The following is a 45,019-nucleotide window of genomic DNA, read 5'->3' on the forward strand; positions in this document are numbered from 1 at the left end:
TTGGAACGCCGTATGCGGTGAAAGTCGCACGTACGGTGTGAACAGGGGGAAAAGCCAGCGATAACTTCAAAGGCTTACCTATCTGTATCAATAAGGATTATTATCTCAACTCTTAGAATACATATAAATAGTCAATAGCATTGCAAAACAGTCCAGGCTTTATCGAATTTTTTATTTTTGCAGTCTTCCTTGCGAATCCAGAAGTAGAGTTTGCCACTATCGCCCCACATATAGCCGAGGCCATCTTCCGAATCAAGCTGTAATAGGAGATGCCAATCCTTTGCGTGTGGTTCAAGCTCCATGTGTAACGGGTGATTGTAGGCTGTTGGATCCCCACAATATAAACCATTTGTAACAAACTGCCATTGTAAATACATATCCCCTTGAATCATATCAGGATGACCATCTATTCCTAGATAAGCTTATTACCGAAGTGGTGATTTTGATGCTGCTTGCATTACCGAAATGAATTGTTATATAAGAAAGTTGAAATTATAAGGATTTATATGATTTTTCTTTAATAGTTAGAGTAAATAATTTATTCAACTAACAGCCTTGTTTTAAATCGACAGTAAGGAAATAAGTTATCGGAATAAGAAGATTCCTATTTGATAATCTTGGTGTAGTTCATGAATCAACAAATAAGCTTTCTAGTATAAATCAAAATGCCTTTTTCAGAATTCCGACAGTTTAACATACATTTATTTACATTTACTTTCGATTGATAACTACTTCGAAGATACTCCTCCTTGTTGTGTAAATTGATATGTTTTCAAAGCTATTTCAACATTCAATCTGTTCTCTGGTGCCTCAAAATCAAAATTAAGAATCATTTTTATTTTTTCCAGCCGATGGTAGAGTGTTTGTCTTACAATATATAAATCTTGAGCCGTAAGCTTCTTTGATCGATCAAACTCAAAGTATTTTGCTAAAGTCAGAAGCAATTCTGTTCCGTACTCTTTATCATAGTAAATTAACGGTGAGAGATAGTCCTCAATAAAACTGGCTGTATCTTGATTCTGCTGAATTAATTGAATCAGACGATATATGCCTAGGTCTTCATAAAATGCACTTGTTGAAAATGTGGGATAATTTAAAACTAACTGTGCTTCTCGAAAACTATTATGAGCATCTAAAAGTAATTGGTATTGTCGTCCAATTCCTATACGGATTTGGCTAGACTCACCAACTCTAACAAATAGTAAGGTATCGACCACTTTCAAGATACGTTCTTTAGAGGAATTTGTTGTTCCCAGATCAATAGCTAATACTATAATTTGATTTCTTTTTGATGTGATATAGGGTGTAAAAGAATATTTTTCGAACTCAGAACGAATTTTTAAAGAGTAATGATAAATAGCAGATTCATTTTCTTCATCCAATAAACTTAATGAAGACGGTTGGAATGCCTCTTCAATCTCAATGATTACAATTCGATAACGAATGGAATTGCGCTTAGATGTTAACGAAGTAAAGCCCCATGCTTGTTCCTCATTATTAATTCGTCCATAAATTAAATCATTTAACCATGTAGATTCTAAACGTAATCTCTTTTCATCTAAATAATATTTTCTCAATAAGTCTTGTGAAACTGCGAGGGAAGCACGATCAAGTAATAGGGAATCAAACTCATCCGATTTACGATCTAAAACCATTACAAGGTACGCCCAGATTTGGTCCATTGCCCCAACTGGTTGGAGAAGGATAGTACGATTTATCATCTTCCATTCAAAGGGAGGATCATTTGTAATTCTGTAATTCCATTTATCCTTATCTTTATAAATAATTTGGAGTATTTGCTCCATAATATCATTATTTAAGCTTGGAATCGAAAAAGGCGTTCCTTCTAAAGGAAGATAGATAATTGATGCTTCAGTCTTCTGTTGCAATAGTTTTAATATATTTGATAATCCATGTGTAGTGAGTGACAAAGAATGGAATTCTCTTGAAATTGAATCTAATTCAACCAACTTTTCATGATGAGCATTAATGATAAACGAATGTATATCTTGTGTTATTTCTACGAAATTTACGAATTTTTCGAAAATAATAATTGGAAAGTTATACGCATTTGCCATCTCAATCATTTCTTTAGGAATCTCTTCGAAATAGTGTCCAAGTTCTATACATAAACAAGAGGCATTGCGTTCGATAAGATTAAACAAAAATGAAGTATTGGAGGAGTCTCTCCATTCAAACCCAAAGCCAGTGGAGAGTATCAGTTCACTTCCCTGAAAGATGGTATCATCAAAAAAAGGGATTTCAAGAACATGCGTCCATTTGACTTGACGTTGCAACCCGTTTGCACCCGCAACTACCTTCGTCTTTGAAAAGAGTGAGCGTTTAAGTACATCTTGTACAGTAAGCATATGTACCTCCTCGATTTATTTACTGTTGATAGAGTAATTTTATTACAACTATACTAGAAAATCTAATCCCATAAAATATGGAGTCATTTTTCTGTTTAATCTAAGTAACAGGATCAGTGTCTACAAAAGTATTTTTTAACTGAGAATCTATCGTAATATATCCATTTAAAGCTTTTTTGATCAGTTATTAATCTATTCAATAGAATAACACTTGTTTATTTAAAATGAAAACGACCAGACAATAGATGAATAATGGAAGAATTATTACTTTTTTTACTAATGTTGTATTCAGGAAAGTTCAGCTGACCTGCCTTGAGGTATTTTATTTATTGCTCTTAGTTAAAAATAAAATAATAAAAATTTAACCTCGTGTCCAATGCAAAGGTTGTTATTCATGTGTAATATTTATAATATTCACACAAATAAATTTCAAAAGGAGAATGCACAATGATAATAGGAGTTCCTAAAGAATTAAAAACTGCAGAAACTAGAGTGGGGTTAAATCCATCATGGGTAAAAAAATTAACAAGCTTCGGTCATCAAGTGTTAATACAAAACTCGGCAGGTGATGCTAGTGGTTTTAGTGACGAGAGCTATGTTTTGGCTGGAGCAAAAATCGTAAACTCAATTGAAGAGGTTTATGAGAAGGCAGAATTTGTTGTTAAAGTGAAAGAACTTCAACCCTATGAATATGACCTTCTTCAAGAGAATCAAATGATAATGGCATGGTTCCATTTAGCGGAAGATGTGGATCATGAAATGCTACAAGCGTTACTAGATAAAAAGGTAACTTCAATATCAATGGAATTAATCGTTTTACCTGATGGAACTAGACCTACGATTAAACCAATGAGTGAAATCGCAGGAACATTAGCAATGCTTGAAGCAGTCAAATATGCACAGTATGGAAATGGTGGAAAAGGTGTACTTCTACGAAAATTGGCTGGTTTACCGTCGAGCAACGTACTCATTCTTGGTGGTGGCAATGCTGGACTCAATGCTGCGCAAGTTGCCGTGGGTCTCGGATTAAATGTGACAATAATAGAAGCATCAATGAAACGTATGGATTATTTGAACAATCAGTTGCCTCAGGTGGACGTTTTGTATTGGGATGAAGAATTAATGTTCGAAGAGCTTATTCAAAGTGATGTTTTAATTAATACAATATATCCGTTGCCAGGGGTAACTGAGCCTCTTATAACACGCGAGATGGTCAGTAAAATGAAACCTTATTCTATGATTATTGATATCACTGGAGCCGGTTTAATCGAAACTTCACGTTATACGACTTTAGAGGAACCAATTTACTATGAACTAGATGTTCTACATTACTGTGTCCCAAATATGCCTGCATTATGTCCACAAACCTCGACAAACATAATGTTGATGACAACCGGTCAGTATATTATGAATATTTCGAATGATGGATTGAAGGATGTTATAGAAAATGATGTAATAGTAAAAAATTGTATCAGTACTCTGAACGGTGAAATTGTTCATCACGAGGTTGGGATCAATCATAACATGCCTTATACAGATATAAAAATGGAGTTACTATCGTCCAAATAATGAAATGTCTTTAGAGCAATCTCATATTTCTACTTTTCATATCTATTGTTATTGAACATGTTTCTACCAATTAAAAAGTCTGAAGGTCAGTAAAGATACCTTCGTGAAGATTGGAATTATATAAGATGTAATATACATTTCAATGAATTATCTTTGTCAACCTGCTGACGAGAATCTTTGCAAGGAATAGGTAAATAAGTTTAGGAAAAAATTCTAGACAATTCATAGAATGCTAACCTAGCATCTTACTGATCTTTTTATGGTTTCTAGAAAACTACTTATTAATAAAGCTATGGAAGTAATACAATAAACACTATTTTTTAAAAAGGGGTTAAATAGGGGAAAGGGGTGGGTGTTTGTCATGTCAAATATAGGAAAAATAGATAGAACTCTGACACTCATTCCAGTTGTAATGTTTGGTTTTTCATTTATGGGATTAACCACAGCTTTTACTATGTATGGTATTGCGGCTAATACTTCCCACGGCATGGTTCCGGGGGCAATGATAGTTGCAACAGTGGTAATGATGTTCACAGCTTATAGTTATGGGAAAATGGCAACTGCATTTCCAACTTCAGGATCAGCTTATGTTTACACGCAAAAATCAATCAATCCCTCTGTCGGATTTCTTGTCGGATGGGTGATCTTAATGGATTATTTATTTATGCCTATGTAAATTATTTGGCATTTGGTATTTTTTTCTCGGCAGCCTTTCCTATAATTCCTAGTTACGTCTGGATTGCAGGTATGCTGATGCTCGTCACATTTATTAATATCAAAGGATTGAAGTTTGCTTCCAGTATAAACGCATTAATAACGATTTTTGCATTTCTTTTTATTCTTATTTTTATAGGTTTTTCTATTAAGGAAATTTTGATGGGAGAAAGCACGGCCACTCTTTTTTCTCTTGAGCCGTTCTTTAATTCAAAAGAACCCTATAGTTATACAATAGCTGGAGCAGCATTATTATGTTTTTGTTTCTTAGGGTTTGAATCAGTTACAGCGTTATCAGAAGAGACAGTGAACCCTAAAAAAACAATTCCACGAGCTGTTATTTTAATTACTCTTGGTGGTGGGTTAATCTTTACATGTGTTTCATATTTTTCACATCTTATATGGCCAGCGTATCAGACCTTTAATAGTCCTGATGCGGCTGCCTACGAAATTATTAATTTTGTTGGTGGAAAGGTGATGTATTCAATATACCTTGCTCTTTACGCTTTAGCTGTATTGGGTAGTGCGATGTCCTCCCAGGCAAGTGCATCACGAGTCCTTTATACGATGGGGCGAGATGGACAGTTTCCTAAAAAGTTCTTTGGCACCCTGCATCCGAAATATAGAACACCTGTAAATAATATTCTGTTCATTAGTGTTTTCTCTTTGCTTGCTTTATTTTTAAGTTTAGAGCTTGTAGCATCATTTATTAATTTCGGGGCGTTTCTAGCGTATACTTGTGTTAATATTGCTGTAATTGCTCATTATTATATTAGAAAAAAAGAACGCTCGATAAAAGGAACTATCTTATATTTAATTATTCCTATTTTAGGTGCTTCTTTTAATATTTTGCTGCTGGTAAATCTTGATGTCCACTCAAAAATACTTGGAGTAAGTTGGTTAATAATAGGCTGTATTTATTTACTTGCATTGACAAAAGGACTTAAAGAACAGCCACCAGTATTGCAAATCGAAGAAAATTATGAAGTAGGTTTAAAATAAAGTCATGATGTTTATAAATACGATAAATTTACAGCTTAAACATAACTATTGTCAGTATCAAACCTAAGAGGTGTTGCTGAAATGAGGCAAATTTCACGCTTAGAAGAAGATTTGCTTGAAGAAAACAAAAAAAGGGGACGGACCCCAAGAGTATAGACAAATAAAAAAAGCATCTTCAATTGAAATCGGGTATACGGGTTTAGGTACCTAAACTTCAATTAGGAGGTGTTTTTTCTATGGGAACAAGAGTGAGTTATTCATACGAAGTAAAAATGAAGGCTATTGAGATGCGATTGGCTGGTATACCAACGAAGCAGGTTTTAATTGAATTAAATATAAGGCATAAAACACAAGTGGAAACATGGATGCGTTGGTATCGCGTTGCATTTTTTCTAACAAAATAAAGAAAGATTGTTGAATTAGTAAAACGATTATAAATAAAATACCTAAAATAATGAATGGTACCATTACTGTAGCTATTACGGGTCCAAGTAATAATCTCTCGTACTTTTTGTAGGTTAACGATATAAGAACGATGACTTCTAAAAAATCCGAATGGTGTCAATTTTTGTTCTAAATCATTAAGGGATAATGTGCATGGATAGGCTTCGTTCGCCACATAAACGCAAACGAGACCTTCAACACTCTCAATGTAATCAATCTCAGGCGGATTAAACAAAATGATTTTGTCATTTTTCTTTGTTGGGATTTTATCAAGCCTTATTGGTGCATTCTCGATAGGAGTGGAGACTGTTTCAAATTCATCCTCTTTTACATCAAGTGCATGTAAACCTAATGCATCTAATCTATATATTTCATTACTCGAAATAATTAGTTCCTCCAAATTGTTCGAAAGTAAAACAATGATCTTTTCTTGTTTTTGAAGAGCAATCAAAAACTTGAGAACATTTTGCTTTGAAAATTCATCTAAGTTTTGAAAGGGCCCTTCAATTATTTGAATGGCTGCTGAGCTTAGATATGTATGCAGCAATTTTAAACTTTGTTTTTCGCCATTAGGAAGCTTATAAATCTTTTTACTTTTTTGTTCAGTCAAAGAAAACAGCTTTAATATATCCTCTTTATTTTGAATAGAAGCTGTAAAAAGTTTCATAGAAAACTGTATATATTCGCTTACAGTAAGTCGCTCATATAATGCACTCTCACGTACATGCGTATATGTATTTTCTCGATTTGTAAACCATTGCATCAAAGTATTAATTTTCGTTACATCTGTATAGATGCCAACAATAGTTCCCGTATGTAAAGGAAGTTGAAAGCTTGGATAAATGACATTCCCTGATTCAGTGTAAGGGTCGATTTCTAAAAGTTGTTGTTGATTCAAAGTGATAGCCTCCACCAGATAATAGATTTATATAAAATTTTTTATATACGTATGTGCATGAATAGCACTTTCGTAATGATATGCAGAGTTATAACAATCCATAAATCCATGTTCACCTGGAAATTGAATAGTTTGAACATATTGTATGTGATTTAGTGCCTGTTTCAGGTCTTGCACATTGAAACTTTTTTCATGACTAGGTAAAAGAATCAGTGTCGGACAGCTTGGTTGCAGATCAAGATATTGGCGAATCCGTGAGCCATATACACATACAACACGATGCAAAGGTAGTGTAGAAAGTCGCCAAGCAATTGTTGCGCCTATACTAAAGCCGATAACAAGTACTTTGTCATATTGCTGGATAGCAGTTTTAAGCTTTCTAGCAAGTATTTTTAAGGGAGCGTCAAAACCAATTTCATTTGTGAAATGTGCATAAGCTTCTTCTTCCTGAGTATATGAGAAAATTTTTTCATCAGAGTAAAAATGGATACATTCTACATCGGTATACGCATCATTATATGCAAGAGCCTGTTCCCGAATAAAATCATTCACGCCATAAATCTCGTGTAAAATAAATATTTTTCTATTTTTTCTAATCATGGAGACTCCTTATTTGCTTTTTCAAATAGTGTAACAAACAGCGATAGAATAGTATATTTTATTCATTAAAAGTAAATTTATGGGCTGGTATTTTCTTTCTTATTATACAAAGCATAAAATAACTTTTAAGTACATTAAATTGGAAAAATATAAACTTTAGTTAAAGTCATATAGATAGCAATTATTTTAGTGCAAATTGGAAATGAAATAAAAGATTTATTTATATTAAAATAATATTTTCGCCAAGAACAGTAGGTAAACATCTTTTTAGAATTTTTTAAAAAGGGAGTAAAACATGTATTACTTCAGAAAAAAATTTTTGACTTTTTTAAAATAACAATGTAAAAATAACTTTATATTTTACGAGGAGGATGATGGAAATGATATACCAGTCGATTAATGTAAATGGTGGTGCATTACATTTTGCAGATTATCCAGGTGAGAAAGGTACGATTATTGCGGTACATGGCTTAACAGGGAACCATATGCAAATGCATTATTATGCTGAACTTTTAAAAGGCGAGTATCGTTTTATTTCGGTTGATTTAAAAGGGCGTGGCAATAGTGCACCGGCACCTGCAAATACAGGTATTGAGTTACATACACAAGATATATTGGCCTTGATTGATGCATTAAACATAGAACGACCGATTTTAATGGGTTATTCAATGGGTGCATTTATCATGGCGAATGTTGCGAGTAAACGACAAGATATAAAAGGTGTAATCTTACTTGATGGAGCTGCCACTTGTACAGATCATCAACGTCAAATTGTTGAGCCTTCATTGGGCCGAATTAGTAAGCCTTATGAAACAGCAGACGCATATGTCGAGGAAATAAAAGCAATTTATGGTCGGCTAGGCGTTGAATGGACAGATCATTTAACAAGTGTTGGGCGTTATGAGATTGCAGTACAAGATGGACATTGGGAAAATAAGTCTGACGAAGATAAAATTCGTTTAGATTTCCAAAGTTTTTATGACTACAAGCCTGAAGAAGTTTTTGAAAAAGTGGAATGTCCAATACTTTTAATTCATTCAACTGGTGGTATTGGAGCAATGCCCGCATTATTTTTAGCTGAATCTTATACAGAAACGCTCAAATATGCAAAAAATATTTGGAAATTCACTTCGGATAGTAATCATTACACTTTGGTTTTTGAAGAAAGAAAAGATGTTAACCCAGTAATACTGCGCTTTTTAGAGCGTTTCTAAAAAAAAGAGTTGCAGTTTTTTAAATTTTATGTGAATAATTAAATAACAAATAGTAAATGCCTATCGAGCAGCTTTAGAAAAAAGACCTTTTTCTACTTTCCCTGCTTGACTGTTGGCTACACTTTTCTTAACGTACGGTAAACGCCGTGCTTTTGGGGAAGTGTGGCCTTTTTTTATTCAAATTTTCTAAAAAGGGGAGTTATTAGATGGCAACAGGACTAGAGTATTTCAAAAAAGTTTATGATGTTGTACCAGGATGGGTGCAAAAAATGCACGATTATAATCCAGCGATGCTAGACCACTATACAGCACTTCGTGGAGCAGCAATGGCACCTGGTGTACTATCTGTGAAAGAAAAAGATATTTTGCTAGTCGGAATAAATGCTGCAAGACATTATGCACGCAGTATGGTGTATCACACGAAAGGCGCCATTGATGGTGGTGCCACACTCGAAGAATTGATCGAGTATTTACTCGTAGCATTTAACTTTGGTGGAGAAGAAGCGTTACAAATCGGCTTGCAGTCATTTGACTATGCGTTAGAACTAACGAATACGAGTGCTGACAAAATTTCGCATGAAGCACCGGCGATTGATATTGTGCGCTACTACAGTACGTTTGCTTCGAAAGATAAAAGTGAGACGTATTTTGAGAAATTATTGAGTTGCTTTGAGGCTAAAGATGAAAACGCTTTAAAACATGCATTACTTGATAGCAATGTTGTATCAACACAAATGAAATATATTTTAATGACAGGCATTTACACAACCGTATTGAAAAATGCAGAAACAGATTATTGGGCGAAACAATCACGTGAAATAGGTGTAGAAGAAGCGGAATTGGCAGAGCTAGGCTATATTTGCCTATTAACAGCAGGCATTCCATCTTGGTTTGAAATTAGTGATGCTCTTATCCAAAAATAACGGAGTGAATACAATGAAAATTTATGATTCAGTAGAACAAGCTTTATCTTGTGTAGAGAGTGGTCAAACGATAATGGTTGGTGGATTTGGTTTAGTAGGCGGTCCGCTCACTTTAATCGATGCACTAGTAGAGTTAGACGTAAATAATTTAACGATTATCAGTAATAATTTGGGGGAAAAAGGAAAGGGTCTTGGTAAATTGCTAGAGCAAAAGAAAGTAAAAAAAGCAATTGGCTCTTACTTTACTGGGAATCGAGATGTTGGCGAGGCATTCCAACGAGGAGAAATAGAAATTGATTTATTACCCCAAGGTACATTAGCTGAATCGATTCGAGCTGGCGGTGCAGGGATTGGTGGTTACTATACGAAAACTTCAGTCGGTACAGATTTGGCGAAAGGCAAAGAAACAAAAGTCATCAATGGTGATGAATACGTATTTGAGGAAGCGTTAAAGGCGGATGTTGCAATTATTCGTGCACATAAGGCAGATAAGCTTGGTAATTTAGTGTATTACAAAACCGCACGTAATTTTAATCCGATTATGGCAACTGCTGCAAAGACAGTAATTGTTGAGGTCGATGAAATTGTAGAAGCGGGCGAACTAAGCAGTGACGATATCATTACGCCACACTTATTCATTGATCGCATAATTGTAGCGCAAAAGATTTTAACGAAGGAAGGTGTCGTGGAACATGGCTAATCCAATTCAGGAGCTAATAGCAAAAAGAGCTGCTAAGGAAGTAGAAGACGGACAAATTATTAATTTAGGGATTGGAATTCCCACACTTGTGGCTAAGTACGTAGAAAATGACAATGTTCACTTTCATACAGAAAATGGCATGCTCGGAGTTGTAGGTGTTGATGAAGAGGAGATCGATCCGAATGTAGTGAATGCCGGAAAGATGCCAGTTGGAGAAGCGATTGGATCATCTTTTTTTAATAGTGCAGAGTCATTTGGCATGATTCGAGGGGGGCATGTAGATGTAGCCATTTTGGGCGTACTACAAGTAGATGAGCAAGCACGTATCGCTAACTGGGCAGTACCAGGTAAAAATATTATTGGTGTTGGTGGTGCGATGGATTTACTAATCGGAGCACAAAAGGTAATTGTCACGATGACGCATACATCTAAAGACGGGAAAAGTAAGATCTTAAAGGATTGCACTTATCCGATTACGTCAACACGTAGCGTTGATACGATTATTACGGAGTTGGCTGTTTTCAACTATGTAGATGGACAGTTACATTTGGTTGAATTAATGCCTGACATAACATTAGAGCAAGTAGAGGCAAGTACGGAAGCAAGTTTTGTCAATGCACTGAAATAGGGGGAAAAAGCATGAAAGAAGTAGTTATAGTAGAAGGCGTTCGAACAGCTATTGGTAAGTTAGGTGGTTCATTACTCAATGAGACAGCGGATATTCTTGGTTCAAAAGTGATTCATGCACTCCTTGATCGTACAAAACTAGATCCAACGCTAATTGATGAAGTAATTTTGGGACAAGCAAAACAAAGTGCTGATCAATCCAATGTTGCACGCCTTGCATCTTTACGTGCTGAATTACCAATTACAGTTCCAGGTTATACAGTACATCGCCAGTGCGGTTCTGGCCTACAATCCATTAATAATGCGGCACAGCAAATTGCACTTGGCTACAGCGATATTATTATAGCAGGTGGAACTGAATCTATGAGTACAGCACCGTATTACTTACGAAATGCACGCTATGGTTATGGTGTTGGTAATGCGGCTATCTTAGATCCGAATACAGAAAGTCAACCAGGCTCTCAACCGTTTGAAGTTTACGGTATTTCAACGATGATTGAAACAGCAGAAAATTTAGCAGAAAAATATGCGATCTCTCGTGAAGAGCAAGATGCATTTGCACATCGTAGTCAAGAACGTACAGCTCATGCAGTACAAGAAGGTTATTTTGAAAAACAAATAGTTCCTTACGAAGTGAAAAAACGGAAATCAGTAGAGATTTTTGAAAAAGATGAACATCCATTTTTAACGAGTCAAGAGAAGTTAAGTACGTTAAAGCCAGTATTTCGTAAAGGTGGATCAGTAACAGCAGGCAATAGTAGCGGGCGTAATGACGGTGCCGCGGCATTATTAATGATGTCGAAAGAAAAAGCACTAGAACTAGGTTACAAACCCAAGGTGAAAATACTGGCACAAGCAGCCGCTGGTGTAGATCCATCTATTATGGGAATCGGCCCAGTTCCAGCTACATTAAAAGCATTAAAGCAAGCAAATTTATCGATTCAAGACATCGAGGTTATTGAATTAAATGAAGCTTTTGCCGCACAATCTATCGCAGTGATCAATGAACTTGCTTTAGATATAGATCGGGTGAATCCAAATGGTGGTGCTATTGCTATGGGGCATCCTATCGGGGCAACCGGTGCTATTTTAATGACAAAGCTTATTTATGAGCTTGAACGAACAGGGAAACGTTATGGCTTAGTCACATTATGCATCGCAGGGGGACTTGGTGTGACAACAATCGTTGAAAACTGCCAAGCATAAAATAACACCGAGTACAATGGACTCGGTGAAATGTTTAACTATCTTTTTGAATTTTTTCAAGGTATCTCTTTTGTGCAGATTTTAGAGCAACTACGACTGAACCACTTGATGGGGCATAATAGTGCTCATCTACACGAGCAATTAATTCATCAATATTGGCTGTAATATCAAAGCCAATCAACATACGTTTAAAGAAGTCTTGTGCAAGATTAGTAATGAAAGTAAATTCTGCATCAATAATTTTATGGGTTTCTTTATCAATTTCTAACACAATACCGGCATGCTTGTACATCTCGTACATGGACGTGCCTTGGGGTGCTTTTGCATAAGCGGTCACTAAAATACTAGTTAATTTTTGCAAGGAAATGACCTCCAAAATGTATAGATTGTAAGTTAATTCTATCATGTTTTACGCAATAAAGAGGTACTTCCAAAAATTAATTAGTTCAACACATCAAGGGGGAATTAGTATGGAAAAGTTAACAAATTTTTTCACAGATATAATGAAGAAGTATTTACCAGATCCATTTGTATTTGCGATTGGGCTTACATTACTAACGTTTGTTTTGGCATTAGTAATTGAGGATATTGGTTTTGTGGATTTAACAACTGCTTGGGGTGGGGGATTTTGGGATTTATTAGCATTTACTACGCAAATGGCTGTTATTCTTGCAATGGGATATGTACTAGCTACAGCACCTATAACAGATAAATTGCTAAACAAGATTGCAAGTATGGTGCATACGCCAAAAATGGCAATTATCGTTGCAACGCTTGTTGGGGGTATTGGTAGTTACTTAAACTGGGGATTTGGTTTAGTTATTGGTGGGATTATTGCAAAAAAATTAGCTTTAAAAGTTAAAGGGGTCCATTACCCGCTGATCATTGCAGCAGCTTATTCTGGATTTACCTTCTATGGACTAGGTTTATCGGCTTCGATTCCAATTTTAATTTCCACTCCAGGTCACTTCTTGGAAGATGCAATGGGCTTAGTGACATTATCAGAAACAATTTTTAGCTTACCTATGATTATTACAACGGTCGTGCTGTTAATTACATTGCCTTTATTTAATGCGATGTTGCATCCAAAAGATCCGAAAAACGTTGTGGAGATTGATCCAGCATTGTATGCAGATCAACCAAAAGTAAAATTAAATCTATTAGTCGATAATACGTTAGCAAATAAATTGAATAATAGTCGCATTTTAGCGTACACAATTGGTGCGTTAGGTCTGATTTATATTGTAATATATTTCACAAACGGTAATTCATTAAACTTAAATATTTTAAACTTTATCATTTTATTCTTAGGAATTATTTTACTAGGGACGCCTGCACGTTATGCTGAGCATTTAGCAGATGGGATTAAAACAATTTCAGGGATTGTGCTGCAATTTCCATTCTACGCGGGTATTATGGCAATTATGGCTGCTTCTGGTTTAGTAGATACCATTGCGAAAGTATTCGTTGACTTATCCAACGAGCATACGCTGCCGTTTTGGGGATTAATTAGTTCATTCTTTATTAATTTCTTTGCACCTTCAGCTGGGGGACACTGGGCAGTACAGGGGCCATTCATGATTGATGCCGCAAAAGAGTTAGGCGCATCTTTATCTGAAACATCAATGTCCGTTATGTTAGGAAATGCCTGGAACGATTTAGTACAACCATTCTGGATTCTACCAGCGTTAGCACTTTCTCGTTTGAAGTTAAAAGATATTATGGGCTTCCTGGTTATGATTATGTTCTTTGTAGGTATTATTTACATTATGGCAATGTTAGCTTGGTCATATTTACTGTAGCCGAGAGGACTGTATTAAAACGGTAGATGCTCCAAATTAAAGAGTAATAGTATTATAGGATTTCAGCAAAAAATTCGCTAAACTTCTGTGGGAAGCGAGCCAAGCGAGCCTCCGCAGATGCATTAGCACTTGTGAGGCATGTGGATCGTCCGCGGAAGGAGAGCGAATTTTTTTTGTATCAAAATTTAATTGATCTGTTTAGTCAGCTTTTTTATAAAAGGGGGAATATGAATGTCGACGATGTATCAAGCGCTCCTAACAGAAGGTACATTAACAAAAAGGGACAAAACACTGATACTTGTAAGTTTATTTGCAGCACGCCGTGAGGAAAGACAAATGCTGTATTTCGTAGAGCGGGCAGTTGAAGCAGGTAATAGCGTCCCTGAAATTGCTGAACTGATTGCATCAGCCATTATTTCTAGAGGCATTCCCACTTGGTTATCTGGGATAGAAGCGATTTCCTATGCAATTGAGCTTCAAGGGGACGTTGTGGTTGTTGAAGAGAGGAAAGAGATAGCTGCATTTTCCTCACAGCAGGAATGTATTGATTACTATCAAGAAGAGTTTGATGTATTACCAACATGGATTCAATATTTAGTAGATTACGCACCAGATACATTATTAAAATATAGCAATCTGCGTACGACTTCTTTGCGAGATGGTGTAGTGTCTCGATTACTGAAGGAATTATTATTATATGCCATTAACGTTTGTGAAGCCTATGAAAAAGGCATTCTGATTCATAAAGCAAATGCCGTTTCACTTGGTGCGAATGCCACTGTTTTAGATGAAGTTAAAGCGCTATGTATTTATGCGGTAGGCATACAAGTAATTTGGAATGATGAGCAAGGTAAAGCTTAAAGAAGGAGACCCAACTATGCAAAAAGTACTGATAATAGGCGGAGGCTTTATGGGCTCGGCTATCGCGAAATATTTTATCCAATATAACGTGAATGTCTATTTATATGAGCCTAATATAGAAAGAATACAGCAATTGAAGCAGCAATCAGATTTACAACAAATCACTTTTTTACAGCAATTGGAACAAATTGATGGTTTAACATTTGTTTTTGAAGCTATTGTTGAAAATTTACAAGTAAAACAAGCTTTATTTAAACAGCTGGATTCATTTTATGGAAAAGAAGTTACGTTTTGTACCAATACTTCGAGTTATCTAATTAGCGACATTGCAGTAAAAATGATGCATAAAGAACGCTTAATCGGGACGCATTTCTTTTCGCCCGCACATATTACCCCTTTAATAGAAGTGGTTCCTAGCATTTATACATCACAGAACCGGGCAAATGCTACCATGCAATTTTTACAGAGCATAAGTAAAAAGCCAATTTTATTAAAACAAGAAATAGAGGGCTTTGTAGCAAACCGATTACAAAGTGCACTTGCTAGAGAAGCGATGTCTTTGGTTGAGAAGGGAATTGTAACAGCTGAAGAGTTAGACTTTATTGCTAAAATGAGCCTAGGTGTACGGTTAGCCAATACAGGGCCACTTGAGCAACGGGATATAAATGGTCTAGATACGCATTATGCCATTGTCGATTATGTATACCCAACTTTAGAAAATGGTACGAAACCACTTGCGATACATCATGCGAAAATAGACGCAAAACAATATGGTATGAAATCCGATCAAGGCTTTTACGATTGGTCATCCATCGATAAGCAACAATATTTAGCACAAAAAGAAAAGACATTAATAGATATTATTAAAATAGTTCAGTAGAAGTAACCTCTATAGTTGTCGAGGATTATGAAATCAGAACAGGAGTAGATATGGTGATGGAATATCAAGCATTAGTAAAGTGTTCAACAAAGAAAAAGGATGTTCAGTTTAAAACATATACTGTCCCGGAGTTAGATCATAATGAGTGTTTACTAAAGGTGAGTGCTGTTGGTATTTGTGGGAGCGATTTGCATATGTATGATGGACATGGTGGCTATGATTGGGTCACGTATCCACTTGTGCTCGGGCATGAAGTAACAGGAACTGTAATAGCAATGGGAGCTTCTGGTGATACATCACTCTTAAATAAAAGAGTGGTCATTAATCCATATAAAAGCTGTGGCGTGTGTGATTATTGTCAACGCGGTGAAACAAATTGCTGTGACTTCAATGAATATAAATATATAAAAACACCGACGGAAGCTCTTCGCTATGGTTTCCGTGAGGCTGGCGGTATGGCGGAGTATATGGCAGTAGATTTCAATAATATTATTGTCATTGACGATGCTGTAAGTGATGAAGTGGCAGCTATTTCGGAAGCCTTAGCCGTTAGTTATACCGCTGTATTAAAAGTAGCTGATTACAAGAAAAAGTCGATTTTAGTAATTGGACCAGGTCCTATAGGGTTGGGGGTAGCAGCTATATTAGTGGGAGCAGGTAATGAAGAAACACATATGTTAGGGGTTCCACAAGATAAGAGTCGTTTGCAGTTAGCAAAAAAGATAGGTGTACAAGCAACGTTTGTTTCGATGGAGGCACTAATTGACGATAAGTTTTCAGGCTATGATGCAATCATTGACTGTTCTGGTCATCCATCAATTCCGAAAGAAGCCATTCGTTTACTCAAACGAGGAGGCCAGCTTGTATTAGTCGGCATTAATGCAGCTGAATTTTCTGTGCCAATGGATCAAATTGTACGTGGTGAAATAATGATTAAAGGCAGTTATGGCATTACACAAGCAAATTATGAAGCGGTTTTACACATGGCTGCGGATGCAAAATATCCATTTCATAAGTTAGTCGCACATACGGTTTCATTTAAAGATAGTCTTCATGGTTTTGAAAGTGCGCTAAACAAAGTAAATGGAAAAGTTGTGATTCATTTTAAGGAGGAAGTATAAATGAAAATTATTGATTTAACATTAGAAATTTATGATGGCTTAGTTTCCTATACATCACATCCACCGATCGCTATACAAGAAGAATCTACATTTGACAACTCAGGTCATCGTTACGTAGCGCCATGTGAAGGATTTGAATCTCGCTTTTTACGTATGTCTGATCATAGTGGGACACATATTGACGCACCTCTTCACTTTATTCGAGGTGGAGAATCTACGGCTGAAATGGATTTAACAAAAACTTATGGGGATGCTGTCTTACTCGATGTATCTTCATTCAAAGATCCATTTGAGCCTGTAACTGCAGAAATGCTTTCAAAGGCTGAGCAAAGACAAGGGATTACTGTACAGAAGGATGATATTGTATTAGTACGAACACGCACAGCTAAGTGGGGAGAAGGAGACTTTTTCGCAGAGCATGCTTTTGCTACTAGTGCAGGTGATTGGTTATTTGAAAAACAAGTAAAATGCATAGGTCTTGATTTAGCAAATATTGATGTGCATGACAATATGCAACGTGAAGTGCATTTAAAGCTTTTGAGTGTGCCTATTTATATAGTAGAAAACCTAGTTAATCTAGAGCAGTTACCTTTAAATGAACGTTTTACTTTTATGGCGTTGCCTCTTAAATTGAAAAACTCAACTGCTTCACCAGTAAGAGCGGTAGCATATGTCAAATAACTCGTTAATACAATGTGAAGTATGCTGTTAACCATGCCTCAATAATAAATTCGGGCTACTCCTACAGTACGGCGAGCCAAGTGAAATTTTGAATCTGCGAGGTTTGAGAATAATCCTCAGAAAATCTAATCTAAAAAGAATGCTAGGCGAAATCCTGTCATTCTTTTTTTGTAAAGGTAAGAATCCGCTTAGACTCCTACGGGAAAGCAAAGCGGATTTCTACTGTATAGCTTGTCAATGTTTGAAAGGCTTTTAGGACAGCCCCTTAAATGTTATCTTGATGACTGAGTCAAAAAAGTTTTCATCTCAATACTGAGTGTGTTTAATTCTTCAATAATTTCGCTAAAATCATGGACAAGTTGAGCTTGTTCATTAGTGGCACTATTAATTTGACCCATATTTTGTTTTAAGTTTTCTAGATTATTGTTGATATTGCGTAGTGATGATTCAATGCTGTCTGTTGCAGTAGTTGTTTCAAGAGAAAGTTTTCGGACTTCCTGTGCGACGATATTAAATCCAGCCCCGTGTTGTCCCGCACGCGCAGCCTCAATGGATGCATTTAACCCAAGTAAATTTGTTTGCCGTGAAATGCTCTTAATCAAATCTGTGACACCATTTGTTTTTTCTGCATCTTCTAAAGCAAATTGCGCTTGTTTATTAACTTCTTCACTTGTGGCAGCTAACTCTTCTGAATGGGATGCAATCGTATGTACTTTATCTTGGAGGTTGTGAATAATGTCATTCATCGATCGGATATAGTTATCTATCTTTAAGGAACGATCAATAGGTAATCCAAAAGCCAACGCGCCTACAACTTTCCCATTGTCACGAACAGGGAATGCAAAGGCGTTAAAATCCACTCCATAAACTTCCTTTGGTACAATTAAATCTGAACTATGGCCCTTAAGTGGTAAATGAAGATTTGCATCATCAGGATGGATTTTATCACCATTTTTATAGCCTGCATCTATTCTTTTTCCTGGCAGATGAACAACAATGCTTTCCGTTTCTTTTTCAACCAATGCCATCATGGCTTCTTCTTTGAGTGCCAGATGAATGTAAGGCATTGCTGCTGTTAAAGCTTCAATAATATTCATAATATCCCCCTTATATTAAATTGATTGTAGCTAATACATGTAATAATAAGTAAATATTGTTGAAATATTTAATCAGAATACTCTTTTAATTGTATGAAATAAACAAGTTTATAAAAAGACTAAAATTTACCAATATCCTTTGAATTTGGATAAATTTTATTTCAAATACGCAATTTAATAGACTGTATCTATCATTCTTATAGAATTGTTTGATTGATAGCTAGAAACTGCTCATTATAGGCTTTGTTTTTATTGGAGGTAGTAGATATAAGGACATATTTAGATTTTGTTTCTAAAAAGTTACCTGAATTTCACTTCACATATGTATATTTTTACAAGAGCAAAAATGAACATAGCTTTTACTTTTTTGGACAACCTAACTAAGAAATAATAGCATGAGGTGATGATCATGATAGTAGAAAGGTCGTCCGAATGGGAAGAAGGCTTTATAAATCGATTAGAAAATCTTGAAAAATGGGATAGTTGGACATTGTACAAGATGAGCTATGATAATTTGAAAATGAATTTAATTCCCGAATTCACGGGTTTACAAGCGACTAAATATTTACCCAATTTAACGCCGCTCACCCATCAGTTAGAAGCGGCTGAAACCGTTATTGAACGAATGAACGGGAAAGCGATACTTGCTGATGAAGTAGGGCTTGGTAAAACGATTGAAGCGGGTCTAATCTTAAAGGAATACCTTATTCGGGGGCTTGTAAAAAAAGCGTTGATTTTGGCACCGGCTTCACTTATTAATCAATGGATAGAAGAACTAAATCAAAAATTTCATATTCCAGCAATAGCTTATAAAAAGAATTGCCCAATTGACCGCTATGATATTGTAATTATGAGCATGGATACGGCAAAAAAGAGCCCACATAAAGAGCTTATTTATGAGCAAGATTATGACATGATTATTATCGATGAGGCCCATAAATTAAAAAATCATAAAACTCAAATTTACGAATTTGTACAAAGCCTAAAGAAAAAGTTTTGCTTATTATTAACCGCCACACCCATTCAAAATGATGTATTTGAATTATATTATTTGATTTCTTTACTAAAACCAGGTCATCTGGGAAATTATGAAACATTCCAATCAGCATTTTCAGCGAGCAAGCATGATTTAGAACATGATGATTATTTGAAAGAGTTAGTTAATCAGGTGATGGTTAGAAATAGAAGAGAAGACACGGGTATCGAGTGGACAAAACGTCGTGTTCAAATCGTTCCAATTCAATTTACTAATGAGGAAAAGGCAGTTTATGATTTACTAGGAACGCTTTCTACAGGCTCATTCTCATTAATTACTTTGCAAAAGGAAATGTGCAGTAGCAAAGAAGCGACGGCTTTAACTTTATCAAAAATGCTCGAAGATAGTAAGGAATCCAAAGAGATTGAAGAGATACTTGCCAAATTAATGGCTTTAGAAGTAAATTCTAAAGCAGAAAAAATGCTGGAAATTATAGAGCAGGCCAATGATAAAGTCATTATCTTTACGGAGTATCGGGCAACTCAAATCTACTTGCAATGGTACTTACATTCTAAAGGCATTACGAGCGTTCTTTTTAATGGCAAGTACAATAAAAATAAGCGAGACTATATGAAGCATCTTTTTAAGGAAAAAGCGCAGGTGCTCATTGCTACTGAAGCAGGTGGGGAAGGAATTAACCTTCAATTCTGTCATCATGTCATTAACTACGATTTGCCTTGGAATCCCATGAAGCTTGAGCAACGTATTGGTCGTGTGCATAGGTTAGGGCAAGAACATGACGTTCATATTTATAATTTGGCTATAGAAAACACGATTGAAAAAGATATATTGGCATTGCTCCATACGAAAATCGATGTATTTGAGAAGGTAGTAGGAGACTTAGATGCTATCTTAACAAATTTCAAAAAATCCGTTTGACATGTGAGGAGGGAGCGCCATGTTTCCACATCAAGTTCACAGTTATTTAAGACAGTTTTTCACAGAAAATGATTGCCATATTTTAGGTGAAGATGACCATTATCTCACAGTACAATTAACCATTGATATGGATAAAAGAATTATGAATCGCCCCTTTTATTGGCAATACGTAGAAGCTACGGATGGTGAACCAATCCCTGCACAAGTAACATTTATTACAGATCATACGGCGCTAACGAATAACGTTCGTGGAGAAATAGTGAATTTCGGTTCTCCAAGACTGAATCAGCTGTTTCAAGCAACGAGAGAGCTTGGGACATTTGTTCAAATGTTTGAGAAAGTTGATGCGGCTAAAGAACAGACCATGCTTACACCTTGGCTCGGTGTGAATTATAAAGTATCCTATTGTTGCGATCGAACAAAAGAAATGCTGTATTCTTTTGGCATGAACTTAATGACAGGCATGATTTTAGAGGACTTTCAGGAGGTATTGAGTAAAATTGAATTGGATGCAACTCAGTCTGAGAATGTTTTTCATGTGCAATATATTATTAAGCCCAATCGTGCCCTGCAAAGATTAGACGCTGCAATCGATACGATTATTGGACAAGATAATCATGATTGGGCAGTGGAGGCAAAAAAAAGGTGGCAACGCGATCAGCGCGTATTAGACTATTTTTATGAAGATGAAGAGCAAAAGCCAGAGTGCTATGAGATCGAAAAGAAAGCATTACAAGAACAATACGATGCGAAAATTAAAGTTGAAATTATTAATGGTGGATTATTTTATATGAGATAAATGAAGAGCTGTCTGAAATTCATTCGGACAGCTCTTTTATTATTTTGTATTTCTATCGGATCTATATTTATTCTTTTTCCACGAAGTTTTGTAACTGGACCAGCTTATTATCCCAGAATAAATCAAAATACTGTAACCAGTCTTCAATCTCTTTCAAGCGTTCAGCATGTAATGTATAAATTTTCTCTCGACCCATCTTTTTGGCAGATACAAGCTCGGCTTGCTCTAATATTTTTAAATGCTTGACGACAGCAGTACGGCTAATGGCAAAATGCTCAGAGATATGAGCGATTGGCTTATCACTCGCTGCAAGAAGTTGGAGAACATGACGTCTCGTTGGATCAGCAATTGCTTGAAAAACATCATATTTTTCAGCAAGCTGTATCATTTGGTTTCCACAACCTCTTTTAATCTTTGGTTGATAATCATTGTCCAGCCGCCTTCCATTTTTTCACGAACAGCTTCTGCTGACGTTTTAGCTTTTGGTATGATATGAGATGCTTCTTTCCAACCACCATGAGTTAATGTAAATGTTGTTTGTTCGCCAACCTGTTCAAGTTCAAAGGTTACAAACCATCCATCCGTATCCCAAGAAAAACGCACGAAATGTGGCGCATCCACCTGTTCCACCTTACATGGAGAAGGTCCGAATGGGGATTGTAGGGTAAATTCATGCCCTTCAATGGGCTGAAAATTATTTGGCATAAACCAAGATCCTAGTTTTTCAGCATTCGTAACCGATTCCCACACCTTATCAATAGGTGCATTTAGCGTAATTATTTTTATAATATTTTGTAATTGTTCCGTCATTCTAACATCTCCTGTTGTTTAAATATAACCCTAAGGTGTTATGATTTTATAACACCTTAGGGTTTCGTGTCAATTATAGCAGTGCAAGATATTTTTTATCTATGGTTGTCTTTCCGTATTTCTGTACATATGGTAGAATAATTTTTATAATTTTCAGATATTGAAGGGGGAATTAAAAATGGTAAACGTATCAGTTTTTTTACTGATGTGTGTGTTGCTGATTATTTTACCTGGTCCAGATACAGCCATTGCGACAAAGAATACGCTTACCGTTAGTCGAAAGGGAGGTATACAAACGATACTAGGCTCATGCTGCGGTTTACTGATTCATACGTTAGCCGCAGTTATTGGACTTTCTGCAATTATTGTAAAGTCAGCATATGTATTTACAGCTTTAAAATACGTAGGTGCAGTATATTTATGTTATTTGGGTGTAAAAACATTATGGGCATTAAAAACAATACGCACTCAGCCTCCTGTGTTAAATGATGAGTCGCAAATCGATAATAAATACGCACATCAATCATGTTTCAAGCAAGGATTTTTGACGAATATTATGAATCCTAAGGTAGCGGTATTTTTCCTAACGTTTTTACCACAATTCGTAGATGCCACGAACGCGACATTTGTGCCATTTCTGATCATGGGTCTCATTTATACTGCTATAACAGCTCTATGGTTTGTGTTCTATGTATTCTTGTTGGATAAAATCAGTTTATTTATGAAAAGACCTACAACGAAGACTGTTATTGAGGGACTAACGGGTACAATTTTAATTGGATTTGGCATTAAGCTTGCATTAGAAAAAGCCCATTAAATATGGGCTTTTCATATGGTTATCTTTATAGAAAAAAGTGTCTTTGCAGATTTTTAGCTATGCTTTATTTTGTTGACTCGCAAACCATTTGTATCTGCAATTGTTGGATTTGCAATATAATGACCACCTTCAATTTACAATATTTGACCAGTCATGAATTTAGATTCATCAGAGGCAAGGAAAACGACTGCATGCCCGATATCATCAGCTTCACCGCGGTAGGGCAGCGCATTAAATTTAGAATAGATATCTAGCATATCTTGTGGCATATTATTTTTTGCGGCGGGTGTTAAGATAAGTCCCGGTGCAATCGCATTGTAACAATAATAGCCATACTTGGCGTTTTTATTTTACTAGCAATCGATGATAAGCCTTTTTTAAATACGGGGCTATTAGCTAAAATATGTCCCGCAGCAAGTACAATCACCATCTGCATTGTAAAGGCCAACAGTCCCCAAAAACCATCTCCCCGGTATGTGACCATATCAAGTGGGGAAGAGTCTGTTAATGTAACTCCTAATAATAAGACTAGCACCGTGAGTATAGTGCCAAATATGTATGGATCAGGCAAATACTTTTCCATAATAGTATTCGAAAATTTAGTTAACGTTTTCACTAAAACCCCCCCTTCCTTTTTCTACCATCCCATATTCATAATATTATATAGAGAATTGTATAGAGAAAATTGATGCAAAGAACAATAAATAAAGCTTTAAATAGAATTACTATTGTGAATTGTTCACAGAAATACCATAATTAAATATTATTTTAGATATAGAAAACCTTATCGCTATTGTATTTATCGTAGTTAACTATTAGAAGAAGGTTAAAAAAAATTTGCATCGAATTTATTACTAAATGAGACTTTTGAAGATTTTTTTATAACAAATTAGAATAAATAAGGAGTTTTTAGATGGAGTTAAGAGATTTAAAGGCACTTATGGCTGTTGTTGAGCATGGAAGCTTTACGAAAGCGGCAAGTGCAACTTTCATATCACAGCCAACTATAAGCAAGAGTATAAAAAAATTAGAAGACACACTTCATGTAGAATTATTAAATCGATCAACGCGTCACGTGGAATTAACCGATGCAGGAAATATCGTTTATAAACAAGGACAGAAAATTATGCGATCAGTTCATGATTTACATAGTTTATTGGATGATTTACTGAACATAAAAACAGGGTCTATTAAATTAGGTGTACCCCCACTAATCGGCACATTATTTTTCCCTGAGATTGCTAGCAAGTTTCATAAGCACTATCCGGAAGTTCATTTAGAGTTAGTGGAAAGAGGTGCTAAACTCATAGGAACTTTAGTGGAGAATGGGGAAGTTGATATGGGTATTGTTGTTTTACCAACGGATGACAAGAAATTTATGGTTCAATCATTTGTAGAGGATCAGTTTTTTGTTTTTATTAATGAGCAACATCCATTAGCATGGCAAGATCATATTTTACTGCAAGATTTGAAGAATGAATCATTCATTACTTTCACAGAAGAATTTACCTTACATGACTATGTGATTCAATCATGTAAAAGCGTTGGTTTTACCCCGATTATTGGCTATAAGAGCTCTCAATGGGATTTAATTGTGGAACTTGTATCATCAAATTTAGGCGTAACACTCTTACCTTATTCGATTGCAGCTAAGCAAACCAACCAAAATGTAAAAAATATTCCATTGCTTGATTTTGCAATGCCTTGGCGTTTAGGTGTCATTACGAAGAAAAATACATATCAATCCTATGCGCTAAAGGAATTGTTAAAAACCATCAGTTCGCAAGAAGAGTAGTAATAAAAGAGTTATGCCATTTAGGAATAAATAGTATTCAAATTAATTCCTTTACTTATAAAATGATAATGATGTAGAATTTTCCTTAATAAACGAGCAATTTTAGGGGGTTTCGATATGGGGATCGGGAAAGTGTGGAATTCGGTTGAGGAAGCCGTTGCTGATATTAAAGATGGAGACACATTAGTTGTAGGAGGTTTTGGCCTATGTGGTATTCCTGAAAAGGCAATTTCAGCATTAGAACAACAGGGTACAAAAGATTTAACAGTTGTTAGTAATAACTGTGGTGTAGATGATTGGGGATTAGGGTTATTATTAGCCAATAAACAAATAAAAAAAATGATTGCATCCTATGTAGGTGAAAATAAAATTTTTGAGCAGCAATTTTTAAGTGGGGAGCTTGAAGTTGAATTAACGCCACAAGGCACGTTGGCAGAGCGTATACGTGCTGGGGGGGCCGGTATTCCTGGTTTTTACACGGCTACAGGTGTTGGAACGCCGATCGCTGAAGGGAAAGAAGTAAAAGTTTTTGAGGGTAAAGAATATATATTAGAAAACGGCATCGTCGGTGACTTTGCACTTGTAAAGGCTTGGAAGGCAGACAAGCTTGGGAATCTGGTTTATCGTAAAACATCACGTAATTTTAATCCATTAGCTGCAATGGCAGGGAAAATTACAATTGCAGAAGTAGAAGAGATTGTTGAAGTTGGTGAACTCGATCCTGACCATATTCATACACCAGGCGTTTTTGTACAACGAGTGTTAGTAGGCGAAAATTATAAAAAACGTATAGAGCGTCTAACTGTGAAAAAGGGGGAAGCGTGATGGTCGATACAAGACAAAGAATTGTAGATAGAGCTGTACAAGAAATACAAAATGGCATGAATGTCAATTTAGGTATCGGTATCCCAACGCTTGTGGCGAATGCAATTCCTGCTGATTATGATGTTCTTTTACAATCCGAAAATGGTCTACTTGGTATTGGTCCTTACCCCGAAGAAGGAGCGGTGGATGCTGATTTGATTAATGCAGGTAAGGAAACTGTTACAGTTGTGCCTGGTGCTTCTTTTTTTGACAGTGCTGATTCCTTTGCCATGATTCGTGGTGGTCATATTGATCTTGCTATTTTAGGTGGCATGGAAGTCTCAGAAACAGGAGATCTTGCAAACTGGATGATACCGGGGAAAATGGTGAAGGGCATGGGAGGTGCCATGGATCTTGTCGTTGGTGCAAAAAGAGTGATTGTCGTTATGGAGCATGTCAATAAAAATGGCGAATCGAAGATTAAAAAGGAATGTGAGCTACCTTTGACAGGAAAAGGGGTTGTTCATAGATTAATCACAGACTTAGCTGTTTTTGATTTTACAGATGAAGGCATGAAGCTGATCGAACTAACGGAAGGCGTATCATTGGAGGAAGTGAAGGCGAAAACCTCTGCGACATTTACTGTGGCACTAGCATAGATATTTATTGAAACCAGGTCGCTATTTTAAGTGAGCTGGTTTTTATATGCACAGCAAAACCACAAAGAACAGTCTAATACTACGTGTGAATCGGAACGCACATTTCCGTAGTTCCAAGTATTGACAAGGGATAATGTTATCATATATATTATTTAGAAATATATTGAAACGAGTTTACGGAAAATTTAATGTGTTACATGCAATGAAGAGAAGAGTAAATAAAATTAATTCTTTACAGAGAACTCCGGTAGCTGAAAGGGAGTAAGACAAATTTTATTGAACCAAGCCTCTGAGCAGCACATTGGAACCCAAATAGGGGGATAGTGTGACAGGAGCTCCTGTTATAGAGCTAGGGTATAGTTTGTTGTACCTGATAAGGTTAATATGGTGACATATTAATAAACAGGGGTGGTACCGCGATTAAAAATCTCGTCCCCAAGACGTTAAAGTCTTGGGGATGAGATTTTTTTATTTTGCTTAAAATGGATTGCTATTTGACGAAAAGCTAAGGGGGAATGGCATTGAATTTGAAATTATTAGTAGAAACTTGGCGGTACCCAATTATTTTATTATGTAGTATTGGTGTGTCAAGTGTGGGAAGCTGGATCTATTTTATAGCCTTAAATCTCATTGTATTGAACATCACAGAATCAGCTCTTGCTGTTTCTGGCTTATATATTATTAGGGCTTTATCAACAGTTTGTACGAATATTTGGTCAGGTAGTGTAATTGATCGTTTGAATAAGAAATATCTCATGATTGTACTGAATATGTTGCAAGCTTTATTCATTGTCGTATTAACTTTTGCATCTTCTTTAGTTTTTATATATGGTATGGTTTTTTTAATCACTATTTTCAGTTCTATCTATCATCCAACATCCATGTCCTATATAACGAAGTTAATACCAATTGAGCAAAGAAAACGATTTAACGCTTTGCGCAGTTTATTGGATTCAGGTGCCTTTTTGACAGGCCCAGCGATAGCTGGCTTAATGTTTACAATAGGTACGCCTAACATGGCTATTTATATCAATGCCATCGCTTTATTTCTATCTGCATTAATAACCTTAGCAATGCCAAATGTCGAAGCTTCTAGACAACTTGTTGAGAAAGCAGAAAATAAATTATCGATTAAGATATTAAAAGAAGATTGGAAGCTTGTTCTAAGATTTAGCGGGAAATATGCATATATCATGACTATCTACTTTTTATTTAGTGCCATGATCGTCATGATGACAGCTACGGATTCTTTAGAAGCTGCATTTGCTACTCAGGTGCTTTCTTTATCTGAAGGTCAATATGGAATTTTAGTGAGCATTGCTGGTGCAGGGGTATTAATCGGTTCATTAACGAATACGCTAATTGTTGAAAAAATACCTACTTCTTGGCTTATTGGATTGGGTTCGTTGATAACTGCATGTGGTTATATAATGTTCGCATTTTCATATACATTTCTACTAGCATCAATAGGATTTTTTATCGTGTCATTTGCAACTGCCTTTGCAAATACAGGTTTTTATACTTTTTATCAAAATAATATTCCTGTGAATGTTATGGGGAGAATAGGGAGTATTTATGGTCTAGTGGAAGCTTTTCTAATCATTATTGTCACTGCTATCTTTGGTGTTGCTTCCGAAGTGCTATCTATCAGAGTTGTTGTCGTTTCAGGCTCCTTAATAATGTTATGCGTAGCCACTATATTATTTATTTTTAATATTCAACGCTCTAAAAATAAATTTTATGCTAACGCTTACGAGGTTAAAGATACATTTTATTAGCTCAATGGGAGAGGGAGTAGATTAAATATTGTTCAAGGAACGGATGTTAATCATCTTCATAATGTAATGTGGATAGGAGTGTGAGGGCATAAATGTGCATACAAGATGTGTTAAATGCAATCATCTATAAATTTGGACGACGCTGTAATAAAAACCGTGCTTTTATTGTGGCAATTGATGGATTAGGCGGAGCAGGAAAAACAACTTTTGTAAACATGCTTGAAGATGGGTTGAAGCGTATATGTCCGGTCAATGTGATACATATTGATGACCATATAGTGGAAAGTAACAAACGCTATAATACAGGATTTGCTGAATGGTATGAATATTACTACTTGCAATGGGATATTGAGTTAATAAAAAATGATATCCTAAACAAGCTTCACTGTAACTATACAGAGATCTTACTGCCTGTTTTCGATAGCTCCACTAATTTAATCACAAATAGAAATATGTCCATAGCGGCAGACAGCATTCTTCTGATTGAGGGGATATTTCTACAGAGACACGAGTGGAGAAGATTTTATGATTATACTTTGTTTTTAGAATGTTCGAGAACCATCAGGGAAGAAAGAGTGTTAAGTCGTGATTCGTATATTGGTGATTTGCAAGCGCGAATAGATAAGTACAATAGAAGATACTGGCAAGCAGAGGTGTATTATATGAAGAAAGAAAACCCAATACAAAAGGCAGATAAAATATGTAATGTGATTGAGTAATGCGCTATCGCAAGTATTTTGGTGATTTCCTCGTTATTTCAGTATGAACAGTGGGGATGAAATAAGACTCTATTCAGACCTTTGACTGTTCTTCCTTCTTGCTATTCGATTATATAATAATCGAAAAGGGGAAAAATATGAGTAGACAATGGACAACGGAGTTACAGGTAACGCAGGTGCGTGTTGCTAGACCGACTGATAAATTACAGGAAATTGAAAAATTTTATTGTGAAGGGGTAGGGTTAGAGAAGGTAGGCTCTTTCATAGGACATCGAGGTTATAATGGTTTGATGATTGGCCTTCCAAGCGCTAGCTATCATTTGGAGTTTACTGAGCATATTGAGGGTAGTCCATGTCCAGCGCCATCAAGAGACAATCTCCTCGTGCTCTATATCCCAAACCACGAAATGATTCAGCGTATCGCCAAGCGCTTAGCGCAGATGGGGTATCCTGAAGTTGAACCGGAAAATCCCTATTGGGCAGAAAAAGGCATGACAATTGAAGATCCAGATGGTTGGCGTCTTGTGTTGATGAACACGGAGGGTATATAAATAATATAATTACAAGGTAGCAATGTAATATAAGCATGATACTGTCCCAATATTGTGGGAAGAATCGTGCTTTTAACTATTTTATGGACCAATTTTTGTTATCTAATCCTAGCATCTTAAATACCTATGGTGGTATATAATAGTGATATCATTAAAGCTCTTTTGTTGGAGGGGATACATTATGCAGCGCATTAAAACAACTGAAGACTGGGGAAATATATTACAACAGTCGGGAGAACAGCCTATACTTTTACTAAAGTTCAGTATGACTTGTATAAGTAGTATTGCGGCATTAAAAGAATTCAAAGCAATAGACACTCATTTGTCCAAATACTTAGTGATTGTACAGATGGAAAGAGACGTATCGAACACCATTGAAAAAGATCTTGGAGTAAAGCATGAATCACCACAGTTTTTAATCTTATTGAATGGGAAAGGAATATGGCAAGCAACTCATTATAAAATAAAGCGTACGCTCTTAACCGATGCAATCAAAACATATGTTAAATAACACGTAGTTCTACTTATGGTCTATGTAAAATACCCTCTTTGTAGATTGTACAAAGATGGGTATTTTTAATGAAAAAAACCGAAGATGAACATTGGAAGGGAAGAGCATGTTATTAATCTTCTAGGGCATCATTTTCAGTATAATGTGTGGCAATTGACTCAATATTTAATTGGTTATAATTGGCCCAATTAACTTCTTTAAAATCTTGTTCATCAAAATAAATGCTTAGTACCTCAGTCATTTTTTCACTTCCGTTAGGTCCAGCTAACGGAGCAGACCAGATAATTGACGGTGTTTTTACGCTTTCTAATTTTGAAATTTCTGCGAATATTTTTGTGGAATCCTTTATCATCTGACTTTTTAAACCTTCACGTACATCGGTATCTTGTATTGAAATGGTGACGATGCCTTTGTCTTCTTCAACAGTGTATTTATTTTTTACAATAGCGCCCACTATATCCTTAACGGATGTGTCTTTATCGACGGCTACTTCTTTTGGTTCGGTATTTTTTCCACAAGCTGATAATAAAAGTGTGAATAGCAGCAAGATGTAAAATAGTTTTTTCATGTTAATTACCTCCCTTGTTACTCCATATATGTTCAAATTGCGTATGAATTATACAAGGAGAGCTTATAAATCCTCTGAAGGGGCGGAAATAGACATCAGCTGCCGTGAGCATACAGTAGAATCTGAGAAAAAGAGCCAGAAACACTCAGTAAGTACCTTTAACAGCAAATTCTAATGTAGAGGTACTATTGGAGGGCAATTATCCCGCCTGCACAACGTAAAACGAATAGGCTGAAATGCCTCGTAGCCCATTCGTGTAATAAATGTATTATAACAGTTGATTTGATTTTCACTGCCAGAATAACTCCTTATTAAGGAGTTTATGAAGATAACCATCCATCTGCTTCGCCGGAACCTGACGTCCGCCTTGAAGCCACCAGATACTGAGCGAGGAAATGACTTCTGAATATACTTCTGCAATGATCTCAATTGGCACCGAAAATTCTTTTCCTTTCTGATTCAGTTCAAGCAGTTCCTGCTTAAGCATTTCTTTCTGATAACTCTTCATATAACTGGTATATATTCGATCATTTATTTGCGTTTGCATGATTTTATCGTATAGCTCAAGATTGGGGTTTTTGGATGCATATTGAAACGGCGTTCGAATCCGTTCTTCTACAGTGAATTTCGTAGATTCATCTTTTGATTGTGATGCGCCTAAAGTCAGTAAGTCAAATTTGTCTTCAAAATGTTTATAAAAGGTAGTCCGATGAACCATCGCCTTTTCACAAATCTGATTTACAGTAATTGAGCTAAAATGCTGTTCCGACAGCAATTCTTCAAACGCCTTCCACAATAACTTGTACGTTCGCCTTACCCTTAAGTCATTTCCCGATCCAGAAGTTTTCATCTACATTTCACCTCAATCTGTAGTGTATCTTTACGTTCTTCCAAAACTGATTCTTATAATAAATAATCTACACATGTATATTATATATCATAAGACTAAGTCTACAACAGATGTAGATAAATTAGGAGAGAATATTCATGAACATGACTGGAACGGTAGCAACGAACAAAAAAATTGACTTAACCAACGTCAAACGAGCACCAATTATCATTTCGTTACTTATCGGCACCTTTGTCGCGATTCTTAATGAAACGTTGTTGAGTAACGCCTTACCAGATTTAATGCAAGCATTTGATATCACCCCATCGACCGTTCAATGGTTAAGCACCGCGTACATGCTTGTCGTTGGCGTTCTCGTGCCGATTACGGCTGTTTTACAGCAGTGGTTTACGACTAACCAGCTATTTTTAACGGCTATGATTACATTTTTAGCAGGTACACTTCTTGCGGCACTTGCTCCTTCATTTGGAATCTTGCTTGCGGGTCGTATTGTTCAAGCATTAGGTACAGGATTACTGCTCCCGATAACGATGAATACAATCCTCATCATATTTCCGCCAGAAAAACGCGGTGGGGCAATGGGGTTAATGGGGTTGGTTATGATGTTCGCACCAGCCCTGGGACCTACGCTTTCGGGCGTTATTATTGATTCACTGAACTGGCGCTGGTTATTCTATATGGTCATTCCTTTTGCGGTCGTCTCGATTATTGTGGGCGCTAAATACTTGACGAATGTAATGGAAATCAAGAAACCAAAAATCGATATTTTGTCGATCATTTTATCCACGCTAGGTTTTGGAGGTATCGTCTACAGTTTTAGTAAATCTGGCGATCTAGGTTGGGCCGATCCAGAAGTGTACTGGACATTAATTATTGGCTTAGTTTCATTAATCTGGTTTATCTTCAGACAATTGAGAATTACAAATCCAATCCTTGATTTGCGAACTTTTAAGTATCCTGTATTTTCATTAATGGTTGTTCTGACCGTCATCGTCATGATGACGATGTTCTTACAGGGTGTAGTATTGGTCACCGCTTTTAAATCCGGTTTAATTATGTTACCGGGCAGTGTATTAAACGGATTGTTTGCTCCAGTATCGGGTAAACTATTCGACAAATTTGGTCCGCGCGTTGTCATTATTCCTGGGGTTATTTTAATTGCAGTAGCGATGTGGTTGTTTACGGGCATTGACGCTTCCGTTAAAACGGGGCAAATTATTGCCATCCATTGCTTATTACTTATTGCAATTGCGCTAGTCATGATGCCAACCCAAACACATGGGCTTAACCAACTGTCTATAGATTTGTACCCGCACGGCACGGCAATTTTCAGTACGCTTCAGCAAGTCGCAGGGTCGATCGGCATGGCATTATTCATCAGTCGAATGTCCGCCGGGCAATCTGATTACTTGGAAAAATCAACTAACCCGAACAATCCGATGGAGATCAGTGCAGCTGCCTTAGCGGGCTTTGAAGCTGCGTTCACATTAGGACTTATTTTTGCCATAATCGCTATAGTTATTTCTCTTTTTATCAAACGTTCCAAACCAAGACGAATAGCAGAACAGCAAAAATAATTCGCTGGATAAAATGTCCTGCGCGGTAAAACAAAATGTTGAAGAGGTATTTAATATTTCAACTCTCGCAACATGAAATCGACAAATAAACCTTAATGTAGCTGGAAAAATCGGCAGTCCAGTTCTGGAATTAACGCTGAATAAACGGTCCCGGCCTGAATTCATAAAACGGATCTTGGTTATCCCGAAGTATATAAACTGGTGTGCCCACGAGAAAGGTAGTAACAATATTAAGGGGCATTCCTGTTAAAAAGATTTTCAAGGGGCATGAAAAAGAAAAAGCCCTCTTGTAGGATGCATGAATGTCAACAGCCATTGACCTATCATTTTGGAAATTTTTTTCCGGAATTGTGCTTGATTATGAGCGAACACAAAAAGATTTGGTTGTAGAATACAATACGTTAAAAGCTGCAACTGGAAATACAACAAAGGCTATATAAATATATTTCTATGTTAATAGGGTTTATTAAACTCACTAGTATTTTAGTATGCTTTGAAATAAATATATAGGCGTTGGCAGACGCTATAGCTCAAAATTGATTTACTCTTTGGTGGCTTATCATTTCAAGTACTATACTCAAATTAAAGCGTGGCGTAATGCTGCGCTTTTTGTTAGCATTTGAAAAAGAGTATGACAGGGGCGTGCATAGATAATGCTATTGATGTATTTGGCGCACTATGCAATCTAGTATACTTAGAGGAACTAAAGGTTAAGAAGGCGCAAGAAGAATACACAAGTCGTAGTTACGAGGAAAGCTATAAGCGTAACTATAAATTCGTCTGGTAGTAGTAGTTACTTTGCCGCTTCACAAAATAACTACACGGATGATGAAAAGAAAGTATTACATGAAATCTACAGGATGGCATCAAAGAAATTCCATCCAGATGTATCAGGGGATGATGGTAGTAAGAAGAAGTTTTTGACTAAACTTAAGGAACAGTGGGAGTTATAAGCGAGGAGAACGAGATATCGTTCTCCTTTGAATTTACTAAAAAGTTGTTATACCCTACAACAGACCAATAAATGCTGATTATGCAAGAGTAATTCAATGTGGTAACAAGTGGCGCTTTATCACAGGTTCTTATAAAATACAGGCAGTTGCCAATAATGCAATTGCAGAGATGAAACGTCTTGGCATTTTATCGCATGCCGAGTCAATACCTGCCTAGCAATAAAGACCAAGATGGCTTAATTGCCGTCTTGGTCATTTTCTAATTCATGATTAAAAATTTATATAACCTTCACCACTGTCTGGGTCATAATATCGAAAATCTCTTATTCCGTGTTTTTCCTGTAAGTATTCTTTTACTATTTCTATATCTTTACCGAAAGTAGGAAATGGAGAGCTTCCAAATCTAATTATATGGGATTCTTCTTCAGATATAGAAGCGTATAGTATTTCTTTTTCATCGTAGTGGAAATCGACATTCCATCCTCTATAACAAATCAAATAAGTTCCATCGTCTTTTAGTCCGCATTTGTCTTCATAAGGAACGATGTTAACATTACATATTTTATCATTTAGTAAAAATGAATCCATTTTGCCTTACTCCTTTATAAATTTTATTTGTATATTGCATTTTAATGGGAATTTTTGATTAAGTACATAGTTATTTTTATCCAGAGATTGAACCGCCGTATACGGAATCGTAAGTACGGTAGTGGGAGAGGTAAGCTAGCCAAAATTTATGGCTAGCCTCATACTTGATTAGTTATGATAATTCTCCATAACTTCTTTATGATTATTTGTAGTATGAATGCACTTGCGAGAAAGGGCTAGTGTATCAATCACTCTAAATTTAATATAAGGCAATTTATGATAGTAGATATTAGTTAGTAAAAATTTCATATTGAAAGAAGCATTATGAGCTACGATTGTATCATCACCTATGAAATCAATTAATTTTGGTAACAAATCTCCTAAATATGAAGCATTTACAACATCTTCTTCAGCAATACCTGTTATTCTAGTTATTTTTGGAGGTATCTCTACACTTGGGTTTATGTATGTAAAAGATTCTTCTACTTTTTCAAAATCTCTGTATTTTACAGCTGCAATTTGAATGATTGAGTTTTCTTCATGATCAAGCCCTGTTATCTCAAAATCCAATACCACAAAATCAGTAACGAGCTTTCGTATTTTCGAATAATTTAAAGCTTGTTGATATTCTTCTCTTCTTCGATGACCTACTTCAATGATAGATGCGTAGGTTTGTCCTCCACAATCTGAAAACCAATCATCTAGATCTTTTAATCTTTTAAATTCTAAACAAGCAACTAATAATTTATGTGATTTAGAAATGAATTGGCTTTGCAAGGTGAAAAGAAAAAGGAATACATGAATGAGTCAAGTAATGCTGTTTGATTTTATGGACTCATTACCATTAGCCGATAACTTGAAAGATGAATTGCATAAGGTTGTATTAGCTACTCAGGTTCATAGTACACCTGATTTCATTAGAGCTAAGAACGTACTATTTAAAATTGCTATGGATATTAAAGAAAGTGTACTGACAGTTTCTAGTACATTAAGAGCCGTATTTGTAGGGGCATATAGTAAGGCTGTTGAGCGATTTGATACGAAGTTGAATAAATCATCTTCTATAGAAGAAACAGCAAATAGAGAGCGTCCAGTGTCTTTTTATAACTGGCTTAATGAGCGTGATAGTCTTCCACAAACTATAGTTCAATGTGCACCAGCGTTAGAAAATTGGTTGGAGTGGTAAATAAGAAATTTAATTCAGGTACTATTATATGAGCATTTAGTCGAAAATTACTTGTTTAGTTTTAGCAACAACAGGGTTATTAAAGAAAATAAATACTAAAGCAAAAAATACTTTCTTTTACCATTCATCCTGAAGTTAAACACATCCCTTCAACAGGTTGCATAGTATAATTTTATAATGTGCGAGAGGATTGAGGTAAATGTACTACCCTTATTATGGTAATGCCCCTATGTATAATTATAGTTATCAACCTGTGTATTGGACCTATCCCAATCAGGTAGAGCACATGGGCAGAAATCCTTATTTTAAGGAAGGAAACATACTAAAGGATTATGGACCTAACCCCTTTGTTATTGATATTGAAAAGATAACTAAACAAAACAATAATTATCGTACAGCGTTATGGACAGGACCAAATTTACAAGTTACTGTAATGAGTCTAGAAGAAGGCGAAGATATTGGTTTGGAAGTGCATCCTAATGTTGATCAGTTTTTATGTATAGAACAAGGTCAGGGAATTGTTCAGATGGGGCCAAGCGAAGACAATTTAAACTTCCAAAGAAATGTCTATGGAGATTTTGCAATAATGGTCCCTGCAGGAACATGGCATAACATAACGAATAAAGGAAACGAACCATTAAAACTTTACACGATATATGCTCCTCCTAACCATCCATTCGGTACAGTACATGTAACGAAAGCTGATGCAATAGCTGAAGAAATAGACTATGGTAATGGATAAATGAAGGATTAGAGGGTGTTAAGAGAAAGAAAGATTTTAGAATTGTTAATCGGATTTTAGTTGAACAATTTTAAACAAGATTACTCCGTGATGGGTGGTCTAATTTTTTGTCTTTAAAAGAGTAGTTGTATATATAAGGAAGACCACCTTTTTTAGAAGGATGGCATCAAAGAAATTCCATCCAGATGTATCAGGGGATGATGGTAGTAAGATGAAGTTTTTGACTAAACTTAAGGAACAGTGGGAGTTATAAGCGAGGAGGACGAGATATCGTTCTCCTTTGAATTTACTAAAAAGTTGTTATACCCTACAACAGACCAATAAATGCTGATTATGTACGAATTGTTCAAGATGGTAACAGGTGGCGCTTACTACTGGCACATACGCAACTCAAGCAGTTGCCAATAATGCAATTGCAGAGATGAAACGTCTTGGCATTTTATCGTATGCCGAGTCAATACCTGCCTAACAATAAAGACCAAGATAGCTTAATTGCCGTCTTGGTCATTTTCTAATTCATGATTAAAATGTTACATAACAATCTTCATCTCTGTCTGGGTCAAAATATTGGAATTCTCTTACCCCGTGTTTTTCTTGTAAATATTCTTTTACTATCTCTATACCTTTATCAAAAGTATGGAATGGGTTACTTTTAAATCTTATTAAATATGGACTTTCTTCAGATATAGAAGCATTTAATATTTCTTTATCATCGTAGTGAAAATGGGCTCTCCATCCACTATAACAAATCAAATAGGATCCATCGTCTCTTAGTCCGCATTTATCTTCATAAGGAACGATGTTAACATTACATATTTTATCATTTAGTAAAAATGAATCCATGTTGCCGTACTCCTTTATAAATTTTATTTGTATATTGCATTTTAATGGAAATTTTTGATTAAGTACATAGTAATTTTAATACATAGATTGAACCGGCGTATACGGAACCATACGTGCGGTGGTGTGAGAGTTCGGCTAGCCTCCTACACGATATTATGATAATTTCTCCATAACGTCTTGAATAAAAGAATCTCTATATTCAGATTCAAAAATAGAAACACCTTTTTTATTCGAAATTTGCAGTATTTCTCCAATCTTTGTTTCATCACTCTCTTTAAAGGCCTTTTCAATATATTGCAAATCCTGCTTGAAATGTTGAATAAATGTATCCCCTTCTCTTTGAATATCGCTAGCAATAAAGTCAAAAGATAAAAATATTTTCGTTGGAATAATAATTGTATCAAACGTATAAGTTAGAGCTTTCAAAGGAACATAAGAAATGTCTTCTTTATATTCATATTTCTCGATAATAGGTAAAATTTCATTCACTAGTCTTTGTATTGCTTTAACATCAAATACTTGGGTATATTCCAAGTCATTGATATTAATAATATCTTGTATTTTATCATATTGATTTTGATGTAATAGTTGTTTAAGATATAGGATTTCTTCTTTGAATTTTAAGCGTTCTTTTCTAGATAGTTTCCTATGATCAATAACCGCATCTTCAAGTTGTTCCCACTCAACCTGTGGGGCAAAATAGACTTGTAAAAAATACTTAGTTTCATCAAGGTTTTCCATTCAGATAACTCCCTTATTGATTGTATTCTATTAACGGTGCTGTGAAAATAATGTAAAATCCTTCTTCATAAAATCCTGATTTCTCCAAAATGATATAACTTTTTGTTAGATCTGTATACTTTTGCTTTGTGCGCTGTGAAATACCGTAGCCAATCGGATATTGATGGTTTGATTCTAATCTAATACGTCTACGTGATTCACTAGAGTCTTCCCATAGCCATTGAGCAATTTCTTGGCTATGCATATTCAGTATTTCATTGACAACTTGAATCGCCATATCTCTGTTATAAAAGCAAGTAATATCATTAAAAGAAGTTCTAATTTTTCTTTCTAGTTCTTCATTTGGCAAATCATAAAACATTATATCTCTTTTTGATTGCATTCTTTCAACCCCCTTAAAAGCTTATAAAAATTATGTTAATAAACCATAAACAAAACTTCAAGATTTTGATTATTTAACATATGGATATGCTGTTTTCACAATAAAGCCATATTCATTACTATCATCTCTCTTTAGTACTACTATACCTGTATCAAGTTTGTCAGATCTCTTATATTCTCTGTCTTTGGCAATATATTTGTATCCATATCCTAAAGGGGTTTTAGATTTGTGTTTTCTAGAAGCAAACTCATCTTTGTTTGAATTTTTTAACCAAGAAGCAATTTTATCAGCTTCGTCAACTAAAACAGTATTAACAAATTCTTGCATGACTTTTTGATTTGAAAATTTACTAGCCCCGCGTTTGGCTTCTGTTTTAGATCGATATTGTAATTGTTCATCTGTAATATTTATGTGTTTTTCAAATGTGTGTCCAATACCTTTTTCAGATTCTTTAACAAGTTTTTTCGTAGCATCTATATCCATACCTTCGATTTTTTTAGCTGATGTTTTTACTAAAGCATCTTTTAATTTTTTTGCAGTAGAGGAACTCAAATCATATTTATCTATAATTACATCAGCAAATTTTTTCAACTTGCTAACACTTGGTCCAGGAACTAAGTCAACTAAAGCCAATGCAATATCTGCAACCTTTGATTTAGGGTCTACTATTGTCTTATAAGCATTATAAATGTCTTTTGCAGTACCGACTCCGGGAATAAAATCAGTTGCTATATCAAAAACAGTTTCTGCAATATCCATATATTTATTTGAAGATTTAGCCACATATAGTTGTCTTGATTCATCGGAAATTTCTACTGTATCTAACGATGCTATTCTCACGCCGTTCATGCTATTAGTAGAATAGAGATTGTTAAGTGTTGTACTACCAATACTAGATGAATCAACATTATAAAAAATTTGATAACCAGTATCTGATCTAATATTAGTTGAATTGTTAGAACTTGAATTAGATTTTATGTTAGTAACGTGTGACCTTACAGCATTTTCTAGTGCAGATCTTGATTCAGTTATAACTCGTTTAGGAATGTGTTTACTACCTTTAGATGAATTACTAGTGCTTGAGTTTGATATTCTTTTTGCGGCCATTTTACTTAAGCCTTTTGTTAGTTTAGAACTGTTTGTAATATATGTACTAATTTGTTTAGAACCGGGAATACTTCGAACCATATACAAAACCACCTATAAATTATTTTTTTACGTTTTTTTGGCAATAATTAGTATATGTTACCAAAGTTGTATTAGCAATTCATTTTTAAGTGTGTAATTTTGTATATTAAGCAAATTTATTCTCTGTTAGGAACAAATATCAAATACCAAGAATATAAAATTTTTTGCGAAAATATGGAATTATATGACAATTATGAGGGGTATGAAGGTAAGGTTAAAAATAGATTATTTAGGGTTATCTGTTAACCGAAATTTCTATTATATAAAACTTGGTTTAAAGTAACTTGGCGAGATTGGGGTTGATCAAGAATTGCATATAAATACTATGGAGGGGTGCTTTAATAGCATATCTCTATTTAAATATGTTATTTTAAATTTTTGCTCACTATTTGCACACTACAAGAAAATCAAATAAAAAACTCGCCCTCCAGTACAGCAGGGTGAGTCACTTCAAAGCCATGTGGCTATAAGATTAAAGTAAAAAAGCCGCGTATGCCGTATGTCTTATAGAAAGTTTTAAACCACCACTCCTCAAATGAGTTGTTGGATGTGATTTATTTGTAAATAATTACAATAAATACTGTTATTCAAAGGTTTTGGATTAATTCTTATCATGCTTTATCATTAATTACAATTATTTATAAACAATTTTAACCCCGCTTTAACCCCAATATAACCCCAGGGGTTGGAGGAAATTAAAGTGACAAATACTAATTGGAATCCAGGTTCACCAGCTATGAAAACTGAAACAGAAAATTATATTGCACAGGCGGTTAAGAATGGGATTATTCAGGAATCACATTTGAAGGATTTACAGAATGGCACTATGACTACGGACCGTTTAATGGGGTTGTATATTACGATTCAGCAACGTAAGAATAAATAGTATTGTTCAGTTTTTGTTGAGAATGATGTAGTAATCTATAAATGTCATTGTAAACAAACAAATGAACACGCATAAACCAATGACGAAGCCCAGGTACTCAATTAATTTTGAGCCTGGGCTTTTTTTAAAGGTATTATAACGTTTGCAGAAATGTGAAAGTATATTATGTGAAATGGAGGGGTTTATTTTTGTATAAACAAGATGAAATGGGCTATGTAGAGAAAAAGCCATTTCATATGCCTCTGCAATTAAATTCATCTACAAAAAATACATGGGAATTAAAGTACCAACAGAACGAAAAATCTTACAAATACCAAATAATCAAGCTTTCCAATCCAAAGTTGAAGAAGGGGTTATTTGTATATTGGATTTTAATTCTTTATCATAGTTTTTATACTTTTTAAATTCAAAATTCATACTTTCGACATCCCCATTTAATTCGATTAATACGCCCCATTTTTCGGAAAATCCATTAGGCTCTTCTTCCATTAGCAAAGGTATATCAAATCCCGCAATCGCATATCTAGGAGATATGTTTTTCTTGCCAATAATAGGTATTTCATAAATACCTATTATTTGTTCTTTATCATTATGTGATTTATACCAATTGAATTTAATTATGGTATCTTGTTGAATTTCATTTAGTTGTACTAAAACTTGAACACTTGAATCTGCTGAGCAAAAAACTTTTTTTGCATTGACTGCTTCAAAGTTTTCATTGACATATTCACATAGTGTAATTTTTTCTATATACACAAAAGATTACCTCTTTATTTTGTTAGTCCAAAAAATTTAGCCGTCGAACCCGCAGCATATTTTACAGATCCACTAACTGCTCCGGATATGGCACCTATATTTGCTCCTGCTACAGCACCACCAACTGCCCCAACTTTAGGTAATCCAGTATTTTTCCCTCTAGCTGTACTAAGAATTGTAGCGCCTGCATAACCTGTAGCACTTCCTACTGCAGCACCCTGAGCTGATTTTTTTGCAATTTCTTTCCCCACTGTATTTGAATCACTCCAACTATTTAAAGTTGATTTTGCACTAGATATTATTGACATTATTAACTACAACTCCCTTTTTAAATTAAATTTCAATATAACAAAAATAAACCTAATTGTAAATATAACACTTGAAAAGTTGTAGTATTGTGTAATTTGTGGTAATTTTTATACATTGTTTAATTATATGAGTATTTTTTTCTTGATTTGTAGTAATATTAAAATCAAAAATTATTAGGTTTGGTGGTAATAGTTAATGAATCCTTTATATATTGGAGTAATAGCAATTATTATAGGTATTATTTTGATTCCTGTAGGTTATTCTGAATTTAAGAAAGAATTGAAAATTGTTAAAGAGCAATCTAAGAAAAAGCGAATATTTGTATATTTAATTACATTTATTGGGTTTTTAAGCTTGGATAATTTTATAGGATGGATATTTAGCTTAGGTATATTATTCATCTTTATAGGGACTGCCTTTATTGTTTTAACAATTTTTTGATTCTCAACATCAAATAAAATTGTTATTGTAAGATATTTAGTGACTGAGTTTAATTTAATCAAAAATGTATACAAGTAAATCTAGTGATATCAGAGGTTATTTTTTATTTAATTAATTTGAAAAGTGTACTTGACCTGTAAAGGCTACCATAAAGGTAGTCTTTCTTTTCTTTATTTCCACAAATTGTTAGTAAGCCTGTTGATAAAAAGAAGAAACCACTTAAAGGTCCACGAATAGTTGGGTATATTGTGCGGAGATAGAAAAAGACCACCCATAATTGAGTGGTCTGTGCTATTATTTATCATTAATTATCGTGAATTTTAACACCAATTTAACACCAAGTGAGGTTTTTGCAATATTGTTAAATGGTTATTGAACTTTCATAAGTAGCTCTAAACCCTTGGTACATCTAAGTTAGAGTAAAAGCCGCGTATGCCGTATGTCTTATAGAAAGTTTTAAACCACCACTCCTCAAAGTGGGTGTTCGCAGAAGTTATCCTGTTTATCCTCATGCACCTTGGTGTGAGGCCCGTCATTCCAACTCCAATAATAAAACTCCCTTTTACAGCTTAAAGGTTAAAACTTAATATTATACGAACAATGCAGCCTTTATGGATATAATACGGCATGATAAACGAACTTGCAAGTAAGATGGTTTTTGAAAAAAAGTCAATGGGCAAGCATTAGAAATCATGGATTATTTTAAAAGTTAATGCAGTGATTACTTGACATGCTTCATATATTTTTCACAAATACGAACGAAAAATACGAACAACCTTTGCGTAATAGTACTAAGTATGTAAAGATAGGAGCATATATAGGATTTACCTAGCAAAAAAGTAAAGGGAGGAAGCGGAAATGTCAGCTTATCCAAATTGTCCGAAATGTAATTCAGAATATACGTATGAGGATGGGTCAAACTTTGTCTGCCCAGAATGTGCGCATGAGTGGAGCACTACTTTAACGGAGCAGGAACCAGATGCATTGATTGTGAAGGATGCAAATGGCAATCTGCTTGCAGATGGCGATTCAGTAACAGTCATAAAGGACTTAAAGGTAAAAGGCAGTTCTTCGACATTAAAGATTGGTACAAAGGTAAAGAGCATACGACTTGTTGATGGAGATCACAATATCGATTGCAAGATTGACGGTTTCGGTGCCATGAAATTAAAATCAGAATTCGTGAAAAAATTATAACAACAGTTAGAGCAGAGTCGGGAAACTGACTCTTTTTGATTTTTATAATGCTTTTGAGACACTATTTGTTAATGGAAGTTGAGCGCTCAATGCTCAGCTTTTTTTTGTCTAAAAAAATTTAGCAATTACTGTAACATTTAGCAGAGACAGACGTTTTTCTATTGATTAAACGGAACGAGGGGAATGGCATGGACAGATGGCGGAAAAACGAGCTTGAAAAGCTTTATGAAAAATACGCGAGATCGTTATATTATTTTCTGCTGAAAATGTCTGGATCGGTACATATAGCGGAGGATTTAGTACAAGAAACATTTGTACGAGCTACGGTATCACTATCGTTTTATGAAGAAGAGGATGTGAGAGCTTGGTTATTTAAAGTAGCGAGAAACACGTATTTAGATGAATGGCGAAAGCAAAAGAGGCGAAGGACTATCCCATTTGCACATTTGTTTTGGAAGGATGAAATGCTTAGCCCTTATGGCTTGCCAGAAGAAGATTTTTTAATGCAAGAAAATGTAGAGGATGTACAAAAGCTATTGAAATACCTGCCTGAAAATTATCGTACGATTTTATATTTACGAGAATATGAACAATTTACGTATCAGGAGTTACAAGAAGCACTTGATTTATCGGAAGGGCAAGTGAAGGTAATGTTGCATCGTGCACGAAAACGCTTAGTGGAAATAGTTAAAAAGAATGGAGGTTTTTTATGATGGATGATTGGTCGCGAGATAAAGAAAAAAAGGTTATGCGTAAGTATCGCTTTACTTTAACAACACGAGTACTACGTGTGTTGTTAGTCTGCATAGCTATTTATAGTTTATATATAATGGGGATATCGATTGTTTTTAATAAAATCCATCCAGATCGTCAACATATTTATTATTCAATGCTAGCACTTGAATGGCAGCAGCCAAACATAAAAAGTCCATTTTTCTCGGGATCATCAGCGGATATTTCCCCGCTTCTGACGCAAAAATATAGCTCCCCACTTATTAAACAGGTAGGGAAAGAAGATGTTGTAGTGGGAGAAATGCATATGGAAAAGACGTTATGGAATTCTTTTTCATCCATGACCATGGATTTACCACCGGATAAACCAACTCAGAAATTAAGCTTTCATTTACCCGAGGATCCTAAAACTGGGAAGGCAACAGTAGCATATTCTAATGACAGAGTATGGAAGACGTTAGACAAACTACCAGAGGGTACAGTAGCGGAAGTTGCCTTTTCTACAACGACATTTATGGAGCCAGTTGAGCTGATGAGAATGCTTGCTTCGTTTGATGTGCATATTGTCTGGATGCCGTTATATACAGGAGAATTTAAATCATTTGAACCGAAGGGTTACGGCAGTGGAAGTGGGTCACTTACTGTTTATGATAGAATCGGTTTATCTGGAGGCATGAAAGTTAGCGATGATTTTTCCACGATAAGGGAAGCTCGTTACTTATCAAATAGTATTCAAGATAGTCAGCGTTGGATGTTAGAGAATATGGAAAATCTTCTAAAGAATGAACGAAAGAGTTATTATGAGAAATTTCTTGGTTTGAGCCATTTACAGGAACGCTTTGATTTTTTAAAAGACAACGGTTTTCAAGTATATGGTGCTGTTGTGACTGGGCCGACAAAGGAATTATTAAAACTCCGTGATGTAGAAGGTATTTCAAATGAAATACTTGGTGAAATAGATTTTTGGAATTGGGATGATTGATAACAGAATCTAACTTTAAAAGTATTAGATAATCGCAAAGAAGGAAGCCGTTAATCAAAACTGAATAGAATCAAAGCTGGTCCGAAAGTCAAAAAAGTATGCTAGGAGTACTTATAGCATACTTTTTTTGATATACAGTAAGCCCGAATTATAAAAAAATAGGCGCACCTTTTCGGTACGCATCACGAATAGCCGTATATCATTGATTTTTTTATCAGATATACGGCTATTT

The 45,019-nt window shown here is 35.3% G+C and carries 48 protein-coding genes, 1 other RNA gene, 4 pseudogenes and 1 other annotated feature; of the genes and pseudogenes, 32 read left to right on the top strand and 21 right to left on the bottom strand.

What is annotated here, in order from left to right; all coding sequences use genetic code 11:
- Positions 1-131 precede the first annotated feature (131 nt).
- The gene (locus ACQKII_RS22795; RefSeq protein ID WP_427462774.1) at positions 132-410 is read right to left on the bottom strand and encodes a DUF1963 domain-containing protein; all 279 of its coding nucleotides are present in this window, start codon (positions 408-410) and stop codon (positions 132-134) included.
- Between the two features lie 318 nt (positions 411-728).
- A complete protein-coding gene (locus ACQKII_RS22800; protein WP_427462730.1) occupies positions 729-2,369 on the bottom strand; it encodes a PucR family transcriptional regulator in 1,641 nt (546 codons plus the stop codon).
- A 447-nt stretch (positions 2,370-2,816) separates the two neighbouring features.
- On the opposite strand from ACQKII_RS22800, the gene ACQKII_RS22805 reads away from it, so the two are divergent.
- The 3 genes and pseudogenes from ACQKII_RS22805 to ACQKII_RS22815 all read left to right on the top strand — a co-directional run.
- Positions 2,817-3,938: an alanine dehydrogenase gene (locus tag ACQKII_RS22805; protein WP_427462731.1), complete on the top strand. Its 1,122-nt coding sequence runs from the start codon at positions 2,817-2,819 to the stop codon at positions 3,936-3,938.
- A 454-nt stretch (positions 3,939-4,392) separates the two neighbouring features.
- Positions 4,393-5,654 (top strand): annotated as a pseudogene (locus tag ACQKII_RS22810) (APC family permease).
- Between the two features lie 236 nt (positions 5,655-5,890).
- A pseudogene (locus ACQKII_RS22815) lies at positions 5,891-6,034 on the top strand (IS3 family transposase); the annotation flags it as partial.
- A 104-nt stretch (positions 6,035-6,138) separates the two neighbouring features.
- Here the strand turns inward: ACQKII_RS22815 and ACQKII_RS22820 are convergent.
- A pseudogene (locus tag ACQKII_RS22820) lies at positions 6,139-6,861 on the bottom strand (LytTR family transcriptional regulator DNA-binding domain-containing protein); the annotation flags it as partial.
- 162 nt (positions 6,862-7,023) lie between these two features.
- Positions 7,024-7,596 (bottom strand): dienelactone hydrolase family protein, encoded by a 573-nt coding sequence (locus ACQKII_RS22825; protein ID WP_427462732.1) that lies wholly within the window; start codon positions 7,594-7,596, stop codon positions 7,024-7,026.
- A 371-nt stretch (positions 7,597-7,967) separates the two neighbouring features.
- Here ACQKII_RS22825 and ACQKII_RS22830 point away from each other — a divergent pair, with 371 nt between their 5' ends.
- The 5 genes from ACQKII_RS22830 to ACQKII_RS22850 all read left to right on the top strand — a co-directional run bounded on the left by ACQKII_RS22830 (position 7,968) and on the right by ACQKII_RS22850 (position 12,266).
- Complete coding sequence (locus tag ACQKII_RS22830) at positions 7,968-8,810, top strand: alpha/beta fold hydrolase (RefSeq protein WP_427462733.1); 843 nt, start codon at positions 7,968-7,970, stop codon at positions 8,808-8,810.
- Positions 8,811-9,016: 206 nt separating this feature from the next.
- Entirely contained in the window at positions 9,017-9,733 is a 717-nt protein-coding gene (locus ACQKII_RS22835) for a carboxymuconolactone decarboxylase family protein (protein WP_427462734.1), read from the top strand.
- 13 nt (positions 9,734-9,746) lie between these two features.
- Complete coding sequence (locus ACQKII_RS22840; RefSeq protein WP_427462735.1) at positions 9,747-10,433, top strand: CoA transferase subunit A; 687 nt, start codon at positions 9,747-9,749, stop codon at positions 10,431-10,433.
- A complete protein-coding gene (locus ACQKII_RS22845; RefSeq protein WP_427462736.1) occupies positions 10,426-11,061 on the top strand; it encodes a 3-oxoacid CoA-transferase subunit B in 636 nt (211 codons plus the stop codon). Before ACQKII_RS22840 ends, ACQKII_RS22845 begins: the two co-directional genes overlap by 8 nt.
- 11 nt (positions 11,062-11,072) lie before the next feature.
- A complete protein-coding gene (locus tag ACQKII_RS22850) occupies positions 11,073-12,266 on the top strand; it encodes a thiolase family protein (RefSeq protein WP_427462737.1) in 1,194 nt (397 codons plus the stop codon).
- A 34-nt stretch (positions 12,267-12,300) separates the two neighbouring features.
- On the opposite strand, the gene ACQKII_RS22855 is transcribed toward ACQKII_RS22850, so the two are convergent.
- Positions 12,301-12,627 carry a DUF3870 domain-containing protein gene (locus ACQKII_RS22855; protein WP_427462738.1) on the bottom strand — a complete coding sequence of 109 codons (327 nt, stop codon included), beginning with the start codon at positions 12,625-12,627 and terminating at the stop codon, positions 12,301-12,303.
- Positions 12,628-12,736: 109 nt separating this feature from the next.
- On the opposite strand from ACQKII_RS22855, the gene ACQKII_RS22860 reads away from it, so the two are divergent.
- The 5 genes from ACQKII_RS22860 (at position 12,737) to ACQKII_RS22880 (ending at position 17,611) form a co-directional block, all read left to right on the top strand.
- Positions 12,737-14,068: a short-chain fatty acid transporter gene (locus tag ACQKII_RS22860; RefSeq protein WP_427462739.1), complete on the top strand. Its 1,332-nt coding sequence runs from the start codon at positions 12,737-12,739 to the stop codon at positions 14,066-14,068.
- Between the two features lie 231 nt (positions 14,069-14,299).
- Entirely contained in the window at positions 14,300-14,929 is a 630-nt protein-coding gene (locus tag ACQKII_RS22865; RefSeq protein WP_427462740.1) for a carboxymuconolactone decarboxylase family protein, read from the top strand.
- A gap of 16 nt (positions 14,930-14,945) precedes the next feature.
- Positions 14,946-15,809 (top strand): 3-hydroxyacyl-CoA dehydrogenase NAD-binding domain-containing protein, encoded by an 864-nt coding sequence (locus ACQKII_RS22870; protein WP_427462741.1) that lies wholly within the window; start codon positions 14,946-14,948, stop codon positions 15,807-15,809.
- Between the two features lie 56 nt (positions 15,810-15,865).
- Complete coding sequence (locus tag ACQKII_RS22875) at positions 15,866-16,930, top strand: zinc-dependent alcohol dehydrogenase (RefSeq protein ID WP_427462775.1); 1,065 nt, start codon at positions 15,866-15,868, stop codon at positions 16,928-16,930.
- The gene (locus ACQKII_RS22880) at positions 16,931-17,611 is read left to right on the top strand and encodes a cyclase family protein (RefSeq protein WP_427462742.1); all 681 of its coding nucleotides are present in this window, start codon (positions 16,931-16,933) and stop codon (positions 17,609-17,611) included.
- 272 nt (positions 17,612-17,883) lie between these two features.
- On the opposite strand, the gene ACQKII_RS22885 is transcribed toward ACQKII_RS22880, so the two are convergent.
- Positions 17,884-18,708 (bottom strand): methyl-accepting chemotaxis protein, encoded by an 825-nt coding sequence (locus ACQKII_RS22885; protein WP_427462743.1) that lies wholly within the window; start codon positions 18,706-18,708, stop codon positions 17,884-17,886.
- Between the two features lie 403 nt (positions 18,709-19,111).
- On the opposite strand from ACQKII_RS22885, the gene ACQKII_RS22890 reads away from it, so the two are divergent.
- Positions 19,112-20,623 (top strand): DEAD/DEAH box helicase, encoded by a 1,512-nt coding sequence (locus ACQKII_RS22890; RefSeq protein WP_427462744.1) that lies wholly within the window; start codon positions 19,112-19,114, stop codon positions 20,621-20,623.
- A 19-nt stretch (positions 20,624-20,642) separates the two neighbouring features.
- Positions 20,643-21,422 carry a YqhG family protein gene (locus ACQKII_RS22895; RefSeq protein ID WP_427462745.1) on the top strand — a complete coding sequence of 260 codons (780 nt, stop codon included), beginning with the start codon at positions 20,643-20,645 and terminating at the stop codon, positions 21,420-21,422.
- A 67-nt stretch (positions 21,423-21,489) separates the two neighbouring features.
- Here the strand turns inward: ACQKII_RS22895 and ACQKII_RS22900 are convergent, their stop codons facing one another.
- Positions 21,490-21,810 (bottom strand): ArsR/SmtB family transcription factor, encoded by a 321-nt coding sequence (locus ACQKII_RS22900; RefSeq protein WP_427462746.1) that lies wholly within the window; start codon positions 21,808-21,810, stop codon positions 21,490-21,492.
- Positions 21,807-22,232, bottom strand: a complete 426-nt coding sequence (locus tag ACQKII_RS22905) for an SRPBCC family protein (RefSeq protein WP_427462747.1) — start codon at positions 22,230-22,232, stop codon at positions 21,807-21,809. The genes ACQKII_RS22900 and ACQKII_RS22905 overlap by 4 nt, the downstream gene beginning before the upstream one ends.
- A 178-nt stretch (positions 22,233-22,410) precedes the next feature.
- Between ACQKII_RS22905 and ACQKII_RS22910 the strand changes: the two genes are divergently transcribed.
- Positions 22,411-23,049 carry a LysE family translocator gene (locus ACQKII_RS22910; RefSeq protein WP_427462748.1) on the top strand — a complete coding sequence of 213 codons (639 nt, stop codon included), beginning with the start codon at positions 22,411-22,413 and terminating at the stop codon, positions 23,047-23,049.
- Between the two features lie 137 nt (positions 23,050-23,186).
- Here the strand turns inward: ACQKII_RS22910 and ACQKII_RS22915 are convergent.
- Both ACQKII_RS22915 and ACQKII_RS22920 read right to left on the bottom strand, forming a co-directional pair.
- Positions 23,187-23,366, bottom strand: a pseudogene (locus tag ACQKII_RS22915) (SDR family oxidoreductase); the annotation flags it as partial.
- Positions 23,339-23,632 (bottom strand): TIGR00366 family protein, encoded by a 294-nt coding sequence (locus ACQKII_RS22920; protein ID WP_427462776.1) that lies wholly within the window; start codon positions 23,630-23,632, stop codon positions 23,339-23,341. The pseudogene ACQKII_RS22915 and the gene ACQKII_RS22920, both read right to left, overlap by 28 nt.
- Positions 23,633-23,962: 330 nt before the next feature.
- On the opposite strand from ACQKII_RS22920, the gene ACQKII_RS22925 reads away from it, so the two are divergent.
- From ACQKII_RS22925 to ytxJ, 7 genes are all read left to right on the top strand, one after another.
- Positions 23,963-24,844: a LysR family transcriptional regulator gene (locus ACQKII_RS22925; RefSeq protein WP_427462749.1), complete on the top strand. Its 882-nt coding sequence runs from the start codon at positions 23,963-23,965 to the stop codon at positions 24,842-24,844.
- Positions 24,845-24,961: 117 nt separating this feature from the next.
- Entirely contained in the window at positions 24,962-25,669 is a 708-nt protein-coding gene (locus tag ACQKII_RS22930) for a CoA transferase subunit A (protein WP_427462750.1), read from the top strand.
- Positions 25,669-26,307 (top strand): 3-oxoacid CoA-transferase subunit B, encoded by a 639-nt coding sequence (locus ACQKII_RS22935; RefSeq protein WP_427462751.1) that lies wholly within the window; start codon positions 25,669-25,671, stop codon positions 26,305-26,307. The genes ACQKII_RS22930 and ACQKII_RS22935 overlap by 1 nt, the downstream gene beginning before the upstream one ends.
- A 193-nt stretch (positions 26,308-26,500) precedes the next feature.
- Positions 26,501-26,747, top strand: a binding site (T-box leader).
- An 81-nt stretch (positions 26,748-26,828) separates the two neighbouring features.
- Positions 26,829-28,085 (top strand): MFS transporter, encoded by a 1,257-nt coding sequence (locus ACQKII_RS22940; RefSeq protein ID WP_427462752.1) that lies wholly within the window; start codon positions 26,829-26,831, stop codon positions 28,083-28,085.
- Between the two features lie 92 nt (positions 28,086-28,177).
- Complete coding sequence (locus tag ACQKII_RS22945) at positions 28,178-28,804, top strand: kinase (protein ID WP_427462753.1); 627 nt, start codon at positions 28,178-28,180, stop codon at positions 28,802-28,804.
- Between the two features lie 137 nt (positions 28,805-28,941).
- A complete protein-coding gene (locus ACQKII_RS22950; RefSeq protein ID WP_427462754.1) occupies positions 28,942-29,355 on the top strand; it encodes a VOC family protein in 414 nt (137 codons plus the stop codon).
- Positions 29,356-29,536: 181 nt separating this feature from the next.
- Complete coding sequence (ytxJ, locus tag ACQKII_RS22955; RefSeq protein ID WP_427462755.1) at positions 29,537-29,866, top strand: bacillithiol system redox-active protein YtxJ; 330 nt, start codon at positions 29,537-29,539, stop codon at positions 29,864-29,866.
- Positions 29,867-29,978: 112 nt separating this feature from the next.
- Here the strand turns inward: ytxJ and ACQKII_RS22960 are convergent, their stop codons facing one another.
- Positions 29,979-30,434, bottom strand: coding sequence for a hypothetical protein (locus tag ACQKII_RS22960; RefSeq protein ID WP_427462756.1), 456 nt, complete (start codon positions 30,432-30,434; stop codon positions 29,979-29,981).
- A 289-nt stretch (positions 30,435-30,723) separates the two neighbouring features.
- Positions 30,724-31,284, bottom strand: a complete 561-nt coding sequence (locus ACQKII_RS22965) for a TetR/AcrR family transcriptional regulator (protein ID WP_427462757.1) — start codon at positions 31,282-31,284, stop codon at positions 30,724-30,726.
- Between the two features lie 137 nt (positions 31,285-31,421).
- Here ACQKII_RS22965 and ACQKII_RS22970 point away from each other — a divergent pair, with 137 nt between their 5' ends.
- Both ACQKII_RS22970 and ACQKII_RS22975 read left to right on the top strand, forming a co-directional pair.
- Positions 31,422-32,861 carry a DHA2 family efflux MFS transporter permease subunit gene (locus ACQKII_RS22970; RefSeq protein ID WP_427462758.1) on the top strand — a complete coding sequence of 480 codons (1,440 nt, stop codon included), beginning with the start codon at positions 31,422-31,424 and terminating at the stop codon, positions 32,859-32,861.
- A gap of 302 nt (positions 32,862-33,163) precedes the next feature.
- Positions 33,164-33,301: a hypothetical protein gene (locus ACQKII_RS22975; RefSeq protein WP_427462759.1), complete on the top strand. Its 138-nt coding sequence runs from the start codon at positions 33,164-33,166 to the stop codon at positions 33,299-33,301.
- Positions 33,302-34,084: 783 nt separating this feature from the next.
- Here ACQKII_RS22975 and ACQKII_RS22980 read toward each other — a convergent pair.
- Positions 34,085-34,402: a hypothetical protein gene (locus ACQKII_RS22980; RefSeq protein ID WP_427462760.1), complete on the bottom strand. Its 318-nt coding sequence runs from the start codon at positions 34,400-34,402 to the stop codon at positions 34,085-34,087.
- A gap of 168 nt (positions 34,403-34,570) precedes the next feature.
- Complete coding sequence (locus ACQKII_RS22985) at positions 34,571-35,179, bottom strand: 3'-5' exonuclease (RefSeq protein WP_427462761.1); 609 nt, start codon at positions 35,177-35,179, stop codon at positions 34,571-34,573.
- Between the two features lie 25 nt (positions 35,180-35,204).
- Here ACQKII_RS22985 and ACQKII_RS22990 point away from each other — a divergent pair, with 25 nt between their 5' ends.
- A complete protein-coding gene (locus tag ACQKII_RS22990) occupies positions 35,205-35,588 on the top strand; it encodes a hypothetical protein (RefSeq protein ID WP_427462762.1) in 384 nt (127 codons plus the stop codon).
- Positions 35,589-35,787: 199 nt separating this feature from the next.
- A complete protein-coding gene (locus tag ACQKII_RS22995) occupies positions 35,788-36,330 on the top strand; it encodes a cupin domain-containing protein (protein WP_427462763.1) in 543 nt (180 codons plus the stop codon).
- 522 nt (positions 36,331-36,852) lie between these two features.
- On the opposite strand, the gene ACQKII_RS23000 is transcribed toward ACQKII_RS22995, so the two are convergent.
- The 4 genes from ACQKII_RS23000 to ACQKII_RS23015 all read right to left on the bottom strand — a co-directional run bounded on the left by ACQKII_RS23000 (position 36,853) and on the right by ACQKII_RS23015 (position 39,484).
- A complete protein-coding gene (locus ACQKII_RS23000; protein WP_427462764.1) occupies positions 36,853-37,173 on the bottom strand; it encodes a hypothetical protein in 321 nt (106 codons plus the stop codon).
- 153 nt (positions 37,174-37,326) lie between these two features.
- Positions 37,327-37,914 (bottom strand): hypothetical protein, encoded by a 588-nt coding sequence (locus ACQKII_RS23005; RefSeq protein WP_427462765.1) that lies wholly within the window; start codon positions 37,912-37,914, stop codon positions 37,327-37,329.
- Between the two features lie 13 nt (positions 37,915-37,927).
- Complete coding sequence (locus ACQKII_RS23010; RefSeq protein ID WP_427462766.1) at positions 37,928-38,296, bottom strand: RNase A-like domain-containing protein; 369 nt, start codon at positions 38,294-38,296, stop codon at positions 37,928-37,930.
- Positions 38,297-38,365: 69 nt separating this feature from the next.
- The gene (locus ACQKII_RS23015; RefSeq protein ID WP_427462767.1) at positions 38,366-39,484 is read right to left on the bottom strand and encodes an RNase A-like domain-containing protein; all 1,119 of its coding nucleotides are present in this window, start codon (positions 39,482-39,484) and stop codon (positions 38,366-38,368) included.
- 700 nt (positions 39,485-40,184) lie between these two features.
- Here ACQKII_RS23015 and ACQKII_RS23020 point away from each other — a divergent pair.
- Complete coding sequence (locus tag ACQKII_RS23020; protein ID WP_427462768.1) at positions 40,185-40,370, top strand: hypothetical protein; 186 nt, start codon at positions 40,185-40,187, stop codon at positions 40,368-40,370.
- A 321-nt stretch (positions 40,371-40,691) separates the two neighbouring features.
- On the opposite strand, the gene ACQKII_RS23025 is transcribed toward ACQKII_RS23020, so the two are convergent.
- Positions 40,692-41,126 (bottom strand): hypothetical protein, encoded by a 435-nt coding sequence (locus tag ACQKII_RS23025; RefSeq protein ID WP_427462769.1) that lies wholly within the window; start codon positions 41,124-41,126, stop codon positions 40,692-40,694.
- A 14-nt stretch (positions 41,127-41,140) separates the two neighbouring features.
- Positions 41,141-41,434: a hypothetical protein gene (locus tag ACQKII_RS23030; RefSeq protein WP_427462770.1), complete on the bottom strand. Its 294-nt coding sequence runs from the start codon at positions 41,432-41,434 to the stop codon at positions 41,141-41,143.
- 196 nt (positions 41,435-41,630) lie between these two features.
- Between ACQKII_RS23030 and ACQKII_RS23035 the strand changes: the two genes are divergently transcribed.
- Positions 41,631-41,876 (top strand): hypothetical protein, encoded by a 246-nt coding sequence (locus ACQKII_RS23035; RefSeq protein ID WP_427462771.1) that lies wholly within the window; start codon positions 41,631-41,633, stop codon positions 41,874-41,876.
- Between the two features lie 419 nt (positions 41,877-42,295).
- Here the strand turns inward: ACQKII_RS23035 and ssrS are convergent.
- A non-coding RNA gene (gene ssrS / locus ACQKII_RS23040) (6S RNA) lies at positions 42,296-42,488 on the bottom strand.
- A gap of 246 nt (positions 42,489-42,734) precedes the next feature.
- Between ssrS and ACQKII_RS23045 the strand changes: the two genes are divergently transcribed.
- The 3 genes from ACQKII_RS23045 (at position 42,735) to ACQKII_RS23055 (ending at position 44,787) form a co-directional block, all read left to right on the top strand.
- A complete protein-coding gene (locus ACQKII_RS23045) occupies positions 42,735-43,073 on the top strand; it encodes a zinc ribbon domain-containing protein YjdM (RefSeq protein ID WP_143996396.1) in 339 nt (112 codons plus the stop codon).
- 188 nt (positions 43,074-43,261) lie between these two features.
- The gene (locus ACQKII_RS23050; protein WP_427462772.1) at positions 43,262-43,786 is read left to right on the top strand and encodes a sigma-70 family RNA polymerase sigma factor; all 525 of its coding nucleotides are present in this window, start codon (positions 43,262-43,264) and stop codon (positions 43,784-43,786) included.
- Positions 43,783-44,787: an anti sigma factor C-terminal domain-containing protein gene (locus tag ACQKII_RS23055; RefSeq protein ID WP_427462773.1), complete on the top strand. Its 1,005-nt coding sequence runs from the start codon at positions 43,783-43,785 to the stop codon at positions 44,785-44,787. Before ACQKII_RS23050 ends, ACQKII_RS23055 begins: the two co-directional genes overlap by 4 nt.
- Positions 44,788-45,019 lie beyond the last annotated feature (232 nt).

Source organism: Lysinibacillus sp. NPDC048646, assembly GCF_050272295.1.
Lineage (GTDB): Bacteria > Bacillota > Bacilli > Bacillales_A > Planococcaceae > Lysinibacillus.

What these genes read in the sequence shown, in the direction of transcription:
- ACQKII_RS23000 (WP_427462764.1), bottom strand. Translation starts at nt 37,173, where the DNA reads ATGGATTCATTTTTACTAAATGATAAAATATGTAATGTTAACATCGTT.
- ACQKII_RS22965 (WP_427462757.1), bottom strand. Translation starts at nt 31,284, where the DNA reads ATGAAAACTTCTGGATCGGGAAATGACTTAAGGGTAAGGCGAACGTAC.
- ACQKII_RS22920 (WP_427462776.1), bottom strand. Translation starts at nt 23,632, where the DNA reads ATGGAAAAGTATTTGCCTGATCCATACATATTTGGCACTATACTCACG.
- ACQKII_RS22960 (WP_427462756.1), bottom strand. Translation starts at nt 30,434, where the DNA reads ATGAAAAAACTATTTTACATCTTGCTGCTATTCACACTTTTATTATCA.
- ACQKII_RS22845 (WP_427462736.1), top strand. Translation starts at nt 10,426, where the DNA reads ATGGCTAATCCAATTCAGGAGCTAATAGCAAAAAGAGCTGCTAAGGAA.
- ACQKII_RS23035 (WP_427462771.1), top strand. Translation starts at nt 41,631, where the DNA reads ATGAATCCTTTATATATTGGAGTAATAGCAATTATTATAGGTATTATT.
- ACQKII_RS22950 (WP_427462754.1), top strand. Translation starts at nt 28,942, where the DNA reads ATGAGTAGACAATGGACAACGGAGTTACAGGTAACGCAGGTGCGTGTT.
- ACQKII_RS22865 (WP_427462740.1), top strand. Translation starts at nt 14,300, where the DNA reads ATGTCGACGATGTATCAAGCGCTCCTAACAGAAGGTACATTAACAAAA.
- ACQKII_RS22835 (WP_427462734.1), top strand. Translation starts at nt 9,017, where the DNA reads ATGGCAACAGGACTAGAGTATTTCAAAAAAGTTTATGATGTTGTACCA.
- ACQKII_RS22990 (WP_427462762.1), top strand. Translation starts at nt 35,205, where the DNA reads ATGAGTCAAGTAATGCTGTTTGATTTTATGGACTCATTACCATTAGCC.
- ACQKII_RS22850 (WP_427462737.1), top strand. Translation starts at nt 11,073, where the DNA reads ATGAAAGAAGTAGTTATAGTAGAAGGCGTTCGAACAGCTATTGGTAAG.
- ACQKII_RS23005 (WP_427462765.1), bottom strand. Translation starts at nt 37,914, where the DNA reads ATGGAAAACCTTGATGAAACTAAGTATTTTTTACAAGTCTATTTTGCC.
- ytxJ (WP_427462755.1), top strand. Translation starts at nt 29,537, where the DNA reads ATGCAGCGCATTAAAACAACTGAAGACTGGGGAAATATATTACAACAG.
- ACQKII_RS23015 (WP_427462767.1), bottom strand. Translation starts at nt 39,484, where the DNA reads ATGGTTCGAAGTATTCCCGGTTCTAAACAAATTAGTACATATATTACA.
- ACQKII_RS22840 (WP_427462735.1), top strand. Translation starts at nt 9,747, where the DNA reads ATGAAAATTTATGATTCAGTAGAACAAGCTTTATCTTGTGTAGAGAGT.
- ACQKII_RS23045 (WP_143996396.1), top strand. Translation starts at nt 42,735, where the DNA reads ATGTCAGCTTATCCAAATTGTCCGAAATGTAATTCAGAATATACGTAT.
- ACQKII_RS22870 (WP_427462741.1), top strand. Translation starts at nt 14,946, where the DNA reads ATGCAAAAAGTACTGATAATAGGCGGAGGCTTTATGGGCTCGGCTATC.
- ACQKII_RS22890 (WP_427462744.1), top strand. Translation starts at nt 19,112, where the DNA reads ATGATCATGATAGTAGAAAGGTCGTCCGAATGGGAAGAAGGCTTTATA.
- ACQKII_RS22980 (WP_427462760.1), bottom strand. Translation starts at nt 34,402, where the DNA reads ATGGATTCATTTTTACTAAATGATAAAATATGTAATGTTAACATCGTT.
- ACQKII_RS22875 (WP_427462775.1), top strand. Translation starts at nt 15,866, where the DNA reads ATGGAATATCAAGCATTAGTAAAGTGTTCAACAAAGAAAAAGGATGTT.
- ACQKII_RS23055 (WP_427462773.1), top strand. Translation starts at nt 43,783, where the DNA reads ATGATGGATGATTGGTCGCGAGATAAAGAAAAAAAGGTTATGCGTAAG.
- ACQKII_RS22930 (WP_427462750.1), top strand. Translation starts at nt 24,962, where the DNA reads ATGGGGATCGGGAAAGTGTGGAATTCGGTTGAGGAAGCCGTTGCTGAT.
- ACQKII_RS22975 (WP_427462759.1), top strand. Translation starts at nt 33,164, where the DNA reads ATGTCAACAGCCATTGACCTATCATTTTGGAAATTTTTTTCCGGAATT.
- ACQKII_RS22910 (WP_427462748.1), top strand. Translation starts at nt 22,411, where the DNA reads ATGGTAAACGTATCAGTTTTTTTACTGATGTGTGTGTTGCTGATTATT.
- ACQKII_RS22995 (WP_427462763.1), top strand. Translation starts at nt 35,788, where the DNA reads ATGTACTACCCTTATTATGGTAATGCCCCTATGTATAATTATAGTTAT.
- ACQKII_RS23010 (WP_427462766.1), bottom strand. Translation starts at nt 38,296, where the DNA reads ATGCAATCAAAAAGAGATATAATGTTTTATGATTTGCCAAATGAAGAA.
- ACQKII_RS22825 (WP_427462732.1), bottom strand. Translation starts at nt 7,596, where the DNA reads ATGATTAGAAAAAATAGAAAAATATTTATTTTACACGAGATTTATGGC.
- ACQKII_RS22895 (WP_427462745.1), top strand. Translation starts at nt 20,643, where the DNA reads ATGTTTCCACATCAAGTTCACAGTTATTTAAGACAGTTTTTCACAGAA.
- ACQKII_RS22900 (WP_427462746.1), bottom strand. Translation starts at nt 21,810, where the DNA reads ATGATACAGCTTGCTGAAAAATATGATGTTTTTCAAGCAATTGCTGAT.
- ACQKII_RS23050 (WP_427462772.1), top strand. Translation starts at nt 43,262, where the DNA reads ATGGACAGATGGCGGAAAAACGAGCTTGAAAAGCTTTATGAAAAATAC.
- ACQKII_RS22945 (WP_427462753.1), top strand. Translation starts at nt 28,178, where the DNA reads ATGTGCATACAAGATGTGTTAAATGCAATCATCTATAAATTTGGACGA.
- ACQKII_RS22880 (WP_427462742.1), top strand. Translation starts at nt 16,931, where the DNA reads ATGAAAATTATTGATTTAACATTAGAAATTTATGATGGCTTAGTTTCC.
- ACQKII_RS22800 (WP_427462730.1), bottom strand. Translation starts at nt 2,369, where the DNA reads ATGCTTACTGTACAAGATGTACTTAAACGCTCACTCTTTTCAAAGACG.
- ACQKII_RS22935 (WP_427462751.1), top strand. Translation starts at nt 25,669, where the DNA reads ATGGTCGATACAAGACAAAGAATTGTAGATAGAGCTGTACAAGAAATA.
- ACQKII_RS22885 (WP_427462743.1), bottom strand. Translation starts at nt 18,708, where the DNA reads ATGAATATTATTGAAGCTTTAACAGCAGCAATGCCTTACATTCATCTG.
- ACQKII_RS22970 (WP_427462758.1), top strand. Translation starts at nt 31,422, where the DNA reads ATGAACATGACTGGAACGGTAGCAACGAACAAAAAAATTGACTTAACC.
- ACQKII_RS22860 (WP_427462739.1), top strand. Translation starts at nt 12,737, where the DNA reads ATGGAAAAGTTAACAAATTTTTTCACAGATATAATGAAGAAGTATTTA.
- ACQKII_RS22805 (WP_427462731.1), top strand. Translation starts at nt 2,817, where the DNA reads ATGATAATAGGAGTTCCTAAAGAATTAAAAACTGCAGAAACTAGAGTG.
- ACQKII_RS23030 (WP_427462770.1), bottom strand. Translation starts at nt 41,434, where the DNA reads ATGTCAATAATATCTAGTGCAAAATCAACTTTAAATAGTTGGAGTGAT.
- ACQKII_RS22905 (WP_427462747.1), bottom strand. Translation starts at nt 22,232, where the DNA reads ATGACGGAACAATTACAAAATATTATAAAAATAATTACGCTAAATGCA.
- ACQKII_RS22830 (WP_427462733.1), top strand. Translation starts at nt 7,968, where the DNA reads ATGATGGAAATGATATACCAGTCGATTAATGTAAATGGTGGTGCATTA.
- ACQKII_RS22925 (WP_427462749.1), top strand. Translation starts at nt 23,963, where the DNA reads ATGGAGTTAAGAGATTTAAAGGCACTTATGGCTGTTGTTGAGCATGGA.